Genomic DNA, 57,671 nt, shown 5'->3' with positions numbered 1-57,671 from the left:
GCGAAAGCTTCATTGAATTCAATCAAGGGCTCATGAACTGGCTGGTCGCTGCCCAGCATCCTTGTCAGCTTCTGATAGGCCGGTACGGCGGCCATGCCAAGAATCTCGGGATCGCACGCGCCAGATGCCGAAGACAGGTACCTCAACGCGAATGCCGGGTTCAAGCCCTGCAGCACCTTTTCGCTCACAATCAGCACAGCGGCAGCACCATCGTTGACAGGGCATGAATTTCCCGCTGTGACGCTCCCGCCCTCCACAAAAGCTGGCTTAAGGGCCGCAAGCTTCCTCGGGGTGAGCGAAGGTCGAGGGCAGGTGTCCTGGGCAATGAGTCCCGTTGACGTGTTTACCGGCAGCAACTCATCGTGGAACAGTCCTTCTGCCTGGGCCCCTATGGCTCGTGTGTGGCTTTGCAAAGCGAAGGCATCTTGGCGTTCCCGGCTGATTCCGAGTCGGGCAGCGATGTTTTCTGCCGCGACACCCATATCGGGATCGGCGTCGGGAGCTGGAGTGAACCTTGCACGCGAATACAGCCTGGGCGGACTTGTGACCGATTCTTGCTTCTCAACCCTCCAGGGAGCGGTGCTGACCGACTCGACTCCGCCAGCTAGAACGATGTCGGCCTCACCACAGCGAATCATTCGGGCACCAGCAGCGATGGCCTCCAGCCCACTGGCGCATTGGGCATCCATGCTGGTAGCGCTCACCGTTTGAGGCAATGCTGATGCAAGTGCCGCAACGCGGGCAATGTTTCCTCCAGGCCCGGCAGCATTGCCCAGATACACATGATCGACTTTGTCCGGGCTTAGCCCTGCCCTTTCCAATAGGGCTGTGAGCAAGGGGGCGAGAAGCTTGTCGGCGCTGATCCGTGCGTATTCCTTGCCGGCTCGCACAATTGGCGTGCGAAGCGCGCCAATCACATAGGCGTTATTCATCGTAATCGTATTCTCTTGACTATTTCTGGGGCATCATCCGCCAAGTGCGCGACAGACGTTTTGCCGCTAAAGGCCTGGGGCCAGTCTTCCAAGAAGATGACCTCGTGTGGCATCTTGAAAATCGGCAGTTGCTTAGCAAAGGCATTTTGGATAATTTCACGCTCGAGAACGGGGGAGCGGACGTACGCGACCAGGCGCAGTTCACCCTCTATGCTTTCGAGGCGAATTTTGGCTTGATGAACATTCAACTTCGAGAGTACATCGAGCAGTTCCGATGGGTGAATGTTGTTGCCGTGCAGATTCAGCATGCCATCGTCGCGGCGGATGAAGGTAATGCGTTGATCGGTGGATTGGATGGCCATGTCCAGAATGCTGGTCGAATTGTTGCACCGGGCAATGGGTGGTGCCGTTTGCGGGTCATAGCCGGCCGCGTTAAAAGGGCTGTCTACGTAGACAGTGCCAATTCCCGTATCCGGATCGAGGTCATGCAGGTGAATTGAAACGCCTGGGAAAAGCCGGCCTGAAAAACTGCCCCCGTTTTTTTCATCGGGTTCTCGATAAGAGTAGGCGATGAGGCTATGTTCACTGCTTCCGAAGTACTCGACGCAGGAATCAAGCGCGGGCAGGCCATAAAGGCGTGCAACGAGCGGCGCAGATAGTGATTCACCGCCACTGACGACCCAGCGGATCGTCGATAGCAGTTCTGCTTCCACATGGGCAAGGAGCCGGTCAAGTATTGTCGGCACGCTGACTATTCGGTTGCACCTAACGCGTCCCAGCAGGGATCTGGTGTCTTGAACGCTCCATCGTCCGGTGCCCGCAAATGTTCCACCGGTATGAATCGACTCGACCAGCGAGTAAAGGCCAAGACCGTGCGAAATTGGCCCGGGGGACAATGTAATGGCTTCTTCCGTGGCTTCCAAGACGCAGGCGCCGCCTGCCACGGAGTCCTGCCATGACGCCGCGCTCCTGATGATGGCTTTGGGCCGGGAGGTGGTTCCCGAAGTGCAGATGATGAGAAGTTCCCGGTCATCGGGATGCTGGTGCGCAACCCACGGCCCTGCATCGGATGTATCCGGGATCCTTAGGGTAGTCGCCGGGATTCGCGGGGCGAGTTCGAGGACATCATTTGCCATCACGTGGCTGCAATTGAGGGTTCTGATCATCGAATGAAGCAAGGCTGCAGGCCATGCCGGATCCAGGACAATCAGGGTCTTTCCCGCCAGGGCTGCGCCGTGAAAGGCAACAGCCATCGTGGTCGGGTTGCTGGTCAGAATGCCAACGCGCTGCTGCGCTAGTTGGTGCAAAGTACCAGCAAGATGCTGGGCGCGCCCTGCAAGCTGGGCGTAGGTCAACTCGCCACGGGGAGAGATCACCGCAGGCTTGTCGGGCCAGCGATCTGCCCAGCCCGCAAGGGCATGCCAAAAGTCCATGCTGCTAGCTCATCAGCCCGCGGTAACTGCGGTGAACGGTGAGAGCGACAAGCGTCGTAACAACAGCCTTGAACAAGTCTCCGGGGAGGAAAGCGGCTGATCCAATGAGCGAGGTGCCAAAATCAAGACCCGTAATCGCCGCGGTCCAAGGGACGCCACACAAGTAGATAACACCGATTCCGCCGATGATGACGGAAGCAAGTCCTGCAAGCAATCGCGTTGCATTTCCAGTCCTGCGAAGAACCCAGTACTTGAAGAGCAGGCCAATAACCAGTGAACCGAATACCCAGCCGACGAGATAGCCACCGGTGGGGCCGAGCAGCACTCCCAGCCCCCCGCGTCCACCTGAAAGCAACGGCAGGCCTGCGATGGCAAGGACCACGACGACCAGCGAGGACATGGCTCCGCGCCACGGGCCCAGAAGCGCTCCGGCCAGCATGACGCCCAGTGTTTGCAGGGTAATTGGCACAGGAATGATGCCCACGGTGATAGGGGGAAGCAGGCCCATTGCTGCGATCATTGCGGCGAAGAGGGCAACGTAAACCGTGTTTTTGGTTTGCGAAGAAGAATTCCGAGACATTGGGGTTCCTTGATGTTGCGAGTGTGATGCTGGTGAGGTTCAGCGCTGATGGGGTGCTGGGTCTGAATCATAGCCACGGGCATCTAATGCCTCGGCTGTTTCTTCAGCAATTTTCAATGACCTGATGACCAGCGGCACGGTCACCGCCAGTGGATTGTTGGCCAATCCGCGAGCGTGCTGGGCTTCGCGAACTTCTACGTACACCTTTTTAAGTTCTGGAATGAAGCGAATGGTCATCGAAAAAGCCAAGGCAATTTGCGCTGGATTCCCGCCTACGAAACGAATGGGAGAAGCGACTTGCTGAAAGAGCTCCAGCATGGCTTCAAATTTTGTCGTGAGGCTGACCGAGTACGCAAGAAGGCACATGGTCAGCAGCCGCAGGACCGAGCGCAACGCGTTAAGCCAGTCGGTTTGAATCCCGAGCAGAACAAAAACAATACCGAGGATGACGGTGATCGAGATCAGCGGCAAACGAAGCTGTTTTGGGTCAACGCGAGCTGAGAGCAGCAACCCGGCACTTGCGATGAACAGCGCCAACAGAACTATCCACGAAGTGATCAGATACAGCGCTATGCTCAGAACCAGCAGGGCACCGAACTTCCATCCGGGCTTGATTCGCGCAAGGTACGACGAGTTATTGGCGGCGATCATGCGTGGCTCCATTGCCGGTAATGAGCTATCGCTTCGGCGGGATCCCCATCAAACGCGATCGTTCCATCGGTGATCACGAGGACGCGTTCGAAATCCTCAAGAATTTCCAAGTCGTGTGTCACGACGATGGCTCGCTGGGATAGCTTGGCGATTTCATGCTGAAGGGCCAGCCGATTGCGTAGATCCAGCATCGTTGTTGGTTCGTCGAAGACGATAGTGCGCGGCCGCATTGCCAATACCGAAGCGAGTGCCACCATTTGCTGTTCGCCACCCGAGAGCGTATGGCTCTCGCGATCCGCCAGATGCGAAATATTCAATTCGTCCAGAGTCTCGGCAACGCGCTGTTGCCGCTCGGATTTGGGCAGAGACAAGTTCTTCAGGCCAAACGCGATATCGTCGGAAACGATGGGCATGATGATCTGATTGGCAGGATTCTGGAAGACAAACCCAACTTCCCGCCTGATCTGCTTGGAATGCTGCCTGGTGTTCAGCCCTCCGACATGGACGGCCCCGTCGGTTGGCAGCACGAGCCCATTGAGCAAACGGGACAAGGTGCTTTTGCCTGCCCCGTTGGCGCCAATCACGCCAATGCGTTGTTCGTCGAGACTGATGCTGACGTCCCGGAGTACTGCCCGATCGTCGTAGCGAACGGAGACGTTCTCCAATCGGATTGACAGTAGATCCACAAGTGCTCCAGCGTGATGCTCAGGGCTCAGTATTGCTCAGCAACGAAAACTGCCTCGCCTAGGCCAACTCTATCGATGGTTGAATCGCCATCGGTTAAGAGCATACTTGATCACTGTTCAATTGTCTTGATCGGTGTTCAATGAAGTAGCTATGCGGCGAAAAATTGATCGAACATCAAACCGAGAGACAGCAGCACCATGATGATCCCGGAAAGCAACGTCACAATGCGAGCTGCAAGAGGCCTTGATCGGAGCAAGGCGCGAGCGGCCAAGGCAACCGCGAAGTACACGGCAATGGATACGCCAAAGTGGGTCAATCCGAGGATGCCTGTTTGAACTGGCATCGGCATGGGCAGCGATGCATCCAGATATTGGGGGATGAGCGCGACGTACAACAACAGGGCCTTGGGGTTCGTTCCGCTGGTTAGCAGGCCCTTGAAAAACGAGGTGCGAGCCGGGATCGTTTGCTCGGCCATAGGGAGCAGGGCGACACCTGCGCTCGCAGCGCTGCGTGTTTCGGTTGTCGCGTCCAGCTCTCGGTGGGAGATCTCATCGGCGGATGGGCCTGCAGGTTCGCTGAAGAATGTCGCCTTCTTGCAGGACCGAAGCGTGGAAATTCCAAGCCAGAGCAAGTAGATGGATCCTGCCGCGGTCAGCCACATCAGCATGGTTGGCGAACTGGCCACGAGCGCGGCGATCCCGCATACCAGCAACGCTGTATGGACGAGATAGCCCGAAAGCAGTCCCCAGACGGCGGGCTGGTAGGTTTGCTTCCTCAAGGCAGAGGAAATGATGTACGCCCAATCAGCTCCTGGCGTGCACGCCAAGGTGACTGAGACCAGGAGAAAAGATGTGAGCTGGGCGAAATCCATTATCCAACCTTCTGTGGAACAAGTTGCGTTGCCTCAAGCCTAGGAAAACTAACACCAAATGTGTTTGCCTGTTTTTGGCCAAAAGTGGAGATGGACGCAAAATAATCATGCACTTCTCGAAAACAGCGCAATATATTTGTGCTGTACGCTAAGTTCATGGATGACTTGGACCGTGCAATACTTGCTGAATTGCAACTTGACGGACGCATCAGCGCTACAGCTCTGGCAGCCAAAATTGGCTTGTCCGTGGCTCCGTGCCATCGGCGTATCCGCGAACTTGAGCGCTCGGGCGTGATTGCTGGATATCAAGCTGTGATCGCCCCTGAGCGAATCGGGCTCGGCTTTGAAGCCTTGGTTTTCGCTACGCTCAAGGACCGCGCCCAGCTCAAAGAGTTCGAGATGGCAGTCGAACGCGAAGAATTGATTGTCGATGCGCAGCGGCTATTCGGCGAACCCGACTTCCTGTTGCGGGTTTTTGCCGAGGATTTGAGCCACTACCAGCGTGTTTATGATGAAGTGCTGGTCGAACTGCCGGGCGTGGAGAAGCTCACCAGCACCATCGTCATGCGCAACATCAAAGAGCGAGCCGTACTACCGGTCTAGAGCGGGTGTGCTTATGGCCGTGGGCGACGGCTTACTCGCGGTGTTAGCAGCAGGGACACTACGAGGACTGCAGCGCAAATCCACAAGGCCCGGGGGAGTCCGGCTTCATCAACGATAAAACCAATCAGCGGTGGGCCGCCGAGCATTGCTCCGTAGCCGAAAGCACTGATGATACTCACTGCCTTGGGTCCCAGCCTCACCGAACGGGATGCTGCAATGCTCATTCCCACAGGGAACCCAAGTGAACTGCCCAGCCCCCACATCGCAGAGCCCAGCCCGATGGAAAACGGGGTTGAACCAATGATGAACAATGTGACACCCAGCAACCCTATCGAGCCCATGAGCAAGAGGGTGTACTTGTGCCCCATCATGTCAACCAGGTGCCCCCCAAGGAAGCGTCCGACGGTCATGGCTCCCACGAAGAGGGTGAACATCAGCGCGCCCGTCTCGTGTTCCAGCCCATGGCCGCTTACCGAGGCTACCGCGATCCAATCGTTGGCCGCACCTTCGGTGAAGCTGAGGCCGGCCACCATCAGGCCAAGCAGCAGCAGAAGTCCAAAGTTGCGCAGTCCTTGCGGTCGCTCTTCCGCAGCGGCTTTGGCTCTCTCAGCGAAGTTTTCGTTTTCCCATTCCGAAAGGCCAAGGTGGGCGATAAAGGCAAGGGCAATGATCAGTACTGAAACGAACGCAAAGTGCCAGATGCTGCGTACTTGCATAGCGATCGTAGCTGTAGCCAATCCTGCGCCCAACAGTGATCCCAAGCTGAAAAAGCCATGCAGGGATGGCATGATGCTACGCCCGAACTGGCGTTCGATCCGCGCGCCGCTGACGTTCATCATGATGTCGAGGCATCCAAAAATGATGCCGTTGATGAAAAGTGCCAGGTAGGCAAGCCAAGTGCTCTCCGCAAATGAAATCGCTACGCCAAGGACCGGCAGGCAAAGTGCAAGCCCGAGCGGCAGAATGCAAAGGAGGCGCTTGCTTGGGATGTATTTGCTAATCAGCGGAATCACCGACAAGCCGATCAACGTGCCCAAAGTCATGCACAGGAGAAATGAACCGAGGCCGAGACCCGAGAATCCGAGGACGTCATCAATGATCGACAGCCTCCCTGCCCAGGAAGCGAACGATAATCCCGCAAGCAGGAATATTAAATTGATACTGGTGCGTTCTTTGGGCAGGTGTCGCGCTCTAATGGCGACCGGTTGGGTCATCTGACAGTATTCCCTGTTTTCCCTTGGTTTCTATATTTCCTAGAGTTTATCGCAATCTCGCCAACCAAGTTACTAGCCAGTTAACCTTGGGTGACATTCAGCGGTGATGTGTCGGTCTTACTCAGCTCGCGCATAGGAAATGGGATCCGAAGGGCATTTTTCGCCAGACGTGCCTGTGTCGAGGGAGCTGAATCTGAATCGAGGGCACCCGCGGTCGGACTCAGCCAATTGCGAATCGGAGGAGGCCGCCGTCTACGAGCAAGAGCAGGCGAGCAGTGGTTATTGAAGTATCTTCCCGGAAGAATTCCTGCCTCTAACTGGGAGGGCGCACTTCCATGCGGGCGTGGTTGCGTTTCGGGCGCCGGCTGCGGGCGCCTGTTCGGTTCGACTTGCCATTCAACGCGTGTCAGTGGATTCCTTGCCTGTTTTGAAGAGCCTAGGAGGCATGCGCAGTGCGTCGATTCAGATCAGTTGTCGTAGCCCAGATGCCCGATTGATTGATTACCGCGATGGCTGGCAGCCATGGAAGAGTTTCCGTCCTGGTCTGGTGTTCCGGTTGGGCGGGGACGCGGTAGTGGGCATGCGGCAGCAGCGAGGCTGCTTTTGCTCGAACCTGAATCGAGGGTGCCCATGGACATCTTCCAATGGTCGCAGGTGGCAATGTTCGCCAAGTGGCAGCAGATGCTGGGTGATATGCATGATGATGTGGCGACGAGGCTCACTGATCATTGGTTGCTTGATCCGGAGCCGGAATTCAATATCATCTCGCCGGAAGGAACGCGGAGGGAGCGCCCGAGCGGGGGAGGCTGAAACCAAAATCGTGGTGTTGTTGTGGTGCAAACGATTGAAATGTCCCGAGCATCGGCACAAAAAAGAACCGCCATTCACTTGTTTTACCAAGTGAACAGCGGTTTTTGTGTTCGTGCCCCCGGCGGGATTCGAACCCACGACCTAGAGATTAGAAGGCTCTTGCTCTATCCAGCTGAGCTACGGAGGCATAACCGAAAATAGTTTAGCTTATCGCTCGCCGAAAATTCGACTTGAAGTCGGTAGGGTGGAAGCATCCTTCAACATAGAACGCTGGCTAGGGGTACTTAGGTTGCTGAGATTGAAATATGGCAGTCGCCTGAGTGTCGTGTGCTTCGTTGGACTGAGCCTAATACTCGCCTGGTGTGTGGCGGCTCCCTTGTGGTTGGGCAAAGGGCTCAACGAACCGAGCTTCACCGCGATTGCATCCCTCATGATGTTCACTCCTGCCGCGGCTGCTTTGGCGGTATCTCTCCTCGAACGACGCGGGTCCACGTTCCTGCGTGACACAGGCATCTGGCCATTGAAGCGGTCGATGCGATTTCTCGTGTCAGTCCTTCTTGCGCTTCTGATACCCATTGCATTGGTTGTTCAGGCGCCCATCGTCGGTACGTGGATTGGGGTCTTTCCTGGCGATCTCCAAAACTTCACGCTCCTGCATTTCGTCTCCGGGACTAAGGGCCCAGTGCTCTACCTTGCAGATCAAGCCTTACTCATTGTCCTTGCAGGGCTGGCCAACGCACTCCTAGCGATAGGCGAAGAAGTCGGCTGGCGCGGTTGGCTTTGGCCGCGGCTGGTGCCCTCGGGAAAATTGGTGGCAATTCTCTTTTCGGGTGTTATTTGGGGATTCTGGCATGCACCTCTGATCCTTCTTGGCTATAACTACCCACTGGCCCCTGGATGGGGAGTCATTGCAATGTGCGGAGTCTGCATTGTGCTCGGCGCATTCCTCGGCTGGATTCGTTCGTACAGCGAGTCGGTTTGGCCAGCCGCATTGGCGCACGGCGTGTTTAACGCCAGTGTAGGTTTGACCTCACTTTTTATGACACTCGGTGCGTCGATGGACTCAACAGAATCGTCAATCCTGGGATGGACTGGCTGGATTCTCCCCGGGGTAGTCATTGCAGCGATCCTGCTTGTCAGCGCGATTCGATCAGGGGTTCCAGGTTCAATCTCCACAGTTCGCCAGAACCTCGAAAACTAGCTTCGAGCACTGCAGCAATATGGGAAGCAACGCCGAGAAGAGTCCTCGGCGTAGGGAACCTAAGGAGTAGATACTCGTGAGTGATCAGGTGACTATCCGTGCGATTGTCGGCACGGATCCACAATTAAGCGTGACTTCAAAAGGTGTGTCCGTCTTAAAATTTCGCGTTGCAACACATGAGCGGAAGAGGGATCAGGAGTCGGGCCAATGGGTCGATGGGCCCACGAACTGGTACTCCATAAGCGCATTTCGTGGATTGGCCGAAAACACCATGGAGTCACTGGTGCAAGGTGACCATGTGATGATTTTCGGAAAACTGCAGATCCGTGAATTTGAACGTGCGGATGGAACGAAGGGCAATAGCGCGGATATCGAGGCCTATAGCATCGGGCATGATTTACGATTCGGCACAAGCTCCTTCACACGGGTTCGCACTGACATTGCAGAGGCGGACCGTAAAGTTCACCAAGGGGGTTCAACGGAGGCCGATGCAAGTTGGCCAAAAGGCACCGATCAGGCGGCTTGATTTTGAGATGGTTAGCGATGTTTGGTTCATTCATATGAAACCGGACACCGCCAACCAAAATAGTTAGCTGAGAATTCGGAATTGACCCCTGTCACCGACTAGCCTTAAGAGCATGGCGGAATTCATTTATACGATGACCAAGGCTCGTAAGGCCGTTGGTGACAAAGTCATCCTTGACAATGTCAGTATGTCGTTCTTCCCAGGCGCCAAAATTGGTGTTGTGGGACCGAACGGTGCTGGTAAGTCAACGATCTTGAAGATCATGGCGGGTCTCGACACCCCGTCCAACGGCGAGGCACGACTCTCGCCAGGATATTCGGTGGGCATCCTGATGCAGGAGCCACCGCTGAACGAAGAAAAGACCGTCTTGGGCAATGTCCAGGAAGGCGTTGGCGAGATCTACGAGAAGATCACGCGCTTTAACGAGATTTCAGAAGAGATGGCTCAAGAAGGAGCCGACTTCGACGCTTTGCTCGACGAGATGGGCAAGCTTCAGGAAGCTATTGATGCGGCTGACGCTTGGGACATCGACAATCAGCTTGAACAGGCGATGGACGCATTGCGCTGTCCACCAGGCGACGAGATGGTCACGCACCTATCCGGTGGTGAACGTCGACGCGTCGCCTTGTGCAAGCTGTTGCTGCAGAAGCCAGATTTGCTGCTTCTTGACGAACCAACCAACCACTTGGACGCAGAATCTGTGCTCTGGTTGGAGCAGCACCTAGCCGCTTACCCAGGCGCAGTCCTTGCTGTTACCCACGACCGCTACTTCTTGGACCACGTCGCCGAATGGATCTGTGAAGTTGACCGCGGTCGCCTCCACCCATACGAAGGCAACTACTCCACCTACCTGGAGAAGAAGCGCGAACGCATGGAGGTTCAAGGCAAGAAGGACCAGAAGCTTGCCAAGCGACTGGCTGAAGAACTCGAATGGGTTCGTTCGAATGCCAAGGGCCGTCAGACCAAGTCGAAGGCTCGTCTGGCTCGTTACGAAGAGATGGCAGCGGAAGCAGAGCGCACCCGCAAGTTGGACTTCGAAGAAATCCAGATTCCGCCAGGTCCTCGCCTGGGCCAGGTCGTTATCGAAGCTGACAACCTGAAGAAGGGCTTCGGCGATCGCGTTCTGATTGACGGACTGTCCTTCTCGCTGCCACGAAACGGCATCGTTGGCGTAATTGGTCCGAACGGTGTCGGTAAGTCGACTCTCTTCAAGACCATTGTTGGCATGGAAGATCTGAATGGGGGTTCGCTGAAGATTGGCGAAACCGTCAAGATCTCATACGTTGACCAGAACCGCGAGAACATCGACCCCAACAAGTCGTTGTGGGAAGTAGTTTCCGACGGACTGGACTACATCAATGTTGGTCAGGTTGAAATGCCGTCGCGCGCTTATGTTTCAGCGTTCGGCTTCAAGGGACCAGACCAGCAAAAGAAGGCTGGCGTGCTTTCCGGTGGTGAGCGTAACCGCTTGAACCTGGCATTAACCCTGAAGCAGGGTGGCAACCTGTTGCTTCTCGATGAGCCAACTAACGACTTGGACGTTGAGACCCTGTCATCGCTGGAAAATGCTTTGCTTGATTTCCCGGGTTGCGCTGTCGTGGTCTCCCACGATCGCTGGTTCCTGGACCGAGTTGCAACGCACATTTTGGCCTACGAGGGCACCGAGGAGAACCCTTCGAACTGGTACTGGTTCGAGGGCAACTTCGAGTCCTACGAAGCGAACAAGATTGAGCGCTTGGGCGCTGATGCCGCGAAGCCGCATCGCGTAACCCACCGCCGTCTAACCCGCGACTAGGACAAGATTCAGCTATGGCCGCCACTTGTGGCGGCCATAGCTGTATCCGGGGTCAATCCTGATCTGAAAATTCAGTCATGATGGATGGCAGCGAACAGCCCGGAGAGCTTTAAATACTCCCTGTTCTGGTGTAGTAGATGCTGTTGCTCTTCACCGCGAAGAATGTCGTGAACTTCTGCCGCTATCAATCGCGAGCCACCGATGCTCACTGAAGAATGAATTGTAGACCTGAAAGCAACGGGCGCATCTTCGAAGTACGGTTCACCCGTAGGCAGCAAATGGAAGTTCTGATCAGGTGTGAAACGGGGAGCGCCGGGCCGTGCAAAATTATTCGCCAGAGCTTCATGTTTTTCACCGAGCATGTGGATGATGAAACTTGGTGCTGCCAGTACGGCGCCCGCGGCTCCCGATTCTTTTGCAAGCGAAAATGAGACGGCAACAGGATCTATCGACAAGGAAGCCAATGATGAAATCGTCAATCCGTACGGTATTTCGTCCACTGTTGCGGTAATGAGTGCAACGCCAGCTGGATGATGACGGAACGCGGCACGGAATTCATCTGACAATTGGCTCATCAAGTAGCTCCTTTAAGCTGAGTTGAAATGCGTTGCTCAGCGGGCGACACGGAAGATTTTGATCTCCCGCCAACGATACTGAATACTTCAAGGCTAAGACCTCAAGTAACCTTGAGGTCAAGGAGAGGATGGGTGATGATTCCCACGCCAAGTCAAGACGAAGGCCCAAAAGATGTTCCGGCCGAGGAACTTTTGTCCATTGGCCAAGTTAGCGAGCGCACCGGTGTGGCTCGCTCTGCGCTTCATTACTATGAAGAGGTCGGACTAATCGCGTCATTGCGCACGGCAGGAAACCAGCGACGTTATCCGCGGCACCTGCTTCGCCGAATTTCACTGATTACTGTTGGCAAGCAATTGGGCATTGCTCTCAGCGACATTAAGAGAGCACTAGCTCCCGTGCCGATGGATCGATTGCCCTCCGAAGAGGACTGGATTCGGGCCACCGCGCAGTGGAAGCTTGTCCTTGAAGCGCGCAGGCGAGCAATCGAAGAACTAGAAAATCGCCTCATGGGCTGCATTGGTTGCGGCTGCCTATCCATGCAGGCATGCAGCCTCTTGAACCCGGCAGATCAACTTTCCCGCCAAGGATCTGGGGCCCGACGACTTGATGCCGAAGACTGAGAAGAATAGGCGTCTTGAACTGGTGAGCCGCGAGTCGAATCGCAGATATTCATCTTGTCGCTTCCTGCCTTGACTAGTAATTAGACTGGGACCATGAGAATTGATCAGATGTTCCGTTTTCCCATCAAGGGCCTGCCGGGAGAACCGATTACTTCCGCGCCAGTTGAGGTTGGCAGAGGAATACTGGGCGATCGAAGCGTGGCCTTCTCAAATGGCACCGTGGAGGTCGCGGACGGCGAATGGAACAGCTGCCTTAGCTTCACTATTCTCAAAAACAACAAGAGCCTGCAAAAGTGGTCGGTAAAGTCGGAACCGCCTTTCATTACTGTATCGGCGCCTAGGGAAGCCGATGGGGATGCTCTGACTTTCGATTCATCTCACGTGGACGGCCGTCGTGAGCTGTGCGAGTATTTATCCGTGCATCTTCCCACGCAAGGACCTTATCGGCGAGATGTCATTTCTACGCCCAATGGGATGTTCGACTCGCAGCTATCGGGGATTTCAATTATTAATCCAAATACCGTGAGACAGCTGTCCAAAGCTGGAGGAATTGACCTAGACCCTCGCAGATATCGCGGTAATATCCTCGTCGAAGGCCTTCCCGCATTTGCTGAATTCGGACTGATCGGGAAAGTGCTGCGAATCGGTGACGCCAGGATTGCGATCACCAAATCCATCGAACGGTGCTCGGCTACCTCTGTTAATCCAGAGACAACGGAAGTCGATACAAACGGGCCCCGATTACTTGCCTCTCATTTTGGCCATCTCCACTGCGGAATCTATGGGACCGTCCTCGCCTCCGGCCCTTTAGACGTTGGCTCGGGGATAGAAGTTGAAGAGATGCGCGAGGAAGAATCCCATCTCGTGCCCGCTAAACGTTCGCCGAGATTTGCCACCGTGCTGAGTACCACCGCGCACAGCCCAGAAATTGTCGAACTCACCCTGAGCGACCCGTTTGGCTGGTTCAGCGAACATGATGAAGCAGGCAAGTATCTTCGGGTTCACCTCCCAGACCCATTGTGGCGCAACTACACAATCACCTCGGTAAACGACAGTACTGTCAAGATCGCGATAAAGGTGCAAGGTGATGTCTCCCGGCGTCTGGCAAAACTCCAGGCCGGCGACGAACTATTGGTTTCCGGTCCTTATGGCACAATGACTGCACCGAATGTGCTGCGCCGCCGAACTGCCCTCGTGACTGCCGGGATCGGAATCACCCCGGCTATTGGTTTGCTGCGGGACCCCAAGGCAGCCTCACTCGTTGAGGAGCTTCGCTTGCTGCATGTCGAACGCGGTCGGCCGAGCCAATTGTCCGTGCAAGTGCGGGAGCTTTCGAGCGTCGTGGATGCCAATGCTGAATATCAACGATTCGACAGTTCAGAGAGGCGTCCTACTCGTCATGAGATCGCGGGCATTGTCGACGGTTGCGACAGCATCGTGATTTGTGGACCTGAGGGATTTACTCGAGAGGTCCATGACCTTTGTCTGGAACAGGGGATACTGCCAGAGAAAATCCATGGGGAGACCTTCGTTTCGCCACAAACTGATCTAGCAAAACTCTTCCAAGGGCTACCCGCGGCGAGTGTCCGCTGCCAGAGCTCAGGGACAGAATTTATTTGGAAACCCGAAGACGGTGTCCTGTTGGATTCGCTCGAAGCAGAAGGCTTGGATGCGCCCAGCTTGTGCAGGGCAGGGTCATGCGGGCAATGCGCGGTGAAACTGCTCAAGGGCAGTGTGACGTATCCGATGGAACCGAGCGCCGCAGTTCCCGCTGGGCAGATACTTACGTGTGTTTCTGTCCCAGCGGAAAATGTCGAGCTCGATCTCTGATTTGGATATTGGCCGGAATCAAAAAGGGCGGTTCTTATTTTTTGCCGAATTCTGGCAATCTGACCATTCCTTCTTGGGCCACAGTTGCTACGAGTTGCCCGTCGCGATTAAAGAATTGTCCAGTTCCCAGACCACGCGCTGATGAGGCGGAAGGCGAATGAAGAACGTATAGAAGCCACTCATCGACCCTAAAGTCTTGGTGCCACCACATCGCGTGATCGAGACTGGCAATACTCAGCCCCTGGTGCACCCAGGCCAAGCCGTGAGCGCGCAACACCGGTTCCAAAAGGACGTAATCGCTGGCATACGCCAACGCCGCACGGTGCAGAGCCAAGTCATCGGGCATGGCGGAAGTCGTGCGCAGCCATACGGCGCTATCGGCAACCTTGTTTTTGTCGCCTTCTAAATAAATCGGCTCGGTGACGTGGCGTACGTCGAAGGGGCGCTCAAAGGCCCACTCTTTTGCCACGGGATGGTTCAGATGCCCTACGAGCTCCGCAGTTGTTGGCAGCGATTCAGGATCAGGCGCTTGGAACGGCATTGGATCGTGATGTTCCAAGCCCTCGGCTGGCTCCTGGAAGGAAGCGATCATCGAGAGAATCGGCTCACCGTTCTGGTAGGCATGAACCCGCCGGGCCGAGAAAGACCGGCCGTCTCGAAGCCGCTGCACGCCGAATGTAATGTTTTGGTTGGGGTCGCCGGGCCTCAAGAAATATCCGTGTAATGAGTGCACTGAACGAGTGGCATCTACAGTGCGGGTCGCCGCCATGATCGATTGGGCCAGCACCTGGCCGCCGAAAACCCGATTGCGGTTTTGCCTTGGTGTCTGGCCGACAAATATGTCTTCATCAGTTCGCGCCTGATGGTTGCCGTCCAGATCCAGAAGGTCTAGCAATATCTGAGTGGTACCTAGGTCTCCGGTCACGTTCTAAACTCCTTGCAGTGCGGTGGGGCAGAACCAAAATCAATATTACTTTAAAGTAATATTGACATCTGGTTTTCCCTGCTCGTAGGTAATCTATACGATTTTTAGGGTGCGCATCACGCCATCAGCTAATTCAATGACTCCGAAGCGATTGAGCGTGAGAATATTAATCCATGGCAAGCGATGTATTGATTTTTGACGATGTTAACTCTGTAAGCGATCTTGCGAACTTTGTGAGTCGGGCAAAAACTATTGAGGATGATGCTGCACTATTTGTTGCCAGAGGCACTGCCTTAGCTGTTTACGTCCCAGTTTTGGTCCCGGCCGAGCTGGGCCAAGGCCAGTTCACGATTTTAGGCATGCGAGTGCATCGACTAGCTCAACCGGCCGAGATCAATGCGAGTTATTCGCTGTCGTCGATTCAGGATCGATTAGCTCGAATGGGGGATTCTTCCGTCGAGTTCACCTTGCCTCCCGTAGAGGCCACGGCCCGATGGGCTGGAATTTCTGTTCCGCTTTCAGGCTGGGAAGATTCAGGAACAATTCCCGACCACGCACTGTCATCAGCGGCACAGACGGGAATTGACGCCGTGGCTCAAGCGTTGCCAGAAAACCCTGGCAAGCCGGTCATATCCCAGATCCGTCAACGAGTTTGGTCCTCCGAAATCGCTGGCCAGGAACCGCCGCTTCCTATGGGCGCAGCGTTTGCGATGCATGCCTTGGGGTTCCTATCGCCAAACGGCGAAAGCAGAGTGCTGCGACAGGGGACATGGCGCAGAATTAGCAATGGTCGTGGACATGCAGTCCTTCGACAATCTTCATTGCTCGGTTAGATGAGCATTAAAACGATGTGCTGGAACCAAATTTGGTTCCAGCACATTTGATTTTTCTCCAGATTAATCGGGAGTATTCAGCATCGAGTGAGCTGCTCGCTCGAAGTAATCCCTGAGCGTCTCGGCTTGGAGCGGTGGCAACTCTAGCTGGTCAATTGCCTTGTTCATATGTCCTAGCCACACATCGCGGTAATGCGAGTTCACGGTGAAATTACCGTGGCGCATACGCAATCTAGGATGACCGCGGTGTTCGGAATATGTGGTCGGTCCGCCCCAATACTGTTCAAGGAACAACTGCAGCCGTACTTGTGCTGGATGCAGATCCTTATCGGGGTACATGGCGCGGAAATCCTGATCTTCGGCCACCGAAGCGTAAAAATTCTTGGTCAGCTGAGCAAAGACTTCGCGGCCGCCTACCTCGTGGTAGAAGGTCCCGGGGAATTGGGAAGCGTCGACAGATTCTTCCGCCAGGTCCAGGAATTCTTGGCTGGAAGGCCCCAGAACGAGGGGTTTGCTGAACGGATCCTGCTTGACGCTATGCGGGATCTGGGGGTGTTCACTCATTATTGATTCCTCGGGAAAGGTTCGGAGGGACAGGTTCATGAAGGACCGGGAAGTTCACGGATCTGGCGATAAAGCAGACTTTGTTCGCTTGCCCATGCAGCGAGTCCGCAAGTTCTCGTTGTGCTTCGTCGGCAAGGCCAACCGCCGGATGCAGGACAGCTTGGACGAATTCGCCGCTATTATCACGGTTGAGCTGGAGCAGGCCATGGGCAGAGTCGCTGTAGCCGGTAACGATGACACCGTGTGCCACGGCGACGTGCAGATACGACAACATGTGGCATTGGCTCAACGCCGCGAGCAGTAGCTGCTCCGGATTCCACCGGTCCTTGTCTCCATGAAAAGTCGGGTCAGCAGTTCCTGGAAGATCTGGCAAGCCTACTGAACGCACCACGTGGTCTCTACCGTAGCCACGGTAGCTCTCGGTGCCGGTACCGCGATTTCCAGTCCATTCCAGACTGATGTGATATTCATGCCGCGACAGATCCATACGTTCATTCTTACATCTTTAAACCATGAGGGTGCACTCAGGAGCATGGTGAGCTCTGAGTGCACCCTGAGGTGAGATGTATCTGCTAACGCTGGGTTCTAGGCATCCGCTAGGCGCGCAGCCAGGGCGCGTCGAACATCAGCGGCAGACTCGGTCAACAAGCGACGCAGTGCCGGGTGCTTGTCACCGAGGGATTCGAGGAATGCCTCGGTCTGGTCCAAAGTCTGCTGGGAGACCTGGGAATTCGGGTAGAAGCCAAGCACGATTTGCTTAGCCATTTCGTGGGAGAAGGTTTCCCACGCATTGATCAACAGGCCGAAGTACTTTTCGGTGTAGCCGGCGATCAATGACTTGTCGTGCACGTTGTTGAATCCTGCAATGATGGCGCTCTGCTGGTCATTGGACAGCGTCGCTGCCGTGGCGGCTTCAAAGGCTTCGTCCTTGGCCTGCGCAGTAGGACGCGAAGCGCGGGCGGTGTACCAGGAAGCCTTGCCTTTGGCGGTGTCGTCGGTTTCCAGAAGGGCATCAATTTGTTCATCGGACAGTCGGCCACCGGCGCTCAAAGCGATCGCCAAGGACCAGCGAAGATCGGTATCGATCACTAGTCCGTCAAGGGAGGTCGCCCCATCGAACAGGCCTTGGGCGCGGTCCAGCTGTTCGGCAGTTCGCGAGCGATGCGCGAAGGCTTTGGCCAGCTGCAGCTGCGCGTCCGAACCGGCCTTCGCGTCCGAGGCAAGCTGCCACAACTGGTCTGCGGCGCGAATCGACAATTCTGTGCTGTGCTCGGCTGCAACGTAGCTATCCAGCGAAGTATTCAACTGGCGCAGCAGAACCATGATGACCGTCGAGTCGGCTTCATGGCCAATGTTGTTCAAGAGCAGCTGAACGTAGATGCTTGCTGGCGATTCCGCATCGCGCACCGAATCCCAAGCGGCCGACCAGACCAAGGTGCGAGGCAGGGATTCATTGAAATCCTTCAAATGCTCGGTGGCAGTAGCCAATGATCCTTCATCCAAGCGGATTTTCGCGTAGGTCAGATCATCATCATTGAGCAGCACCAGATCTGGTCGCTGCAGGCCAGCCAAGGCAGATACCTCGGTGGCCTCGCCGGAGATGTCGAGTTCCTCGCGGTGCACGCGCTGCAAGGTTCCTGCCTCATCGAGGCTGTAGAAGCCGACGGCGAGGCGATGCTGTCGCAGCGTTGGGTGCTCGGCAATGGCCGACTGGCGAATGGTGAAGGAAGTGATTACACCCGCGGCGTCTGTTTGAATATCGGCGGTGAGGGTGTTCACTCCGGCCGTTTCAAGCCACTGCGCACCCCAACCGCTCAGATCGCGTCCACTGGAGGCCTCCAATTCGCTGAGCAGGTCTGGCAGTTCGGTATTGGACCAGGCATGCTTGGCGAAGTATTCACGTACTCCCGCCATGAACTCTTCCTGGCCGACAAAGGCTACGAGCTGGCGAAGAACGCTGGCCCCCTTGGCGTAGGTAATGCCATCGAAGTTGACCTCAACGTCTTCGAGGTCATTGATCTCGGCCACGATTGGGTGGGTTGAAGGCAATTGGTCCTGGCGGTAGGCCCAGTTTTTCTCCAGCGTATTGAAGGTGGTCCAGGCGCTGGTGAATTCGGTGTTCTGGGCAGCAGCAAGAGTGGACATGAATTCAGCGAATGATTCGTTGAGCCATAGGTCGTTCCACCACTTCATGGTGACCAGATCGCCGAACCACATGTGTGCAAGCTCGTGAAGGACGGTGATGGCGCGGCGTTCCACCATGGCACCGGTAGGGCGGGAACGGAACACATACTCTTCGAGGAAAGTGACTGCACCAGCATTTTCCATGGCGCCGGCATTAAATTCCGGAACGAACAGCTGGTCATACTTTTCGAACGGGTATGGTGCGCCGAAGTTCTTTTCGTAGAATTCGAAGCCTTGACGAGTGATCGTCACGATATTTTCAACGTCCAGGTATTCCATCATGGAGGCGCGAGCGAAGACGCCCAGCTCGATGGTGCGACCGCTGGAGGAAACGAGCGAATCACGGGCAACCTGATACGGTCCGGCGATCAGCGCGGTGATGTAGCAAGAGATGCGCTGGGTGGGTGCAAAGGTCCAGGTCGCTGCTTCGCCCTGCTCAACGGGCTGCGGAGTCGGCGCATTGGAAATGACGTTCCAGTACTTAGGTGCGGTGATCGTGAACTGGAAGGTGGCCTTGAGATCTGGCTGTTCGAATACGGCGAACATGCGACGGCAGTCCGCCACTTCGAATTGGGTATAGAGGTAAACCTCTTGATCCACCGGGTCGACGAAGCGGTGAAGCCCTTCGCCAGTGTTCATGTACAGCGCGTCAGCGTCAATGACCAGGACATTGTGTGCGGCGAGGTTCGAAAGCTGAATGCGGATGCCATCCGAGGCTTCGGCCGGATCCAGATCAATTCCATTGAGATTAATGGAACGTACTGAATCCGTGACGGCATCAATGAACGTGGAAGCCCCCTCGACAGCAGTGAAGCGCACGGTCGTCTTGGAAGTGAAGACGCGGTCGCCGCGGGTAAGGTCCAGGCTCACCTCATAGCTGTCGACGTTGAGCAGTTCTGCGCGAGTAGAAGCCTCGGCGCGAGTGAGGTTCAAACCTGGCATGGGTTCTCCAGTTCTTCATGAGGTGTGCATCCGCGGCAGTTATGAAACGGATATTGAATATTTCTATATTGTGTCATTGGCGACGGGGTATAAAGCAAGCCATCTCGGTGATCAATTTACTCAATTTTCAAATTTGCGCCGAAAACATGGCGCTTTGGGTCATGAACCCGCGGGTGGCCCCGTAAAAATGCCGGCCATGCACTTCAACATGGCAATGGGTCCGCCTGAAATCGCTAAGCTAGATGAGAAAGTATTTGACCCCTCCCAGATAAACGAGGCTTTAGATTATGCGCGTGCATATCGCTACAGACCATGCCGGACTTGAACTGAGCGACCACTTGGTGAAACACCTGACTGCCAAGGGCTACGAAATGATTAACCATGGTCCCAAAGCCTACGATCCAGAGGATGACTACCCAGCCTTCTGCATCAACGCGGCCAAGGCAGTAGTGGAAGATCAGCGCGCTGGTTTGGACTCATTGGGAATTGTCCTTGGCGGCTCGGGTAACGGCGAACAGATTGCCGCTAACAAGGTGGAAGGCATTCGCGCTGCACTTGCCTGGAACCTGGACACGGCAAAGCTCGCCCGTGAGCACAACAATGCCAACGTTATTGCTGTCGGCGGACGCCAGCATTCCGTTGAAGAAGCAGCGGAGCTCATCGAAGCCTTCTTGACTGAACCGTTCAGTGACGCAGAGCGTCACGTGCGCCGTATCGGCAAGATCGCTACTTACGAAACCACTGGCGAGGTCATCGACTAGTCGTGCCAGAAGGACATTCCCTTCACCGTCTTGCCCGCCAATTCGACGACGTCTTTGGCGGGCAAGTGGTTCAGGTTTCATCGCCACAGGGTCGTTTCAGCGAGGATGCTGCCCGTATTGACGGGCAGGAACTTGAATTGGCCTTCGCGAAGGGCAAGCAACTCTTTTGTCGATTTTCTAACGACCTCTACTTGCGCGTACATCTAGGGCTGTACGGCGCGTTCAGCTTTGGGGGAGACGGGCATTTTGCCGGCGCATCTTCAATTGGCGCCCCACGGAAAATTGGCGAGAGAGAAGTTGAAGCTGGTGGGCAGCCTGAGGAGTACGCAGGTCCACCCGCTCCTGTTGGCGTCGTTCGCGCACGCATAGTCTCAGAACACGGCTGGGCGGATTTACGCGGTCCCACGGCTTGCGAAGTGCTTGATTACGCGCAGGTGCAAGTCCAGCTAGGTAAACTCGGGCCTGACCCGTTGGCTGGAGCCGCGGCCGACTTCCAAGCGGCCAAGTCACGTTCTGATCCGAAGCAGGCACAAGCGGTGCTGGAGGAGGGGTGCAAGGAGTTTCGAGACAATCTGTCTCGCACAAAAACTGCTATCGGGATCGCTTTGATGAATCAAAATCTGATCAGTGGTGTTGGAAACATCTACCGGGCCGAGGTGCTTTTCCGCAATCGAATCGCGCCAGGGCTTCCTGCAAATCAACTTACCTCGCAGAAGACCAAAAAACTCTGGCAGGATATCGTCACTGTCATGGAAGATGGTGTTCGTGATGGAAAGATCATCACAACTTTGCCTGAGGATCGCGAAGACGGATTGCCCCTTTGGCCCGAAAATGCCTACTACGTATATCAGCGCCAGGGTATGGGCTGTCGCCGTTGTACTGGAAAAATTTCTCTTGCCGAGGTCGCCTCAAGAAAGCTCTATTGGTGCCCGAGGTGCCAAAAGATGCCGCGTTCGAAAAGAGCGGAATAGTGTTTGGGGCCGTAAATGAGACCAGAGGAATACTTTTCCTCTGATTCTCCGGCGTGTAGGGCTTTGCGTTACGCAATCTAAATGCTATCCGAGAGGTTCCAAGTGAGACGGGGAATGGCCGATTTGCAAAGCGCATCTTTTATGGTCTAGACTCAATCTTGTTCGAAGCGCAGGAGCTTCGAAACGGGGATGTAGCTTAATGGTAAAGCCTCAGTCTTCCAAACTGATTACGCGGGTTCGATTCCCGTCATCCCCTCCAGGGAAAAGGCTCCGCATAGCGGGGCCTTTTCGCGTATCCGTAGCCCTGAATGCCTGGGATGAGGCTGCTTGTCCGTGATGCGGATTCTTCTCGAAATTTTCGTCGTTGCGCCTGAACTGGCATGCGAATCTCGCTCCGCCGAGGCTATCTCTTTGGTCCCCGGGGAGCAGGACTTTTGTCCAGAGCGAGTGGCCTGAGGGTGCCAACGTTGGAATGTTGCTGTTATTCAACTCACTTATCTCCTCAAGCAGTCCCAGATCAACCGTGTGATTACCGGAATTTCAGGGAATTGGGCGCTCTGGGCATGACGACATGACGGAGATTCGATTTTGCTTTTGGTTCGAACCCGTGTAACTTAGTTTCTTGTGATCAGCACGGGAAACAAATGATTCCCGATAAGGTCACGGGACGGAAAGTCCAGATGAGGTTCGGTTTTCTGAACTGAATCGGGGTGTAGCTCAGCTTGGCTAGAGCGCGCGCTTTGGGAGCGTGAGGTCGCAGGTTCGAATCCTGTCACCCCGACTTTATGGATGAAGAAAATTTCAGCCATAATTTGAATCCAAGAAATTGGGTTTGATGAAACTCATTGTTAGAAATAACTTCTCAGATTCGCCAATAAACGGTTAGGCGTCATCCGCTGTGAAAACACGGAGCGGCCGGCCAATCGGGGTGTAGCTCAGCTTGGCTAGAGCGCGCGCTTTGGGAGCGTGAGGTCGCAGGTTCGAATCCTGTCACCCCGACTTTATGAGAAGAAATCCTAGGATTTCTGAACATGAAAATTGAGAGCTAAATATTATTTAGATCTTGTGATCACTAAAAACTGTCAAAGGTAACTAGTAAGCATCACAAACGATTAGTGGATACAGGATGACTCGGGTTAGACTGTTCACTGCTAATCGGGGTGTAGCTCAGCTTGGCTAGAGCGCGCGCTTTGGGAGCGTGAGGTCGCAGGTTCGAATCCTGTCACCCCGACTCTGTCGAACAACCCCGCAACGCCACCATGTTGCGGGGTTTTTTGCAGATTAGACCTAATATTAGACAACTCAGGAGTACAACGCTGTGAAGAGCGCCGTCGAAAACGTCAACCCGACCCGGGTTAAGCTGACCGTTGAAGTTCCTTACGAGGAACTGAAGCCCCGCGTCGATGAGGCGTACAAGACCATCGCTCAGCAGATTCAGATCCCAGGCTTCCGTAAGGGCAAAGTTCCTTCCCGCCTGATCGATCAGCGCGTTGGCCGTGGCTACGTCATCGAGACCGCAGTTAACGAAGGTCTGAACGACTTCTACCAGAAGGCCATGGTTGAGAACGAACTCACCCCTCTGTCCCGCCCAGAGGTAGACATCACCGAGCTGCCTTCGATCGAGAAGGAAGGCGAAGGCCAGCTGGTCTTCACCCTCGAAGTTGACATCCGCCCGAAGGTTGAGCTGCCGGATTACAAGGGCATCGAAGTTTCTGTTGAGGCAAAGGAAGTTGCTGACGAGGACATCGAGAAGGCTCTCGACGACCTGCGTGGCCGCTTTGGCACCTTGAAGGAAGTTGAAGCTCCAGCAGCTGCAGATTCCTTCGTCACCATCGACCTCACCGCTTCGGTAGATGGCGAAGAAGTTGACTCGGCTCAGGGCCTGTCCTACCAGATCGGTTCCGGCAACATGCTTGAGGGCATGGACGAGGCTGTTACCGGCCTGTCCGCTGGCGAAGACGCAACCTTTGAAACCACCCTGGCTGGTGGCGAGCACGCTGGCAAGGCAGCAACCGTCAAGGTTGTTATCAACGCCGTCAAGCAGCGCGAACTGCCAGAAGCAAACGATGACTTCGCTCAGCTTGCTTCGGAATTCGACACCATTGCCGAACTGCGCGAAAACCTCGCAAAGGATGCAGCAGAGGGCAAGATCGTTGAGCAGGGCGTAGAGGCTCGCGAGCTGGTTCTGGACAAGCTGGTTGAACTGGTAGAGGTTCCAGTTCCTGCTTCGGTTATCGACGAGCAGATCGAGCAGCACTTCAACGCTCCAGACGCCGAAGCCGATCACGACACCGAAGAGCACCGTTCAGAGGTTCGCGAGAACACCGAGCGCGCCTTCAAGAACGAGATCATCCTGGACGCTGTCGCAGACGCCGAGGAAGTTGGCGTAGAGCAGTCCGAGCTGATCGACTACATCGTTCAGACCGCTGGCCAGTACGGCATGGAGCCAAACCAGTTCGCTCAGATGCTGGACGGCGCCGGCCAGGTCCCAATGCTGATGGGCGAGGTTCGTCGTCGCAAGGCATTGGCCAAGGTTCTTGAATTCGCTACCGTCACCGATTCCAACGGTGCGGCTGTTGACCTGACTTCCTTCGTGAAGCCAGCAGGCGAAGAAGAAGCTGCCGAGGCTGAAGTCGAAGAAGCAAAGTAGTCTTTTCTAGACTCCTATGGCCATTGGCCGCCTTGAAAAAGGCGGCCAATGGCCATTTTTGTTCGCTGCAGGCGTGCATCATGCGCCGTGAGCGAAACAGGGGCATGAATCGCCCCATCAAAGCCTTGAAGTAAGTAATCTCAAAGTAACCAGTTGCAGCTTTGGGGTTGGAAATAGAAATCCCAGAATCTGATCTACACGTTTGGAAGAGGTAGAGAACATGTCAAATGATTCGCGCACTCCTACTATGGCAGCCGTCGATCCGGCCAGCCGAGACGACTACATCTACAACCGCTTGCTCAAGGAGCGCATCATCTGGCTGGGCTCCGAAGTCCGCGACGACAATGCGAATGCCATCTGCTCGCAGTTGCTCCTGCTCTCGGCCGAGGATCCGGAGAAGGACATCTACCTGTACATCAACTCGCCTGGCGGTTCGATCACCGCGGGCATGGCCATCTACGACACGATGAACTTCATCCCGAACGATGTTGTCACCGTGGCTACCGGCCTTGCCGCTTCGATGGGCCAGTTCCTGCTCTCCTCGGGTACCCCGGGCAAGCGCTTCGCAACTCCGAACGCTCGCATCCTGATGCACCAGCCATCTGGCGGTATCGGCGGCACTGCTTCGGATATCAAGATCCAGGCTGAGCTGATCATGCATATGAAGAAGGTCATGAGTGACTTGACCGCTGAGCAGACCGGTCAGAGTGTTGAGCAGATCCTGATTGATAACCAGCGAGACAAGTGGTTCACCGCTGAAGAAGGTCTTGCCTACGGCTTCTTCGACCAGATTGCAAAGCACGCCGGGTCTGTCACCGGTGGTGGCGGAGTAGAACGTCAGTAGCCGAACCCACCACTTGATACCCAAAGATTTGTCCTAGGAGATAACCATGAACTTCAATACTGAAGCTGTCAGTGGCCAGATGCCATCGGCTCGCTACATTCTGCCGCAGTTCGAAGAGCGGACCCCTTACGGGTTCAAGCGCCAGGATCCATACGCAAAGCTGTTCGAGGACCGCATCATCTTCCTCGGCGCTCAGGTCGACGACGCATCGGCTGATGACGTCATGGCGCAGTTGCTGGTCCTGGAATCTATGGATCCAGAGCGTGATGTCACCCTGTACATCAACTCGCCAGGTGGATCGTTCACCGCGATGACTGCAATCTACGATACGATCCAGTTCATCCGCCCAGAGGTGCAGACCGTTTGCTTGGGCCAGGCCGCATCGGCTGCGGCAGTCCTGCTGGCTGCCGGTACGCCAGGCAAGCGACTTGCACTGCCAAACGCGCGCGTGCTGATCCACCAGCCAGCGATGGGTGGCGGTGAGCGGGGCACCGCTACGGACCTGCAGATCCAGGCCGAAGAAGTTATGCGTATGCGCAGCTGGCTGGAAGACACCCTGGCTTCGCATTCGGGACAGCCAGTTGAAAAGGTTCGCGATGACGTAGAACGCGACCTGTTCATGACTGCAGCGGAAGCCAAGGCCTACGGCATTGTTGATGAGGTCCTGACGCCACGCAAGCTGAACCGCGCTCAGCTGGGCAGCTAGCACTAACTCGGAATAATCCCCGATGAATGGCGGTTTACCAAGTGAGGCCACTTCATGACAACTGAAGTGGCGCAACACAGGTAAACCGCCATATTCATCTAATTTGGGGGACAACTAGCCTAGAATTGAGTAAGTCCACAGCTACTCAAGTAAACAGGAGAATGGTGCGATGGGACGCATGGGTGAAGGCTCGGATCTGCTGAAATGCTCTTTCTGCGGGAAGAGCCAAAAGCAGGTTAAGAAGCTAATTGCAGGCCATGGTGTCTACATTTGTACTGAGTGCATTGAACTTTGCAACGAAATCATTGCTGAAGAGTTTGCAGAAGAACAGGTGCATGAGGAGTTCTCCTTGGCTAAGCCACGAGAGATCTTTGACTCGCTGCAGGAGTACGTCATCGGCCAGGAGAACGCCAAGCGCGCGCTTTCGGTCGCTGTCTACAACCACTACAAGCGCATCCATGGAAACCAGGATCATGGACCCGTGGCGGCATTGACTAATGATGACCCATTGGGGGAAGTCGAGGTCTCAAAGTCGAACATCATGTTGATTGGTCCGACCGGTTGTGGCAAGACCTATCTCGCACAATCCCTGGCCAAGAAACTAAACGTTCCTTTTGCTGTAGCTGATGCGACGAGCTTGACTGAAGCGGGCTATGTCGGTGAAGACGTCGAGAATATCCTGTTGAAGTTGTTGCAAGCAGCAGACTACGACGTTAAGAAAGCCGAAACCGGCATCATCTACATTGACGAAATCGACAAGATCTCCCGCAAGAGCGAGAACCCGTCGATTACGCGCGACGTTTCCGGTGAAGGTGTCCAGCAGGCGTTGTTGAAGATTCTTGAGGGAACTGTTGCTGCTGTTCCACCGCAGGGCGGTCGAAAGCACCCGCACCAGGATTTCATTCAATTGGATACCACCAATATTCTCTTCATTGTTGCCGGCGCTTTCGCGGGTCTAGAAGAGATCATTTCCTCCCGCGCAGGACAAAAGGGTATCGGTTTTGGCGCTCCTTTGACGGCGCTCAAGAACGAGACAGCATCGTACTCGGACGTTCGCCCCGAAGACCTCCTAAAGTTCGGATTGATTCCGGAATTTATCGGCCGCCTTCCAGTGATCACCACTGTTGAACATCTCGACAAGGAAGCACTTGTTCGTGTCTTGACTGAGCCCAAGAACGCTTTGCTCAAGCAGTACCAGAAGATGTTCCAGATGGATGGGGTTGCACTGAGCTTCGATCAGTCGGCGCTTGATGCCGTTGCGGAACTGGCCATCGAACGCGAGACTGGTGCCCGCGGGCTGCGGTCGATCCTGGAAGAAACTCTTGGTGGGGTCATGTTTGACCTGCCAAGTCGTGAAGATGTTGCTGAAGTTGTCGTGACACGTGCCACGGTCATTGACGGTGAGGAACCGGCAATGCTGTCACACGCAATGGTCGCCAAGCGCGACAAGAAGTCCGCCTAACCCGTTCATTGATCAATAGTTTGATTTTCGTAGGAAAGTTGGTAACGCATGGCTGAGCGTCAGCACGTTGATTTCTGGTTTGATCCAATTTGCCCATTTGCCTGGGCAACGAGCCGGTGGATCAAGGAAGTTGAAAAGGTGCGTGACATTGACGTTTCTTGGCACGTCATGAGCCTATCGGTGCTCAACGAGGGCCGGGATTTGCCTGAAGACTATCGTGCAGTGATGGATTCGTCGTGGGGTCCGGTGCGCGTAGTTCTGAAAGCTGCAGAAGTGCATGGCGAAGAAGTCAAGGACAGCCTCTACACTGCCATGGGCGAGCTGTTCCATTACGAGAAAATCTCCGACCGGGGCGAAGTGATCAAGAAGGCGCTTGAGAGGACCGGTCTGCCTGCAGAACTGGCCGAGGCAGCCGATACCGATGCCAACGACGAAGCATTGCGAGCCAGCCACGAAACCGGCATTAGCAAGGTCGGCCAAGACGTGGGCACTCCCATCGTAGCTGTGGACGGTGTGGCCTTCTTCGGGCCGGTTATCACCCGAGTTCCGACTGGTGAAGACGCAGGAAAGATGTTTGATGCAGCAGCACAGCTGGCATCGTTCCCATACTTCTTCGAAATGAAGCGCACTCGTACCGAGAGCCCAACCTTCAAGTAAGTATTCCGGATGCACCGATAGAAGGACGCTCACAATTCAGGGGCGTCCTTCGTTGCGTTAAGTCTTGGACATCGCGTTGGGTAAAGCTGGCACTTTCAGTGGTCATCATCAGAATTATTCCCACCGGGGGATAGGTGGCCACCTTATCTAGGGAGTACGTTGTGGAAAGTCGTGTGCATATGCCTCTCTGGCGAAAAATAGTGTCCATTGCCTGCATAGTTGTGGGCGTGATCGTGGCCCCGTTTTCGGTCGGAGCTCTATGGGCCTCAGGGCATCTGACCAATACCGACGGCTTTGTAAAGACGTTGGGCCCTCTGGCGCAGAATCAAAAACTCCAAGAACTGGTTTCTGGCCAAGTCGCGCAGTCAATTTCCGGGCAGCTTCGGATTGAGGAACGCCTTGACGCCGTCGCTGGCTCAGGATGGTTGTCGCGTCTCATCCCCGCTGAAGAGCTGGCATCAAAGGCAAACGAGACAATTGAGAATGCTGCATTGCGAGTCGTTCAATCTGAGAATTTCGCTACGAACTGGCAATCGGCGCTACGTGCGAGTCATCAACGAACAGATCAAATCTTCACTGGTCAGAGTTCAGCTTCTCTTGACCAGGCAGGAAATCTAACTTTCGAGCTGGACGCAGTATTCGCCGGGATTTCAAAGACATTGACTGGATTGGGTATTCCGGATCTACCCGTATCGGGCCATTTCGACTGGCAATTGAAATTGATCCAGAACGATGCGCTGCCCATGGTGAAACAGGCTTACCTGGTGGTTGGCAATATTGGACCGTGGGCAATCTACCTGAACGCCGCTTTGCTTGTTGCCGGAATCCTGCTCGCTCCGCGGTACCTCTCAAAATCGTTGTTGTGGCTCGCTGTTGTCACCGCGCTGGGCTTCATCGCAATTAAAACCGTGATTCCCGACTTTATCCAAGAGCGCTTACTGGCCAACATGGATAGGGAACTGGCACGCGCCATTTTTGACCAGATTACCGGTGGCTTGGCCACAAGTTTCATCATCACCGCTGTTGCCGCGGGAATTCTTGGAATGGCGTCAGTGCCTCTTTTGCGCACGCGCATGCGTGAACTCACGAACCACTGACCCACCGGCTTTGCTTGAGTGAATTCGGCTTACGTCCGCTATTGGAGTACTGCGCAACATCTTGGTTCGAGAAGGAGCCGGCACCGTCCTGGTTCAAGGAGGCCAACGGTTCAATAAGTCCTTTTTTGAACGACAACGGTAACTAATTTTTGCACTCTTCAAGACCGGCCCGGGTGCATAAAGTACCTGATACCGAAGTTTTTCTTTCATAATTTTATTGAGTGCAACCCAGGTGTTTCGAATGTCTGGGGGTTCCTCGGTTGAGAGCTGGCTAAACCGAATTTTCTGGGACTGTCCTGGTCGCCGGGAACTGATCGCTACGTAACGAGTCGTCTCGTCTCCTGAATCGCACGGCCCGGATTTACCTGTGAAGAACCTGAGTTGCTTCATGTTCGCAGGCTAAACCGCCGCGTTCGTCGACGTTAGCGGAGGAAAAAATTCCTATAGAAATTGTGTGAAGTGTGTGTTTGACTAATTTGCACGAGTGCTGCGGCACACCCATCGATAGTGGCCATCTGCCACTGGACAAGGAGTTATATCGTGCAAGTTCGTTCAGTAAAGTCGGATTCCTCGAAGGTCAAAGGCAGGCGAAGGCTGGCCGGAGCCGCACTTTTGGCAGGCGCTATGATGCTCAGCGTTGCACCAATGGCCAGCGCGGCACCCACCTCAACAAACGATGACATCAAATCGATTAAGATATCGTCGCAGAAGTCTGATTCGGCACTTGAGTATTGGACTGCCGACCGAATGAAGGCTGCCAAGAGCGCTGACGCACTGGTCGCTGGCAAGTCGGGATCCGCAGCCAAGGTGGATACCAGCAAAGCTTCCAAAGTTCCTGGCCAGTCAGCCAACGCTAAAGCAGGAAAAATCAGTACAAAAGCTGGCGGGAAAACCCGCGGACAAGTGGCGCCTGTATCGCATATCGGCAAGGTGTTCTTCACCCTCGGCGGGCAGGACTATGTTTGCTCCGGCAATTCAGTCGTGTCAACGAACGAATCCACGGTGTCCACCGCGGGCCACTGCTTGAACGAGGGCCCTGGCGCATTTGCAACTCGCTGGGTTTTCGTACCTGCCTATGAAAATGGAAATGCGCCCTACGGTTCCTTCGCCGCCACCGAACTGGTCACTACCGCCCAGTGGTCAGATGATGGCGACATCACCTACGACACGGGCTTCGCTGTGGTTTCGAACAGCAATGGCACGACACTAACCGACACCGTTGGCGCTTCGGGTGTTGCCTTCAACCAGCCGCGCGGTGAGTACTATACAGCCTATGGTTACCCAGCTGCTTCACCATTCAATGGTGAGACTCTGCAATCCTGTGCCGGTTCGGCAACCGACGATCCATTTGGCCAGACTCAGTCGCAAGGTATTCCTTGCAACATGACTGGCGGTTCCTCGGGCGGACCATGGTTCTTGGGCTCGGGCTCATCGTCGTACCAGAACTCGGTAAACAGCTTCGGCTACAACACCGTTCGCAACACGATGTTCGGCCCATACTGGGGCTCGGTAATCCAGCAAGCGTATCAGAACGCGCAAAGCTAGATCGCTGAAGGTGGGCGGAGGAAAAGCAATGAGGCTTTTCGAGGCATTTCAAGGAGAAAGAAGAGACGATGCCACAAGAGCATTCTTCAAAAGACGGGCCCAGCCGCCCACCGCAACGGCATGATTTAGAGCAAGGCGCTGAGGAGCAACTGGAGCACTTCAACGAAGAACGCCGGCGCCAGGCAAAACCAAGAAAACTCATCCGCCCTTCACCGCCAAAGCAAAAAGCGGGGGAGGAGAAGAGCTGAAACGCATTGGGCGGCCATTCCAAGAGGAATGGCCGCCCAATGCGTTTACTTGAAACTAGGCTTCTTCAGCAGGTGCCAACTCAACGTTGGTTACCGTGAGCTCGCCTTCTGCTTCAACCAGTGTCAATTCGCGTGCGTTGGCTGCGGACTTCAGGTCCTCGAAACCAGCGCGCAACTGAGCTACCTGCGCCGGGGATGCGTGGATTTCGCCCGACAGCACCTCGGTGCGCTGCTTGACCTTCGCATCGGACTTGGCCTTGCGGATGCCCGAAAGGGCTTCGCCAACCAGCGGGAGAACCGCAGGATCGGCGCCCTCGACGGCGCTGGCCAAGTGATCGGTGCCCGGCCACTGGGTCAGGTGCACCGAGCCGGTGCGCCACCAGCCCCAGACCTCTTCGGTGGCGAAGGGCAGGAACGGCGCGAACAGGCGGAGGACCGAATCCAGCGTCGTAGCCAACGCAGCCAGGACGCTGGCCTGCTCGGCCTCGCCATGGCCGCCGTACGCACGGTCCTTGACCAGTTCCACGTAATCATCGGTGAACGACCAGAAGAACGACTCGGTGATATCCAAAGCGCGCGCGTAATCGTAGTTGTCGAAGGCGCGCTTGGCGTCCTCGATCACGGTGAACAGGCGTGCCAGCAGTGAACGATCCAGACCGTTGGTGACAACCGAAGCATCGTCAGTCAAGACGTTGGCCTCGGTGGCGCCCAAATTCAGCACGAACTTCGAAGCATTCAGAATCTTGATGGCCAGGCGGCGGCCAATCTTCATCTGGTTGATTTCGTACGCGGTATCGGCACCCAGCTTGGCGCTGGCTGCCCAATAGCGTACGGCGTCGGCGCCGAACTTCTCCAGCACCTCGTTGGGAACCACGACGTTGCCCTTGGACTTCGACATCTTCTTGCGGTCCGGATCCAGGATCCAGCCCGAAATCGCTGCGTGCTTCCACGGGGCGCTGGCGTGCAGGGAATCTGCGCGGACGGCGGTGGAGAACAGCCAGGTGCGGATGATGTCGTGGCCCTGCGGGCGCAGGTCGAACGGGTAGACCTTCGAGAAGAACTCGTCATCGCGGCCCCAGCGGCCCGCGATCTGCGGAGTCAGCGAACTGGTGGCCCAGGTGTCCAAGACGTCGGCGTCGCCGATGAAGCCATTAGCGGTGCCACGCTGATTCTCGGTGTAGCCGGTTGGCGCATCCGCGGCCGGATCAACCGGAAGCTGCTCGATGGCCGGCAGGATCGGCGCGTCGTAGTTCGGCTCGCCGTGCTCGTCGACCTGGTACCACACGGGTACCGGGACGCCGAAGAAGCGCTGGCGGGAGACCAACCAGTCGCCGTTCAAGCCCGATACCCAGTTCTCGTAGCGCGAGCGCATGAACGAAGGATGGAAGTCGATTTCCTTGCCGCGGGCAATCATCTGGTCGCGGCGCTCTTCATCGCGGCCACCATTGCGGATGTACCACTGGCGGGAAGTCACGATTTCCAGGGGCTTGTCGCCCTTTTCGAAGAAGTTCACCGGACGCGAGATCTTCTTCGGTTCTCCGTCAAGCAGGCCCGCGTCGGTCAGCAGCTCGACCATGGTTTCCTTGGCGGAGAACACCATCTTGCCGGCGATCTGGGCGTAGGATTCCTTGCCGGCCTCGGTGGTGATCCACTCCGGGGTCTCGGCCAGGATGCGGCCGTCGCGCCCGATGATGGGACGGGTTGGCAGCTGCAGTTCGCGCCACCAGGTCACGTCGGTCAAGTCGCCGAAAGTGCACACCATGGCGATGCCCGAACCCTTGTCGGCCTGGGCCAGCGGGTGCGGGTGCACGGTGACCGGGACGCCGAAGAGCGGGGAGGTGACGGTCTTGCCGAACAGGTGCTGGTAGCGTTCGTCATCCGGGTGGGCCACCAGTGCGGCGCAGGCCGCCAGCAGCTCCGGACGGGTGGTCTCGATGAAGACCTGCTCGCCGTTCTCGGCGTTGAAGCCATAGCGGTAGTACGCGCCGGGCATTTCGCGGTCTTCGAGCTCGGCCTGGGCCACGGCGGTGCGGAAGGTGACATCCCACAAGGTCGGAGCCTCGGACATGTAGGCATCGCCCTTGGCCAGATTCTCCAGGAAGGCACGCTGGGACGCAGCGCGGGAGTTGTCGTCAATGGTGCGGTAGGTCATCCGCCAGTCAACGGACAGGCCCAGGGTGGTGAACAGCTGCTCGAAGACCTTTTCGTCCTCGACGGCCAGCTCCTCGCACACCTCGATGAAGTTCTTGCGGCTGATAACGTCCCAGTCGCGCTGGTTCTTGGCCGGCTTTTCCGGTGGACGGTAGCCTTCAATGTACGGCTTGGCCGGGTCGCAGCGCACCCCGAAGTAGTTCTGCACGCGGCGTTCGGTCGGCAAGCCGTTGTCATCCCAGCCCAGTGGATAGAAAACGTTCTTGCCGCTCATGCGCTGGTAGCGGGCCAACACGTCGGTCTGCGTGTAGGAGAACATGTGTCCTACGTGCAGGGACCCGGACGCCGTTGGCGGGGGAGTGTCGATGGAGTACACGGACTCGCGAGTCGTGTCCTCGTTGAAGTGATAGGTGCCCTCGGTGCGCCACCGGGACGAAAGACGTTCTTCCAAGCCTTCCAAAGCGGGCTTGTCAGGAACGGAAACCGTTGCGGGCGTGTCTGTGCCCAAGTTTTCTTCTGCCATAGCCTTATTCTTTCATGTTTTGCACAGCGACAATGCATTGTTTCCCATGGCCTGCGCCACGATGCCGCCAAAGGCGGATGAAAACGCATTTTGGCCGCATCCCGGGCAGAAAGCAGAGGTCAACGGCCACAGCACCTGGCCGCCTGCTATTTGCTCATACAGCAGCTGGGATCTCGAGGTCCTGAAACGTAAGAGAAATTCACGCCTTACCAGCTGGCAATGAAGTAGCCATAGAGTTGTAGGTATGACTAACACAGAATTTCAAGCGCCTCGTTCCGCCGTTGTCACCGGCGCTTCTAGCGGTATTGGCCAAGCCACCGTTCGAGCCCTGCGCAATCAAGGATGGACCGTTTTCGCTGTCGCGCGCCGTGCGGATCGACTGGAAGCTCTTGCCCAGCAGACGGGTGCGATTTCCGTCCCTGCGGATGTCAGCGTCCAGACCGATGTAGAGGTATTGGCCAAGACCGTTGAAGCCGCAGGAGGCATCGATACACTGATCAATTGCGCCGGTGGCGCACGAGGCACCGAATACTGGGCCGATGCCATTGACGAGGACTGGGAATTCATGTGGCAGGCCAATGTCATGGGAACGATGCGGCTCACGCGCGCCCTGCTGCCACAGTTGCGCCAGGCCCGGGGCACGGTCCTGAACGTGACCTCGACAGCAGCGCTAGCAAGCTACGAAGGCGGCAGTGGATACAACGCCGCCAAGGCGGCCGAGCGTGCCATGACCCAGGCTTTGCGTTTGGAAGAAGTGGAAAACGGCTTGCGAGTCATCGAGATCCTCCCTGGCCTGGTGCAAACCGAGGAATTCGCGCTGCGGCGCCTTGGCAGCCAAAGCGCGGCAGACAGTGTCTATGCCGGGGTTGACAATCCGTTGACGGCCGAAGATGTCGCCGAAGTGATTCGCTACGCCGTCAGCGCTCCAGCCCACGTTAATCTCGACGAGATCGTCATCCGGCCCCAGGCGCAAGCCGCCAACCACAAGCTAATCCGCAACGCCAAATAATCGTTGCGCAACCCACCGTTGAGGATTTATTCAATGAGCCAAAAAACCCAGCGCACGATTCACGTAATTGCAACATCGCACGGAACGGACAATGCCAACGGCCAACAGCTGATCCACGATTTGCGAGCCCAGCTCGAAGAGCTGGGCAAGGACCAGATTCCAGCCTCGCTGGTTTGGCACGAGGCCTACGTGGATGTGCAGCAGCCGTCGTTGGATGACGTGGTGGCGGGACTGCCGGATACGGAACCAGCAGTGGTTCTGCCGCTGCTGGTTTCAGATGGCGTGCACACCACCCTCGACATCGCCAAGGCCGTGGATTCCCGAGAAAATACTGTGTCGGCTGGCCCGCTGGGACCGATGCCCGAGCTTGCCCAGGTCCTCGCGGACCGGGCTGAAGAGCATCTCGACGGTGACCCAATGGTCGTCCTGGCCGCTGCGGGCACCCGGCTTGAAATCGGCCAACGCCAAGTCCGCGACCTCGCCGGGCAAATTTCGCGCATCCTAGACCGTGACGTGCCTTTTGGCTATTGCGCCGGAGCAAAACCACAGATCTCAGAAGTTGTTGAAGGCGCGTTAAAGCGTCCGGTAATTGTTCTGAGTTCCTTGCTGGCCGACGGATACTTCCAGTACAAGCTCGCTAGCACGGGAGCAGATGTGGTGACAAGGCCTCTTTTACCTGACGTAACGATTGCGCAATGTTTCCTCGTGCGTCTCCAAGAGACGCTAAAACAGGCCGGTTATGTGTCGCCAAATGACGAAGTTCTAACTCAGTAGGCAACCAGCGGTCATGTGACTACTTGCGTTTGCCGTCCCCCTGGGGTGGGTTTCTACGCTGGATTACATGACGCAGACAACCACACCCGCTCGTCCTAAGAGGGCGGCAAAGCCCAATGGCCAATGGAAAATCGACGGCCCTGCGCCGTTGAACGCCAACGAAGAAATGAAGGCCGCGGATAACGGCCTGAACGTGCGCCAGCGCATCGAGGAAATCTACTCGAAGCAGGGCTTCGATTCCATTGACCCAGAGGACCTGCACGGGCGCTTCCGCTGGTGGGGCCTCTACACCCAGCGTGCCCAGGGGATCCCGGGCGGCAAGACTGCGACGCTGACCCCCGAAGAACTTGAAGACCGCTACTTCATGCTGCGCGTGCGCATCGACGGTGGTGCGCTGACCACTGAGCAGCTGCGCGTCATCGGCCAGATCTCCACCGAGTTTGCCCGCGACACCGCGGATTTGACGGACCGCCAGAACGTCCAGCTCCACTGGATCGACGTTGTCGACGTGCCTGAGATCTGGCAGCGGCTGGAAGCCGTGGGCCTGCACACCACCGAGGCCTGCGGCGACGTTCCCCGCGTGATCCTCGGTTCGCCGGTAGCTGGCATCAGCAAGGACGAGATCATCGATCCGACCCCGGTGATCGCCGAAATTTCCCGCCGCTACATCGGCAAGCCGGAATTCGCGAACCTGCCACGCAAGTTCAAGACCGCGATCACCGGCCACCCCAGCCAGGATGTCGTGCACGAAATCAATGACATCGCCCTGATCGGCACCGTCCACCCGGAACTTGGCCCCGGATACGACCTCTGGGTGGGTGGCGGCTTGTCCGCCAGCCCGCGGCTGGGCGAGCGTCTCGGCGCCTTCGTCACCGAAGAGCAAGCGCCAGATGTCTGGGAAGGCATTGTCTCGATTTTCCGCGATTACGGCTTCCGACGCCTGCGCAACCGTGCGCGCCTGAAGTTCCTGCTGGCCGAATGGGGCACCGAGAAAATGCGCCAGGTGCTGCAGGACGAATACCTGGGCTATGAGCTGCCCGACGGCCCGTTGCCTGTCCAGCCGACCGAGGCCGGGGACCACAGCGGAGTGAACGAGCAGAAGGACGGCAAGTTCTACATCGGGCTGACTGCTCCAGCAGGGCGAGTCTCGGGCACCTCGCTGACCGCTCTGGCTGATCTGGCTGAGGCACACGGATCCACCCGGCTGCGCACCACCCCGCACCAGAAGATCATTGCGCTGGACATCGCCGAAGACCAGGTCAAGGGCTTTGTCGGTGCGGCCCGCAGCCTGGGGCTGGAAGCGTACCCGAGCCTCTTCAAGCGTTCGGCGATCGCCTGCACCGGTATCGAATTCTGCAAGCTGGCGATCGTGGATACCAAGGACACCATGATCGACGCCGTGGCAAAAATCGAAGATCGCCTGGCCGACCATGAGGGCAAGCTGCCGCGCCAGCTGTCGCTGCACGTGAATGGCTGCCCGAACTCGTGTGCCCGCATCCAGACCGCCGACTTGGGCTTCAAGGGCCAGCTGATCACCAATGAGCAAGGTGAACAGGTTTCCGGCTTCCAGGTGCACCTGGGCGGGACCCTGGCCGGTTTCGAAAATGGCGAAGCGGCCCTGGGCCGCACGGTCCGCGGCCTGAAAGTCGCTGCCGATGAACTCCCCGAATATGTAGAACGCGTTGTCAAGAACTACTCGGCTTCCGCCACAGAAGGCGAGTCTTTCGCCGCCTGGGCCCACCGAGCCGAAGAGGATGAACTGAAATGAGCCAGCAGACCCCTAACCGCACCCGCAGCGAAGCAGAACTGCGCGAAATCGCACGGCTCGGAGCTGAAGAGCTGGCGTGGGATGCCAGCGCCGCGGAGGTTGTCGCCTTTGCCGCCAAGCACTTTGACGCCAGCGAAGTAGCCGTGGCCTGCTCCATGGCTGATGCGGTGCTTCCGCAAGTCGTTGCCGAGCAGCTTCCGAAGGTCGATGTTCTCTTCCTCGACACCGGCTACCACTTTGTCGAAACCCGCAGCACCCGCGATGAGGTGGCCCGCGTCCTGGACGTGAACATTGTCGATGTCCTTCCCGAGCTCACCGTGGCCGAACAGGATGCAAAATATGGCAAGGATCTTTTTGCCAGCAATCCGGCGCAGTGCTGCCAGATGCGCAAGGTGGACCCGCTGGCCAAGTCCCTGGGCGGATACAGTGCCTGGTTCACCGGGGTCCGCCGCGACGAGGCTCCCACGCGAACCAATACTCCGCTGGTGGCTTTTGACGAAAAGAACGGGCTGGTCAAGTTCAACCCCTTGGCACCGTGGAGCTTTGACGAGCTGATCGACTACGCCACCGACAAGCAGGTCCCCGTGAACCTGTTGCTGTCCAACGGCTACCCATCCATCGGTTGCGAACCGTGCACCCGGCCCGTTACCGAGGGCGAAGATCCTCGTGCTGGCCGATGGGCCGGGCTGAACAAGACCGAATGCGGCATCCACATCTAAGGAGCAAGCCATGACCATTACCGCTAACGCCCCCACCGGCACCCAGCGCAGCGTACTGGACGCCCTGGAAGCTGAATCCATCCACATCATCCGTGAAGTCCTCGCCGAATTCGAGAAGCCAGGTCTGCTCTTCTCCGGCGGCAAGGACTCCGTGGTGGTCCTGCACCTGCTGGCAAAGGCCGTCGCTCCACTGCGCGTGCCGATCCCGGTGGTGCATATCGACACCGGCCACAACTTTGCCGAAGTCCTGAACTTCCGCGATTCGGTAGTTGAAAAGTACGGGCTGAACCTTGTGGTCGGCTCCGTGCAGGAGTACATCGACCGCGGCGAGCTGACCGAGCTGCCAGATGGCACCCGCAACCGCCTGCAGACCCGTGTCCTGCTGGACACCATCGAAAACAACGGTTTCGATGTCGTCTTCGGCGGCGCCCGCCGCGACGAGGACAAGGCCCGCGCCAAGGAGCGCATCCTGTCGCTGCGCGACGAATTCGGCGTCTGGGATCCGCGCAACCAGCGCCCGGAAATCTGGAGCCTGTACAACGGCCGCCACGAGCCGGACTGGCATGTGCGCGCCTTCCCGATTTCCAACTGGACCGAACGCGATATCTGGGCCTACATCCAGCGCGAAAACATCGAGCTGCCATCGATCTACTTTGCGCATTGCCGCCAGGTCTTTGAACGGGACGGCATGTGGCGGGCGCTGACCCCGGTGAGCCAGCCCAATGATGACGAGCCGGTGATCATCAAGCAGGTGCGCTACCGCACCGTGGGCGACGCCAGCTGCACCGGAGCTGTGCTCTCGGCCGCCGACACCGTAGGCAAGGTGCTCGACGAACTGGCCATCGCCACCGTCACCGAACGCGGGGCTACCCGCGCCGATGACCGCATTTCCGCCGCGGGAATGGAAGACCGCAAGACCGAAGGGTACTTCTAAAATGACCACCACACTATTGCGTATCGCTACTGCAGGGTCGGTAGACGACGGCAAGTCCACTTTGGTTGGCCGGCTCTTGCACGATGCCAAGGCGATCCTTGCCGATTCCCTGGATGACATTGCCCGCACCAGCGCCGAGCGGGGCTTCGGCGGGTCCGATGGCACCTTGGACCTGGCCCTGGTGACCGATGGCCTGCGCGCCGAACGCGAGCAGGGCATCACCATCGACGTGGCCTACCGCTACTTCTCCACCGACAAGCGTTCCTTCATCCTCGCGGACTGCCCTGGGCACGTTCAGTACACCCGCAATACTGTCACCGGCGCCTCCACTGCGGATGTTGCCATCGTGCTGGTGGACGCCCGCAATGGCGTCCTTGAGCAGACCCGCCGCCACCTTGGCGTGCTCGCCTTGCTGCGCGTTCCCAACCTGGTTGTGGCAGTGAACAAGATGGATCTGATTGGGTGGGATGAGCAGGCCTTTGGCGCCATTGAAGCCGAAGTCCTGTCGCTGGCTGCGGAGCTGGGCCTCCAGTCAACCACTGTTATCCCGGTCTCTGCGCTGCAGGGCGATAATGTGGTTGAACCATCCCAGGCGGCTCCGTGGTATGCCGGACCCACCCTGCTGGGCCTGCTCGAAGAACTGGAACCGAAACTCGGCAGCGGCACCGCACGCCTGGATGTCCAGTACGTCATTCGCCCGCAGGGCGCCCTCGCTCCAGGCCTGGATCCGGAAGCCTACCGCGATTACCGCGGATATGCCGGAACCCTGGTCGACGGCACCTTGAACGTGGGGGATGCCGTGCAGGTGCTCTCCAACGGCCAGCCAGCAGCCAGCCGGGTCAAGGCCATCAGCACCCCTGCCGGTCCAGCCCAGAGCGCTCAAGGCGGCGAGGCGGTTGTTGTCGAGCTGGAATCGGACGTGGACATTGCCCGCGGCGACACCATCGTGGCCGGTGAACTGCCTGCGGCACAGCGCGAATTCCAGGCGAACATCTGCGTCTTGGATCCGGTAAAGCTCACCAGCGGCCAGCGACTGCTGATCAAGCATGGAACCAAGGTAGCCGCAGCCAAGCTGTCGACCATTGATTACGTGATCAACGTGGCCGACTATTCGCAGCAGCCAGCCGAATCCCTGGAACTCAACGACCTGGGCCGGATCACCCTGCGCAGCCAAGCCGCCTTGGCAATTGAACAGTACGCCTCCTCGCGTACCGGCGGCAGCTTCTTGCTGATCGATCCAACCACGGGTCGAACGCTGGCCGCGGGGATCATCGAGGAAAAACATGAAGCGGCCTGAAACTGCTGAACCGGCAAGGCATGGCAATCGTGTGCGCTTGACGGCCCATGGTCCCGAGGCGGGCTACGGCGGCAGGTTTCTTGGGCTTGCAGGCGTAGGGGTGCTCGCTGCCCTGGCAGTGGTCACGGCCTTGTTACCCGGGCCCAGCGACGAGCAGGCGCAAGCTGCGGATCTTGGACCCGCAGCCGAACTGAAGGTCGGCTACTTCGCGAACCTGACGCATGCTCCAGCCCTGATTGCCCAATCCGAAGGAATTCTTCAGGACGCGGTGCAAGAAGACGGAACCAAGGTGCAGAGCCAGGTTTTTAATGCAGGACCCGCAGCAGTGGAAGCCCTGAACTCCGGTGCCATTGACGCGGCATACCTGGGGCCAAACCCGGCGTTGAACAGCTACCTCTCCAGCCACGGCGAATCATTGCGGGTGGTATCTGGCGTAGCCTACGGCGGTGCCAGCCTCGTGGTGAACGACCAGATCAACAGCCCAGGGCAACTGGCTGGCAGCAACCTGGCTAGCCCGCAGTTTGGCGGCACCCAGGACGTGGCGTTGCGAAATTACCTCAACGGGCTAGAGCTGAACCAGGACGCAACCGTCACACCGAGTTCCAATGGCACGGTGGCCCAGCTATTTGGCCGCGGAGAAATCGATGGCGCTTGGCTTCCTGAGCCTTATGCGTCGCTGCTGGTGGAAAAGTACGACGGCCATCGCCTGGTCAATGAGTCGCAGCTGTGGCCTGACGGAAAATTCCCGACGACAGTTTTGGCTGTTTCCCAGGACTTCCTGGCAAGCCATCCGGAAACAGTCCAGAAATTGGTGGATGCCAATACAGAGGCAATCAGCTGGTTGAACCACGCGGATGAAAAGCAAAAGCTCGAGGCCGTGCAATCCGCTTTGGTGAAGGCCAATGGAAGTTCGTTTGATGAGTCAGTGATCGCTTCTGCGCTGAAACAGATTTCATTCAGCGAAGATCCATTGCCTGAAACCTACCAAACGCTGGTGGACCATGCCGCCGCTGTTGGAGTTGGCTCCACGGGTGATGCACAAGGGCTTGTCGACACTCGCTTTCTCAACCAACAGGAGCGGTAATGGGAGTTCTACTCAATGAAGTATCGCTGAGCTATCCTGGCACGGGGCTGGTCATTGACCGGCTCAGCGCTGAAATTGAAGATGGCGAATTCATTGCAGTTCTCGGCGCCTCCGGATGCGGGAAATCCTCCTTGCTGAATATGATCGCCGGCTTGCTGGCGCCGAGTTCTGGATGGCTGGAAGTACCTGAAGACGGGGCCGCCTTCATGTTCCAGGACGCAAACTTGTTGCCTTGGCTCACTGCCAGCCAAAACGTCGACTTGGCCTTGAAGCTTGCCGGTTACCCGGTAGAGAAGCGGCCAGCACGAGTTGAAGAATTGCTGGATCTTGTTCAGCTGGGGCACGCCAGCAGCAAAAAGCCCCACGAGCTATCCGGCGGCATGCGCCAGCGGGTAGCCCTGGCCAGGGCTCTGGCACAGGACCGGCAGGTCTTGCTGATGGATGAGCCTTTCGCGGCGCTGGATGCCATTACCCGCGACATGCTCCATGAACAGCTGCGCGCCTTGTGGGAGCAAACGGGAAAGACGATCATCTTCGTTACGCACAATGTGCGCGAGGCAATTCGGCTGTCCGGACGGATCCTGGTGCTCTCTTCGCATCCGGGACGAATTCTGGAAACCCGCCGGATCACCGACGAATTACGCCAGGACCCGGCCCAAGCGGCCGCACTGGCAGATGAACTAACCACGATTTTGAGAAAGGAGCAGCGGAAGCATGAGCTCACTGACCGAGTCTCCAACTGAGTTGAAGCCATTGCAGCATTCAAAGCTGCGCCAGCGCAGCCGCCTGGACGCAGTGGTCGCACCGTTGCTCACCGTGGTGGTACTGATTAGCTTGTGGCAGATCATTTCCTGGGCCAGCCCGCTGCGCGAGGATCTCTTCCCGGGCCCGCTGGCTGTCGCCCAGAAGCTTCCACAGCTGCTCTCCGACGGATCGCTGCTTTCAGCGGTGGGCACATCGCTATTCCGTGCCATTAGCGGATTCGCTATCGCGGTGGTCGTTGCGACCCCTGTGGCGTTGCTCCTGGCCCATCAGCCTTTGCTGCGCAAAGGTGTCGGCCCGCTGGTATCGGCGATGCAGGTATTGCCATCCATCGCGTGGGTTCCAGCGGCAATCATCCTCTTCGGATTGAGCGACGCAACCATTTACACGGTTTTGCTGCTCGGCGCGATCCCGTCCATCATCAACGGGCTGCTCGCCGGAATCGACATGATCCCGGCACAGTACAAGGCGTTGTCCAAGGTGCTTGGCGCCTCCAAATGGGAACATGTCATGCACATTGAGCTGCCAGCTGCCATGCCAGGCTATGTTGCAGGATTGCGCCAAGGGTGGGCCTTCGCCTGGCGCTCGCTGATGGCGGCCGAATTGATCGCGGTGGGCGGCTCGCTGGCCCTCGGCGTAGGCTCGCTGTTGCAGCGTGGACGCGACCTGGCAGATCTGCCATTGGTCATGCTGGTGATCCTGACCATCCTGCTGGTTGGCGTGCTGATCGAATTAGTATTCTTTGCTCCGATTGAACGCAAGCTTTTGCGTGATCGCGGCATGAGCCGAACTGGAGACAACAATGGCTAAAGGACATATCACCCTCATTGGCGGTGGCCCCGGTGATCCAGAATTGATTACCGTCGCCGGCTACAAAGCGCTTTTGTCCGCCGATGTGGTTTTGGCTGACCGGCTTGGCCCCACCGCATTGCTTGCCGACTTGTCCGATGACGTCCTGGTGATCAACGTGGGCAAGTCGCCTGGCTGCCACGTGAAGACCCAGGATGAGACCAACGAGCTTTTGGTCAAGCACGCGCTTGAAGGAAAGCACGTGGTCCGGCTTAAAGGCGGAGACCCCTTTGTCTTGGGCCGTGGCGGGGAAGAGATGCTCTACGCCGCCGAATACGGGATTTCCACGCGCGTGATTCCCGGAATCACCAGCGCCATTTCGGTTCCCGGCGCTGCCGGCATCCCGGTGACGCACCGTGGAATCGCTGCAGGATTCACCGTGGTGAGCGGCCATGCCGAACTGGCCGATGTGCCGATTCGCTCCGATCACACCCTTGCGGTGCTGATGGGAGTATCAAATTTGGCACTAATTGTTGAGACATTGCTTACCCGAGGTTTGCCGTCAAGTACGCCAATTGCGATAGTTGAGCGAGGTTACTCACAGACGCAGCGCACAACTATCGGTACGCTAGAAGAGATTGTAGTGCGCGCCCGCAAGGCCGCAGTGGCGAATCCGGCCGTCATCGTCATCGGTGATGTCGTTCGGCTAGCCCCGGAAGCCTCCGACCAACTGGTAGACCTCCTGCCGCTAGAGAACGCCGATGCCACCGAGCCGGCCTCATTCGTTGACTAAGAAAGAGAAGTTGTTTGATGAGTGAAATTATCGTCCCTGATCACCTGGCCTCCCGGGCACTGCGCGTGGCCATCGTTGGCGCCGGTCCTGCAGGCATCTACGCAGCAGACCTGCTGAACAAGAGCCAGCCAGTTTCCAGCGGTCAACTGAAACTGCACGTCGACCTCTTCGATGAGCTGCCCACCCCTTTCGGCCTGATCCGCTACGGCGTATCCCCGGATCACCCGCGCATCAAGGGCATTATCAACGCGCTGCACAAGGTGCTCGACAATGACTGGATCAATTTCTACGGCAATGTCGGCCTGGGCCGAGACATCAGCCTCGACGACCTGCACGCACGCTACGATGCAGTGATCATCTCCACCGGCGCCCAGAAAGACGCCGACCTGAACATCCCGGGCATCGACTACGAAGGCTCCTTCGGCGGCGCTGACTTCGTTTCCTGGTATGACGCGCACCCGGATGCAGACAAGAACTGGGACCTGTCGGCCAAGGAAGTTGCTGTTATCGGCAACGGCAACGTGGCCCTCGACGTCGCTCGCATTCTCTCCAAGCACGCTGACCAGCTGCTGGAGACCGAAATCCCAGAGCACATCTACCAGCAGCTGAACGACTCGGCCGTCACCGACGTCCACGTCTTCGGCCGCCGCGGACCAGCCCAGGTGAAGTTCACCCCTCTGGAACTGCGCGAACTGTCGCACTCCAAGGATGTAGACATCGTGCTGTACCCGGAGGACTTCGAATTCGACAAGGCTTCGGACGAAGCCATGAAGACCAATAACCAGACCAAGACCATGGTCTCGACCTTGACCAACTGGCTCATTGAGCAGGAAGAACGCGAAGAGGCACCAAGTGCTTCACGCCGCCTGCACCTGCACTTCCTGCAGTCGCCCGTCGAGGTTCTCGGTGAAGACGGCAAGGTCACCGGCCTGAAGGTGGAACGCAACGAATTGGACGGCAACGGCGGTGCCCGCGGCACCGGCGAGTTCGTCGAATACCCGCTGCAGGCCATCTACCGCGCCGTAGGCTACTTCGGCTCGGCCGTTGACGACATTGAGTACGACGGCGCCAAGGGTGTACTGCCAAACATCGAAGGCCGTGTTCTTGACGCTGCCGGAACCCACGTTCCGGGCCTCTACGCGACTGGCTGGATCAAGCGTGGCCCAATCGGCCTGATCGGCCACACCAAGGGCGACGCCTTGGAGACCATCACCCACCTGCTTGAGGACCTGACCCAGCTGGCTGAGCCTGAATCCTCGCAGCAGATCGCAGAGCTGCTTGAAAGCCGCGGTGTGGACTTCTCGGATTGGGATGGCTGGAAGACACTGGATGAACGCGAGAAGGAACTCGGCGCAGCCGAAGGCACCGTCTCCACTCGCTTCGGTGACATCACCCGTGACCGAATCAAGGTTGTCGAGCGCGAGGCCATGATGGAATTCTCTCGCGCAAAAAAATTAGCTGAGAGCCTGTAAGTCTCACCCCAGGCTCTGAACCTCAATGGCGGTGGCTGCTGGCAATAATTTGCTGGCAGCCACCGCCATTGGTGTATTCGGCTGTGCTCAGAGCAGCACGTTCCACAGGTAGTCTTCGCCTACGATCGGTATGCCGTAGTCTCGTGCCTTCTTGGCTTTTCCAGACAGAGAATCGGGATCGGCTGCCACCAGCAGCGCCACCTTCTTGGTGACAGCGCGATGCGGAGTGAACCCCGCCCGGGCGAGCTGCTCCTCGATATCGCTCCGAGCGCGTGACATGTCGCCCGTGAGCACGACCAGGGAGCCGGGCGGAACCTCGTGGCTGTTTGCAGGAGCAGCGCCTTTCGGCAGATACTGTGCAACTGCTGGGGCAATTTTCGCTTCGTTGATTTTTTGTGCAGGCAATCCCAACAGGGCGAGGACCTTGGAAAGATCAGCAATTTCGTCGTCTGCCAGAACACCGTCTGCCCAAGCAGCAGCAACCAGCTGCTGGAAGTAGTGCTCGTGAAGGGCCAAAGCGGCCTTCTTGTCCAGGCCGATATCCGAAGCTGTCTGCAGCAGCTGGGCTTCCTCGTGCGCAGAGAGATAGCGATCCATGAGCGCCAGATCCAATATGGCTAGATAATTCTCTTCTGTCTCGGTGCCGGAGAATTCAGGAAGCGTTGCCGCAAGCTTGTCCAGGAAATGGCCCGCAGGCTTGTCCGTTGACCGTGAACGAACAACCGCCGGAACACGAAGCGCCGGCACATTATCAAACCAGCGGTTGTCCGCGGCAGCATGCAGCCGGTGGTCCCAATCTGGTTCGTCTGGATCCAATTCCATGTATCGGGAAAGCAAAACTGCGGTTGCCGATGCATCGCCGAACGCACTGTGCGCTTGCTGCAAATCAATACCAAATGAATCGCAGCAATCCTGGAGCGAACGCCCGGCTCCTTGCAGATATCGATGGGACAAGCGCATGGTGCATAAGCCCTGGGATAAGAAGTCCCCGGGAACAGGAGCGCCTGCCTTGCGGAACTCGGCATCCAAGAAACGCGCGTCAAAGGATAGGTTGTGTCCTACGAGTACAGTGCCGGACAAGCGCCAATGAAGTTCTTCGGCCAGTTGGCCAAAGGTCGGCGCGTCGAGAAGATCACGGCTCTGGATTCCATGAATCGCCTGCTTCCCAAGATCTCGCTGTGGATTGACCACGGTTTCCCAGGAGCCTACGACTTCTCCTGCGCGGTTCATCGTCACAATAGCGATTTCTGCGATCCGGTCATTGCCGCCGGGAAACAACCCAGTGGTTTCGGTATCGACGATGGAGAATAGCTCGCGGCTCATTTACCTGCTCCTGACGAAAAAGTTGTTGCGTCAATCTATAACAGCCTGATCGTGAAGATGCACTACTTTTCTTCAACGTGCGCATTCGGCATCCGTGCTGCCCAGACCCTGTCGGCCTGGGCAGCACGGATGCCGGGCGCAGAGCAGCAAGGGCTATCGGCCTGCGAATGGCACCTTGTCGTCGTGGCTTTGTGTTCTAACGCTGCGGCGAAGCATGATGAACAGCAAGATCATGCCTGCAGTGATCGACATGTGGCCAAGACCGGCGACGCCCGAAATCATCTTGGAAGACTCCATGCCTAGTACGGTCATAGAGCCGTGGGTGAGCTGCATTCCCGCGGTCAGGATTACTCCTGCGTTGTAGGTGCCCATGAACCAGGCAAAGAGCTTGCGGTGCTTGCTTAGCCCGAAGGACTTCTCCAGCAGCAATACCAGCAGCAGCATGATGAAGCCCAGAACCAGCAGGTGAGTGTGCACCACCGAAAGCTGGGTCCACTGTCCCTCGGGGAAGCCATTGATCTTGGTGAATTCGCGGTAGAAAAGACCTGAAGCAACGCCGAGGAGCATGTAGGCGAAGGAGAAATTAACGAGATTACGCATCGATTTTGCTTTCTTTCTGAATGGCTGGTTGTGCAAAAGACTTGGCGAGCGGGGAAGCTTTGCCAAAGATTGGATGCTTTCCTGAGCCCAGGACAGCGAAGAGCGCGGGCAGCATCAGTGTTCGAACCACGAAAGTATCGAGCAGGACGCCGAGCCCGACTATCAAGCCCAGCTGGCCCAGAACCGTCAGCGGCAAGGTTGCCAGGGCCGCGAACACGCCAGCCAACACGAGTCCGGCACTGGTAATGACTGATCCCGTGCGGCTAGCAGCCATGACGACCGCCTCACGCAGATCCAGTGCCTGTGCGTCTTGGCGCACACGCTGCGTCAGGAATATCGTGTAGTCCACGCCAAGGGCTACCAGGAAGACGAAGGCCAAGAGCGGCACTTGGACATCCAGTGCGTCAGCCTCGAAGACTATCGAGGAAACCAGGGAGCCGAGGCCAACAGCAGCGGCAGCGCTGAGCAGATTTGCCAACCCCAAGGCCAAGGCGGTGCGCCACGAGCGGGTGAGCCAGCCGAGCATCACGAAGCAGATGGCCATGATTAGCGGGGCAACGAGGTACAAGTCGCGCAAGTGCATCTGGTGGGAATCCAGCTGTTCGGCGCTCTGCCCGCCCACCAGCACCTGTCCTCTGCCGATTGCTGCCGCGGTATCTCGCAGATCTTCCACCAGATCCTGGGCGTGGGCGGAGCTGGGATCTACAGCCGGAATGACGGTGAACTGCTGCCACGCGGTCTTCCCGAGCTGATGGACCTCGCCCACACGCTTGACGTTCGCGACGCTTGAGAGATCATGGCGCAGTACCTCGGTATCGATGTCTTGCGCCAATACCGTGATCGGCTGTGTTTCACCGGCGGGGAAGTGCTCAGCGAGAGTCTGCATGGCGTTGGTTGATTCGGTGGCCGTGCGGAACTGCTGGGCCTGGTCCAAGCCAATGCGCGTCCCGGTCAGCGCACCGGCAAGAACCAGGAGCAAAACCGCCAGCGCCGCGAGGTTCAGTCCCGGGCGGTTCATCACAGAACGAGCGGCACGACCGAAGAAGTTTTCCTTCTTGGCTTCCTGATCTGGACGAGGAATCAAAGGCCAGAAGGCATTGCGGCCGCACATGGCCAAGACCGGAGGCAGGAGGAATAGCGCGAAGACCGCAGCGATCAGCAAGCCAGCGGCGCAAACGATACCCAAACCGCGGGTATCTTCCATGGCAGCCAGCCCCAGAGTGAGCAGCGCCAAAACCACGGTCAGGTTGGAAGTCAGGATGGCTTCAAAGCTGGATGCCCACGCCCTGGATAGCGCCTGGCGATGATCGGCGCTTTTGTGCAGCTCATCGCGATAGCGGGAGATCAGGAGCAAGGCGTAATTGGTGCCCGCGCCGAAGACCAAAACGCTGAGCACCCCGGAGTCGAAGTGCAGATCGAAGGCGTTGCCCAGCAAATTGGCTACCAGCGAGGCGCTGCGATCGGCGATGGCAATCACGACCAGCGGGATCAGCCAGAGCACCGGCGAACGGTAGGTGAGGATCAGCAGGACTGCCACGATGCCGACGGTCACGGCCAGCAGGGTGAAATCAGCCCCCGCGAAGGCATTGGTGATGTCCACCGCGAATGCGGTGGAACCTGTGACCTGCAGCGCCATCCCATCGGCGCGATGGTCCTGGACCCAGTCGCGGATCTCGCTGAGCTTCTCACGATCGGCCTGATCTGAGACCGTGCCCCAGGTCAGCGGAACCATCGCTGCCTGCTGGTCCTCGCTGGCCAAGGTGCGTCCTGCGGTGACCCCGACGTCGTGGCTCAGTGCCGTGCTGCGCTGGTCCAGGGACGCCATGTCGGCGTTGCCCAAGACCTGGCCATCGGGGCGGTTGGCCACCAGCAGGGCCGAGCTCTGAGAATCGGTGGTGTTGGCCTCCAGCAGTTCGGCGACCTGCGCCGAATCCGAGCCGTCGACCAGGGAACTGGCCGAACGGGCGGGAGCCTGGATGCTGCTCAGGGCTCCGAAGAGCACCAGGATCACTGCAAAAACTGCGGCGGCCCACATGCGGGCACCGCGGCGGCTGGTCAGCGAATCGCCGACCCGGGAGATAACTGGAACTTTCATAGTTCCAGTCAACGAGAATTTACGGGTTCAGCCATCGTGGAATGAGGTGAATAAAAGATCAACCGAAAGGTTGAGAGCACCTCTGGCGTGTCGGCCACACGATAATCGACGCTACAGCAAACCGGCCTCGCGGGCTTTATTAATTGCGTCGGTCCGTGTCCTCGCCTGAAGCTTGTCGAAAATGTGCACCAAGTGCGTTTTGACCGTCGCTTCAGAGACAAACAAGGACTTGGCGATTTGCTTGTTGCCGGCCCCGGTTGCCAGCTGCACGAGAACATCGCGCTCTCGTGCGGTCAGCTCCGCTTTGGGCCGGCGCATGCCTTCAACCACACGGCGGGTCATTTCCGGGGCCAGAACCATGAGACCCGCGGCAGCTTGGCGCAAGGACTCGACGATGGTTTGGGCGCTGACGTCCTTGAGCAGGTAACCGCAGGCGCCGGCCTCAATGCACGCCAGAATCTCCGCATCCTTGTCAAAAGTAGTCAAGATCAGCACCTGTGGCGCGCGGGGCAGCCGTCTGATGCTTGCCGTTGTCTGGGCGCCATTCATCCCTGAACCCAGTCTCAGGTCACAGAGCACAACGTCAATTTGCTGATCTTTGGCGAATTCAACGGCTTCTTCTCCGGTGGAAACTTCGCCCACGACCTGGATATCGCCGTAATTTTCGAAAAGCGCTCTCAACCCGGTGCGAACAATCGGGTGATCGTCCACCAACAGGATGCGGATCATGGTTTGTCCTTTAGTACCCGAAGAGGCAGATGGGCGCACAAGGCGGTGCCGTCTCCAGCAGCGCTTTCCACTTCCAGTCCGCCGCCAAGTTCAATGAGGCGTCGGTTCATCGCCGTGAGGCCAAAGCCTCCCACCTGCGTATTTGGCAATAGCCGGCCGGCCGGGGGAGTGAAGCCAATACCGTCATCCACGATATCCAGGCGTACCTCGTCATCGCTGAAACTCAAGCTCACGACGACCTTTGTGGCTTGCGCATGCCGGCGAACATTGGACAGCGCCGACTGGGCGGTCCTCAACAGGGCAATTTGAACACTGGGGTCCAACAGCGGCAATCCAGGCTCAATATCCAAAGCGGATTCAACACCGGAGTCGCTGCTGAAGTTCTCAAGGACGCGAGAAAGGGCTCCGGCGAGCGCCTGCGAATCAAGTTCAGCAGGTGCCAGGGCGGCAATGATTCTGCGCAGGTCGTTGAGTGCCTGCGCGGAGAGCTGGTCGATTCGTTGCAGCGCCTCTTGCGCCGCACCGGCGTTGCTGGCGCCCGTGGCGGCCTTGGCATGCAAGCCGATGGACGATAGCTGCTGGGCGATAGTGTCGTGGATTTCCCGGGCTAGGCGTGTGCGCTCGGCCGCGATTCCTGCTTCATGCTGGGACCGGGCCAAATCCTCTTGGAGCGCGGCCATTTCCTGTTGGGCTCTCATCAATGAATTGACCAAGGACGTGCGTTCTTGGGCGTCCCGCTCCATCTGCAGGTAGCCTCGCGAAATGCCCCAGGCAAAAAGGCCTCCGACCAATGGACCGGCTGCGGACGCAAGGCTGAGCTGTGCGTGGTGCAGGTAGGGTGCGAGCAAGGTAAAGGCATAAACCACGACGGACCACAGCACTGAAGACAGGAATGGCAGCTGGTGTCCTATGAGCAGCCAAAGGCTGAAGGCTAGCCACATGAATTCAGCCGAAATCAAGAGGCTTGCTATCCAGATTCCCAGCAGGAGCGCCAACCACCACGTGGGTTTGGGGAAGATCCTGTTCTTGGCATGCGGGATGAATCCTGCGCTGTACCAGGCGGCGAAGAGCAGCGAGATGAGAATTGCCGGCAGCGCATTGTCTTGCGCCGAAACTTGTCGCAGCAGCGCGATGACAAGCAGGATGGCCGTCACCAGATGCTGTCCCCAGCGCAGCACCCTTGGCGAGGCCAAGGAGTGCTGCTGATTCTGGGTCTGAACCGATCGTGGCTCCGTAGTACTCATGGATGCCAGCCTACCTAAAGGGTACGTTGCCTATTGCTCGGTAAGCACCACCAGTTGAGCTGTTGCCCGGGTCATGGCCACGTACCTGCGGACAGCGCCGCCCAAGCCTGTTCCGAAGGACTGTGGCTGGCAGACGAGTACCAGGTCGAATTCCAGCCCCTTGGCGTTCTCCGGCGATAGCACGCTGACCCTGCTGGGCGCACGGAAGTCAGGGGCACCGATGACGGCTGCCGTGCCCTGGGCATTCTCGGCCAGCCAATGATCCAGAATTGTTCCGAGTTCTGTGGGCCGGGCGTACTTTACTGGCGCACCGTCTAGGCGCAATGATCGCGGCACGTTCGCTTCTGGCATGTGGGCCAGGATCTGCTCTGCGGCAGCTTCCATGATCTGCGCGGTACCTCGGTAGTTGACGTGTAGCGGGGATACGGTGATGTCGCGAATGCCAACCTGGGCCAGCCGCTGTTCCCATGTCATCCTGAAGCCGTCGACGGCCTGGGCCCTGTCGCCCACAATGGTCAGGCTTCCTGAGGGGCAGCGCCTTTGGATCATCGCCCACTGGGCATCGGTCAAATCTTGCGCTTCATCGATGATGACATGTGAAAAAGGTCCACTGTAGCCGCCTGAGGCCACATGGCTCTCCAGGCCCTGGGCAAGCAGTCGCTCCTGAAGGTCTTGGTGCATGAGCTGGGACGACAGGTCTTCCTTGTCGTCAGCCGAAGCCATCAGGTCATCAATCACGTTTTTCCACCGCTTGCGCTCGGCAGCTATGCGCGATTGCTCATCGAGATGTTTCGATTCGCTGTGCGGGTCGCCAATGAGGAAGCGGGCAAGGTCAATCAGGGGGATATCTGATGCGGTCCATGCCCCGGCTGCCGGATTTGCCAGCAGCTTTTCAATTTCTTCACTGCCGAGTTCTCGGCCGCTATAGCGGAGCAGCGCTGGCGTCGAATACAGGGCCTTGAGCAGATTGAGCGGATCCAACACGGGCCAGTGCTCATCTAGCAACCCGTTCAGCGCTGTACTTCGCGCCAACTCTGCGCGCAGCAGCGGCTCATCGTCATCGGCACTGGCAACTTGGGGAAGCAGCTGGTCTATGAGGGCTTCGCGCAATTGGATGCGTGCTTCATTGTGCGGGGTATCGTGATCAATCATGGCAGCGGCATCGCGCCACAGCTGCGATGTCACGGTGGCTTGAGCTTCTGCAAGGTCGATGAGCACGTCGGCGGAAGGCGGTTCTTCAAAGACCAGCACTGCCCGCTTGATTGTGTCCAGCATTGACAAGCTGGATTTTATGCGGTGGACTTCTTGGTCCGGTTCCACAAGCACGCCATCGCCATTCGAAACTATATTCGAAAGCGTTGAAATGAGCACTTCGTCCTCACCGAGATTCGGAAGAATGTCAGAGACATAGGCGGAATAGGCTTCATGCGGGCTGACCACCAAAATTCTGCCACCTTGGCTGCGAAGCCGCGGATCCGCGTACAGCAAATAAGCTGCGCGATGCAGGGCAACCACCGTCTTGCCGGTACCAGGTCCTCCATCCACGACCAAGGCGCCTTGCGAGCCGCTTCGGATGATTGCATCTTGATCCGACTGGATGGTGGAAAGCACGTCCTGCATTTTTGGTGAACGCTTGCTGCCAAGGGACGCAAGAAATGATGAGTGGTCATCCAAGCGGGCATGGGAAGCCAGCTGGGAAGAATCGAACACTTCGTCCCAATAGTCGGAAATGCGTTGCCGGCGCCAACGATAGCGACGGCGTATCGCCAGGCCGTAATTCTTTTCGTGCGTCGCAGCGAAAAACGGTTCTGCTGCCGGGGCGCGCCAATCAATCATCAGCTGCTTGCCGTGTTCATCGCTCAAGCCCAGGCGGCCCACGTAGAGGCGCTCGCCGGTCTCAGCCAGTTCCATGAATCCCAAGCAGGCGTATGGGCCCATGCGATCTAGCTGGCGCAACCGCCGAGCCAATTCACCGAGTTCGACATCGCGTTCAAGGGATTGCTGCAGAATGCCGGCCTGGTCTTTTCCTCGTGCGGCGATGCGCTCGATCAATTCGGCACGGAGCTGCTCAATCCGCGCTGCGATTTCGCAGAGCCGTTGCTGGTCTTGTTCGGTATTAGCAGGGCTCTCTGATGATGGACTTGGCTGGACGGCATCGAAGTAGCTGGTATTTGAGGTTTTGGCAGGCACGCGGGCTCCCTGAAGTGGCTGGCTTTCGTGGCGAAGATATCGATTATGGACCATATGCGGGGCCTTGCGGCAAGGCCCCCTCAACGCGCTATTCTGAAAATGCAGGGATTGTTGTTTTGGGTTTTCCAGTCAGGTTGCTGTGAGCCTGAACTCACTTGCGATCCCTGGGATTCTGGTGAATGTCCACCACGGGCATCACGCGGTACGATATAAGGACTGCGACTTTGACCCGGCTATCACCGGCGAGTCTTCGGAAGAACAGTGTTCCGCATTGACGGGAACCACCTAGTAGAACCGAACGGGACCAGCCCGTCACAGCTGATGATAAGTGGTTCTCCACCATCTGGTGGGGGATAAGCGGGGTGGTACCGCGGCTTAACTGCCGTCCTCGTAGGCAAGGAATTATCGACCCTACGCTTGAAGGACGGCCCATTCGATGAGCTTCTACCCGAAGGTCACTACTGACCCAACCGGTTCGACCCCGGCTTCACCGCGCTTCCCTGAACTTGAGAAGCGCGTCCTCGAATACTGGAAGAACGACGACACTTTCCAGGCCTCCATCGACCAGCGCGAGGGCGAAGAATTCGTCTTCTACGATGGCCCTCCCTTTGCCAACGGGCTGCCGCACTACGGCCACCTGCTCACCGGCTACGTCAAAGACCTGGTCGCCCGCTACCAGACCCAGCGCGGCAAACGCGTCGAGCGCCGCTTCGGCTGGGACACCCACGGCCTGCCCGCCGAGCTGGAAGCCATGAAGCAGCTGGGCATGACCGACAAGAAGCAGATCGAAGCCATGGGCATCGACAAGTTCAACGATGCCTGCCGCACCTCGGTAATGAAATACGCCGACGAGTGGAAGCAGTACGTGAACCGCCAGGCTCGCTGGGTCGACTTCGAAAACGACTACAAGACGCTGAACGTCGAGTTCATGGAATCGGTCATCTGGGCCTTCAAGCAGCTCTCGGACAAGGGCCTGACCTACCAGGGCTTCCGCGTGCTCCCATACTGCTGGAAGGACGAAACCCCGCTGTCCAACCATGAGCTGCGCATGGACGACGACGTCTACAAGAACCGCCAGGACCAGACCGTCACCGTGGGCTTCACCATCCTTGCCGGCGAAACCGAGGCCTCCCAGGCCCTGGCCGGCGTGCAGGCCCTGGCCTGGACCACCACCCCATGGACCCTGCCGACCAACGCCGCGCTGGCCGTGCACCCATCCATCGAGTACGTGGTGGTTCCTGCCGGGGAAGCTGGCGTGAAGGCTTCGGCCGCCGCCGGCCCATTCCTGCTGGCCAAGGACCTGCTCGGCTCCTACGCCAAGGACCTGGGCTACAAGGATGCCAAGGAAGCTGCCGCGGCGATCACCGCCAGCTACACCGGTGCCCAGCTGGCTGGCGTGCGCTACCAGCCGTTGTGGGATACCTACACCGACACCGAGAAGTACGGCACGCAGAACGCCTGGCAGATCCTCACCGCCGACTACGTCACCGTGGCCGACGGCACCGGCATCGTCCACCAGGCTCCGGCCTACGGCGAGGACGACCAGAAGGTCTGCGAAGAGCACGGCATCCCGGTGATCCTCTCGGTGGATGAGGGCGCCAAGTTCCTTCCGGTCTTTGCCTCCGGCCCGCTGGCCGAGATCGTCGGCGTGCAGGTCTTCGACGCCAACAAGACCATCACCAATGTGCTCAAGGACGAGGCCAAGCTCATCAAGCAGGCCTCCTACGAGCACTCCTACCCGCACTGCTGGCGCTGCCGCACCCCGTTGATCTACCGCGCGATCTCCTCGTGGTATGTCGAGGTCTCCAAGTTCAAGGACCGCATGGTCGAGCTGAACGAGCAGATCAACTGGATCCCGGGCAACGTGAAGCACGGCCAGTTCGGCAAGTGGCTGGAAAACGCCCGCGACTGGTCCATCTCGCGCAACCGCTACTGGGGCTCGCCGATCCCGGTCTGGGAATGCACCGGCGACGAGTGCACCCACCGCGAAGTCTTCGGCTCGCTTGAAGAGATCAAGAACTTCTTCGGACGCCTGCCGGTCAACCATGAGGGGCAACCGGATCTGCACCGCCCGTTCATCGACGAGCTGACACTCGCCCATGAGGGCTGCGCCGAAGGCGGCACCCTGGTGCGCGTGGAAGACGTGCTCGATGTCTGGTTCGACTCCGGCTCGATGCCCTACGCCCAGGTGCACTACCCATTCGACAACCAGGACTGGTTCGATGGGGGACACCACCCGGCTGACTTCATCGTGGAGTACATCGGCCAGACCCGTGGCTGGTTCTACACCATGCACGTGCTCTCCACCGCGCTCTTCGACCGCCCGGCCTACACCAACGTGATCTCCCACGGCATCGTGCTCGGCTCGGATGGCCAGAAGATGTCCAAGTCGCTGCGCAACTACCCGGACGTCACCGAGGTCCTGGACCGCGACGGCTCCGACGCCATGCGCTGGTTCCTGATGGCCAGCCCGATCCTGCGCGGCGGCAACCTGGTGGTCACCGAGCAGGGCATCCGCGACGGCGTGCGCCAGGTGCTGCTGCCGCTGTGGAACGTCTGGCACTTCTTCAACCTCTACACCAACTCCGCGAACAATGGGGCCGGCTACGAGGCCAAGCGCTCCACCAGCTCCACCGATCCGCTGGATAAGTACATGCTGGCAGCCACCGGCCAGCTGGTGCGCGAAGTCACCGTTGCCCTGGATTCCTACGAGGTTTCCGACGCGACCGAAGCAGTGCGCCAGTACATGGACACGCTGACCAACTGGTACGTGCGCCGTTCCCGCCAGCGCTTCTTCGACGAAGACACCCAGGCCTTCGACACCCTGTACACCGCGCTGGAAACCCTGGTGAAGGTCACCGCTTCGCTGCTGCCGCTGGCCAGCGAAGAGATTTTCCGCGGGCTCACCGGCCAGCGCTCGGTGCACCTGACCGACTGGCCAGATGCCAACGAGTTCCCGGCCGATGCTTCCTTGCTGGAAACCATGGAAACCACCCGCAAGATCTGCTCGGTCGGCTCCTCGCTGCGCAAGGCCAAGAACCTGCGCGTGCGCCTGCCACTGGCAGAACTGAAGATCGTCCTGAACGATGCGGCCCGGCTGGAAGGCACCTACGCCTCGATCATCAAGGACGAGCTGAACCTGAAGGCCGTGACCCTGATCGACGCCGAAGGCGTGGACGCCGCCAGCTACGGCATCAGCCAGCAGCTGGTAGTCAACGCCCGCGCTGCAGGCCCCCGATTGGGCAAGAACGTGCAGCAGGCCATCAAGGGCGCCAAGTCCGGGGACTGGTCGGTAGCCAATGGCGTGGTCACCGCCGGCGGCCTGGAATTGGCAGAGGGCGAATACACCCTGGATACCGTGGTGGACGCGGCCGGCGAGATCGCCGCGGCGGTCATCGACGGCGGATTCCTGGTGCTGGACACCGAGGTGACCGGGGCACTGGCCGCCGAAGGCACTGCGCGCGACATGATCCGCGCCATCCAGTCGGCCCGCAAGGACGCCGACCTGCAGGTTTCCGATCGCATCCGCACCGTGATCACCGCCAACGCCGCGACCATCGCGGCTCTGGAAGCCAACCGCGAGCTGGTGGCCGGCGAAACGCTGACCGCGCAGCTGGAACTGGTGGCCGATGATGCCGCCGCCGACGAGCAGATCACCGTATCCAAGCTGGATTCCGACAAAGTTGAGGTCAACTAGTGAGCGAACTGGACCGCGTCTACGGGCAGCTGCTGGCCCGCGCGCCGGAAAACAAGATGGAACCGCGCATGGATCCGATGTTCCGCGCGATGGAGATCCTTGGCGAGCCGAACAAGGCCTGCCCTGTCATCCACATCACCGGCACCAACGGCAAGACCTCGACCGCCCGGATGATCGAGTCGCTGCTCATCGCCCATGACCTGCGCACCGGCCGCTACTCCTCGCCGCACCTGGTCTCGGTCACCGAGCGCATCGCCATCGATGGCGAGCCTGTGGACGATGAAACGTTCGTGCGCGTTTGGGACGAGATCAGCCCGTTCTTGGAGATTGTTGACGCCGAGCTCGTGGAGCGCGGCGAAAACAAGCTGACATACTTCGAAGCAGTCACCATTTTGGCCTTCGCGATTTTCGCCGAAGTCCCGGTCGATGTTGTGGTGCTCGAAGTCGGCCTGGGCGGCATCACCGACGCCACCAACGTGGCCGATGCGGATGTCTCGGTGTTCACTCCGATCTCCCTGGACCACACGGACCTGCTGGGCGATACCACTGAGCTGATTGCCGAGGAAAAGGTGGGCATTCTCAAGCCCGGCGGATACCTGGTTTCCTCGGTGCAGCCCACGGATGCAGCCGATGTCTTGCTGGCCCGCGCCCGAGAACTGGAAGTGCCGGCCGCGTTCGACACCTTGGACTTCAAGCTCTTGGAGCGGAAGTCCGGAGTTGGCGGACAGCTGCTTTCGATTCAGGGCCAGGCCGCACGCTATGAAGAGATTTTCCTGCCGCTCTTCGGTGCCCACCAGGCGCAGAACGCCACCGTCGCCCTGGCTGCGGTGGAGGCCTTCCTGGGCGGCGGGCAGCGCGAGCTGAACATTGAATTGGTGCGCCAGGGCTTCGCAGCGGCTTCCAGCCCGGGCCGGCTGGAACTGGTGCGCAGCGCGCCGAGCATTCTGGTTGATGCCGGCCACAACCCGGAAGGCATTCGCGTCTCCGCGGAAGCCATCAA

Annotated in this window: 50 protein-coding genes and 5 tRNA genes (2 of these 55 running past the window's edge); 35 read left to right on the top strand and 20 right to left on the bottom strand. The window is 57.9% G+C overall.

Going from position 1 to position 57,671, the window contains the following annotated elements; genetic code table 11:
- From AOZ07_RS09750 to AOZ07_RS09725, 6 genes are all read right to left on the bottom strand, one after another.
- A protein-coding gene (locus AOZ07_RS09750) for a thiolase family protein (protein ID WP_060701822.1) crosses the window boundary here: on the bottom strand, nt 1–932 show its 5' portion. 232 nt of this gene lie to the left of the window's left edge; only the first 932 of its 1,164 coding nucleotides appear in the window; it begins with the start codon at nt 930–932; its stop codon lies off the left edge, out of view.
- Nucleotides 929–2,365 (bottom strand): class I adenylate-forming enzyme family protein, encoded by a 1,437-nt coding sequence (locus AOZ07_RS09745; RefSeq protein ID WP_060701821.1) that lies wholly within the window; start codon nt 2,363–2,365, stop codon nt 929–931. Before AOZ07_RS09745 ends, AOZ07_RS09750 begins: the two co-directional genes overlap by 4 nt.
- A gap of 4 nt (nt 2,366–2,369) precedes the next feature.
- Nucleotides 2,370–2,945, bottom strand: a complete 576-nt coding sequence (locus AOZ07_RS09740) for a biotin transporter BioY (protein WP_060701820.1) — start codon at nt 2,943–2,945, stop codon at nt 2,370–2,372.
- Nucleotides 2,946–2,984: 39 nt separating this feature from the next.
- Nucleotides 2,985–3,596 (bottom strand): energy-coupling factor transporter transmembrane component T family protein, encoded by a 612-nt coding sequence (locus tag AOZ07_RS09735; RefSeq protein ID WP_060701819.1) that lies wholly within the window; start codon nt 3,594–3,596, stop codon nt 2,985–2,987.
- On the bottom strand, nt 3,593–4,282 hold the full coding sequence (locus tag AOZ07_RS09730) for an energy-coupling factor ABC transporter ATP-binding protein (RefSeq protein WP_084793207.1): 690 nt from the start codon (nt 4,280–4,282) through the stop codon (nt 3,593–3,595). The genes AOZ07_RS09735 and AOZ07_RS09730 overlap by 4 nt, the downstream gene beginning before the upstream one ends.
- Nucleotides 4,283–4,431: 149 nt before the next feature.
- Nucleotides 4,432–5,154: a LysE family translocator gene (locus AOZ07_RS09725; RefSeq protein WP_060701818.1), complete on the bottom strand. Its 723-nt coding sequence runs from the start codon at nt 5,152–5,154 to the stop codon at nt 4,432–4,434.
- A 156-nt stretch (nt 5,155–5,310) separates the two neighbouring features.
- On the opposite strand from AOZ07_RS09725, the gene AOZ07_RS09720 reads away from it, so the two are divergent.
- Complete coding sequence (locus tag AOZ07_RS09720; RefSeq protein ID WP_060703400.1) at nt 5,311–5,757, top strand: Lrp/AsnC family transcriptional regulator; 447 nt, start codon at nt 5,311–5,313, stop codon at nt 5,755–5,757.
- Nucleotides 5,758–5,768: 11 nt separating this feature from the next.
- On the opposite strand, the gene AOZ07_RS09715 is transcribed toward AOZ07_RS09720, so the two are convergent.
- Entirely contained in the window at nt 5,769–6,971 is a 1,203-nt protein-coding gene (locus tag AOZ07_RS09715) for an MFS transporter (RefSeq protein WP_084793206.1), read from the bottom strand.
- A 630-nt stretch (nt 6,972–7,601) separates the two neighbouring features.
- Between AOZ07_RS09715 and AOZ07_RS18810 the strand changes: the two genes are divergently transcribed.
- Nucleotides 7,602–7,781: a hypothetical protein gene (locus AOZ07_RS18810; protein ID WP_194943636.1), complete on the top strand. Its 180-nt coding sequence runs from the start codon at nt 7,602–7,604 to the stop codon at nt 7,779–7,781.
- 113 nt (nt 7,782–7,894) lie between these two features.
- Here AOZ07_RS18810 and AOZ07_RS09705 read toward each other — a convergent pair.
- Nucleotides 7,895–7,968, bottom strand: a tRNA-Arg gene (locus tag AOZ07_RS09705).
- Nucleotides 7,969–8,145: 177 nt separating this feature from the next.
- On the opposite strand from AOZ07_RS09705, the gene AOZ07_RS09700 reads away from it, so the two are divergent.
- The 3 genes from AOZ07_RS09700 to ettA all read left to right on the top strand — a co-directional run bounded on the left by AOZ07_RS09700 (nt 8,146) and on the right by ettA (nt 11,303).
- The gene (locus AOZ07_RS09700) at nt 8,146–8,982 is read left to right on the top strand and encodes a CPBP family intramembrane glutamic endopeptidase (RefSeq protein ID WP_194943635.1); all 837 of its coding nucleotides are present in this window, start codon (nt 8,146–8,148) and stop codon (nt 8,980–8,982) included.
- A 76-nt stretch (nt 8,983–9,058) separates the two neighbouring features.
- Nucleotides 9,059–9,508: a single-stranded DNA-binding protein gene (locus AOZ07_RS09695; RefSeq protein WP_060701814.1), complete on the top strand. Its 450-nt coding sequence runs from the start codon at nt 9,059–9,061 to the stop codon at nt 9,506–9,508.
- A gap of 112 nt (nt 9,509–9,620) precedes the next feature.
- Complete coding sequence (gene ettA, locus AOZ07_RS09690) at nt 9,621–11,303, top strand: energy-dependent translational throttle protein EttA (protein ID WP_060701813.1); 1,683 nt, start codon at nt 9,621–9,623, stop codon at nt 11,301–11,303.
- A gap of 71 nt (nt 11,304–11,374) precedes the next feature.
- On the opposite strand, the gene AOZ07_RS09685 is transcribed toward ettA, so the two are convergent.
- A complete protein-coding gene (locus AOZ07_RS09685; RefSeq protein WP_060701812.1) occupies nt 11,375–11,878 on the bottom strand; it encodes a flavin reductase family protein in 504 nt (167 codons plus the stop codon).
- A 135-nt stretch (nt 11,879–12,013) separates the two neighbouring features.
- Here AOZ07_RS09685 and soxR point away from each other — a divergent pair, with 135 nt between their 5' ends.
- Complete coding sequence (gene soxR / locus AOZ07_RS09680) at nt 12,014–12,499, top strand: redox-sensitive transcriptional activator SoxR (protein WP_060701811.1); 486 nt, start codon at nt 12,014–12,016, stop codon at nt 12,497–12,499.
- A 93-nt stretch (nt 12,500–12,592) separates the two neighbouring features.
- Nucleotides 12,593–14,329 (top strand): 2Fe-2S iron-sulfur cluster-binding protein, encoded by a 1,737-nt coding sequence (locus AOZ07_RS09675; protein ID WP_075972473.1) that lies wholly within the window; start codon nt 12,593–12,595, stop codon nt 14,327–14,329.
- 34 nt (nt 14,330–14,363) lie between these two features.
- Here AOZ07_RS09675 and AOZ07_RS09670 read toward each other — a convergent pair whose 3' ends face one another.
- On the bottom strand, nt 14,364–15,254 hold the full coding sequence (locus AOZ07_RS09670; protein ID WP_060701809.1) for an acyl-CoA thioesterase: 891 nt from the start codon (nt 15,252–15,254) through the stop codon (nt 14,364–14,366).
- A 173-nt stretch (nt 15,255–15,427) separates the two neighbouring features.
- On the opposite strand from AOZ07_RS09670, the gene AOZ07_RS18805 reads away from it, so the two are divergent.
- On the top strand, nt 15,428–16,087 hold the full coding sequence (locus AOZ07_RS18805; protein ID WP_075972472.1) for a DUF8185 domain-containing protein: 660 nt from the start codon (nt 15,428–15,430) through the stop codon (nt 16,085–16,087).
- Nucleotides 16,088–16,150: 63 nt separating this feature from the next.
- Here the strand turns inward: AOZ07_RS18805 and AOZ07_RS09665 are convergent, their stop codons facing one another.
- The 3 genes from AOZ07_RS09665 to pepN all read right to left on the bottom strand — a co-directional run bounded on the left by AOZ07_RS09665 (nt 16,151) and on the right by pepN (nt 19,777).
- On the bottom strand, nt 16,151–16,651 hold the full coding sequence (locus tag AOZ07_RS09665; RefSeq protein ID WP_084793204.1) for a globin: 501 nt from the start codon (nt 16,649–16,651) through the stop codon (nt 16,151–16,153).
- On the bottom strand, nt 16,644–17,138 hold the full coding sequence (locus tag AOZ07_RS18195; protein WP_075972471.1) for an OsmC family protein: 495 nt from the start codon (nt 17,136–17,138) through the stop codon (nt 16,644–16,646). Before AOZ07_RS18195 ends, AOZ07_RS09665 begins: the two co-directional genes overlap by 8 nt.
- Nucleotides 17,139–17,236: 98 nt before the next feature.
- Nucleotides 17,237–19,777 (bottom strand): aminopeptidase N, encoded by a 2,541-nt coding sequence (pepN, locus tag AOZ07_RS09655; RefSeq protein WP_060701807.1) that lies wholly within the window; start codon nt 19,775–19,777, stop codon nt 17,237–17,239.
- On the opposite strand from pepN, the gene AOZ07_RS18800 reads away from it, so the two are divergent.
- The 14 genes from AOZ07_RS18800 to AOZ07_RS09590 all read left to right on the top strand — a co-directional run bounded on the left by AOZ07_RS18800 (nt 19,776) and on the right by AOZ07_RS09590 (nt 30,470).
- Entirely contained in the window at nt 19,776–20,102 is a 327-nt protein-coding gene (locus tag AOZ07_RS18800) for a hypothetical protein (RefSeq protein WP_146275274.1), read from the top strand. The genes pepN and AOZ07_RS18800 overlap by 2 nt on opposite strands.
- Nucleotides 20,065–20,538 carry a ribose-5-phosphate isomerase gene (locus AOZ07_RS09650; protein ID WP_060701806.1) on the top strand — a complete coding sequence of 158 codons (474 nt, stop codon included), beginning with the start codon at nt 20,065–20,067 and terminating at the stop codon, nt 20,536–20,538. The genes AOZ07_RS18800 and AOZ07_RS09650 overlap by 38 nt, the downstream gene beginning before the upstream one ends.
- Before the next feature lie 2 nt (nt 20,539–20,540).
- Nucleotides 20,541–21,509: an Fpg/Nei family DNA glycosylase gene (locus AOZ07_RS09645; protein WP_060701805.1), complete on the top strand. Its 969-nt coding sequence runs from the start codon at nt 20,541–20,543 to the stop codon at nt 21,507–21,509.
- Nucleotides 21,510–21,694: 185 nt separating this feature from the next.
- Nucleotides 21,695–21,768, top strand: a tRNA-Gly gene (locus AOZ07_RS09640).
- A 447-nt stretch (nt 21,769–22,215) separates the two neighbouring features.
- Nucleotides 22,216–22,290, top strand: a tRNA-Pro gene (locus AOZ07_RS09635).
- Nucleotides 22,291–22,433: 143 nt separating this feature from the next.
- Nucleotides 22,434–22,508 (top strand) — tRNA-Pro (locus AOZ07_RS09630).
- A gap of 157 nt (nt 22,509–22,665) precedes the next feature.
- Nucleotides 22,666–22,740: transfer RNA gene (locus tag AOZ07_RS09625), tRNA-Pro, on the top strand.
- A gap of 87 nt (nt 22,741–22,827) precedes the next feature.
- The gene (gene tig, locus AOZ07_RS09620) at nt 22,828–24,159 is read left to right on the top strand and encodes a trigger factor (RefSeq protein WP_060701804.1); all 1,332 of its coding nucleotides are present in this window, start codon (nt 22,828–22,830) and stop codon (nt 24,157–24,159) included.
- A 247-nt stretch (nt 24,160–24,406) separates the two neighbouring features.
- Nucleotides 24,407–25,003, top strand: coding sequence for an ATP-dependent Clp protease proteolytic subunit (locus AOZ07_RS09615; RefSeq protein WP_060701803.1), 597 nt, complete (start codon nt 24,407–24,409; stop codon nt 25,001–25,003).
- A gap of 46 nt (nt 25,004–25,049) precedes the next feature.
- Nucleotides 25,050–25,709 (top strand): ATP-dependent Clp protease proteolytic subunit, encoded by a 660-nt coding sequence (locus AOZ07_RS09610; protein ID WP_060701802.1) that lies wholly within the window; start codon nt 25,050–25,052, stop codon nt 25,707–25,709.
- Between the two features lie 169 nt (nt 25,710–25,878).
- Entirely contained in the window at nt 25,879–27,171 is a 1,293-nt protein-coding gene (clpX, locus tag AOZ07_RS09605) for an ATP-dependent Clp protease ATP-binding subunit ClpX (protein WP_060701801.1), read from the top strand.
- A 48-nt stretch (nt 27,172–27,219) separates the two neighbouring features.
- A complete protein-coding gene (locus AOZ07_RS09600; RefSeq protein WP_060701800.1) occupies nt 27,220–27,828 on the top strand; it encodes a mycothiol-dependent nitroreductase Rv2466c family protein in 609 nt (202 codons plus the stop codon).
- 161 nt (nt 27,829–27,989) lie between these two features.
- On the top strand, nt 27,990–28,925 hold the full coding sequence (locus tag AOZ07_RS09595) for a hypothetical protein (RefSeq protein ID WP_146275269.1): 936 nt from the start codon (nt 27,990–27,992) through the stop codon (nt 28,923–28,925).
- Nucleotides 28,926–29,465: 540 nt separating this feature from the next.
- Nucleotides 29,466–30,470 (top strand): trypsin-like serine peptidase, encoded by a 1,005-nt coding sequence (locus AOZ07_RS09590; RefSeq protein ID WP_060701798.1) that lies wholly within the window; start codon nt 29,466–29,468, stop codon nt 30,468–30,470.
- A gap of 303 nt (nt 30,471–30,773) precedes the next feature.
- Here the strand turns inward: AOZ07_RS09590 and valS are convergent, their stop codons facing one another.
- On the bottom strand, nt 30,774–33,392 hold the full coding sequence (gene valS, locus AOZ07_RS09585) for a valine--tRNA ligase (RefSeq protein WP_060701797.1): 2,619 nt from the start codon (nt 33,390–33,392) through the stop codon (nt 30,774–30,776).
- Nucleotides 33,393–33,636: 244 nt separating this feature from the next.
- On the opposite strand from valS, the gene AOZ07_RS09580 reads away from it, so the two are divergent.
- The 11 genes from AOZ07_RS09580 (at nt 33,637) to AOZ07_RS09530 (ending at nt 44,793) form a co-directional block, all read left to right on the top strand.
- Nucleotides 33,637–34,401, top strand: a complete 765-nt coding sequence (locus AOZ07_RS09580; protein ID WP_060701796.1) for an SDR family oxidoreductase — start codon at nt 33,637–33,639, stop codon at nt 34,399–34,401.
- A 33-nt stretch (nt 34,402–34,434) separates the two neighbouring features.
- Entirely contained in the window at nt 34,435–35,175 is a 741-nt protein-coding gene (locus tag AOZ07_RS09575; protein WP_060701795.1) for a sirohydrochlorin chelatase, read from the top strand.
- A 67-nt stretch (nt 35,176–35,242) separates the two neighbouring features.
- A complete protein-coding gene (locus AOZ07_RS09570; RefSeq protein WP_060701794.1) occupies nt 35,243–36,943 on the top strand; it encodes a nitrite/sulfite reductase in 1,701 nt (566 codons plus the stop codon).
- A complete protein-coding gene (locus AOZ07_RS09565) occupies nt 36,940–37,662 on the top strand; it encodes a phosphoadenylyl-sulfate reductase (RefSeq protein ID WP_060701793.1) in 723 nt (240 codons plus the stop codon). The genes AOZ07_RS09570 and AOZ07_RS09565 overlap by 4 nt, the downstream gene beginning before the upstream one ends.
- A 10-nt stretch (nt 37,663–37,672) precedes the next feature.
- Nucleotides 37,673–38,596: a sulfate adenylyltransferase subunit CysD gene (cysD, locus tag AOZ07_RS09560; RefSeq protein ID WP_060701792.1), complete on the top strand. Its 924-nt coding sequence runs from the start codon at nt 37,673–37,675 to the stop codon at nt 38,594–38,596.
- Nucleotide 38,597: 1 nt separating this feature from the next.
- Nucleotides 38,598–39,893, top strand: a complete 1,296-nt coding sequence (locus tag AOZ07_RS09555; protein WP_236995161.1) for a sulfate adenylyltransferase subunit 1 — start codon at nt 38,598–38,600, stop codon at nt 39,891–39,893.
- Nucleotides 39,880–40,977 carry an ABC transporter substrate-binding protein gene (locus AOZ07_RS09550; protein WP_060701790.1) on the top strand — a complete coding sequence of 366 codons (1,098 nt, stop codon included), beginning with the start codon at nt 39,880–39,882 and terminating at the stop codon, nt 40,975–40,977. The genes AOZ07_RS09555 and AOZ07_RS09550 overlap by 14 nt, the downstream gene beginning before the upstream one ends.
- Entirely contained in the window at nt 40,977–41,720 is a 744-nt protein-coding gene (locus AOZ07_RS09545; RefSeq protein ID WP_060701789.1) for an ABC transporter ATP-binding protein, read from the top strand. The genes AOZ07_RS09550 and AOZ07_RS09545 overlap by 1 nt, the downstream gene beginning before the upstream one ends.
- Entirely contained in the window at nt 41,692–42,549 is an 858-nt protein-coding gene (locus tag AOZ07_RS09540) for an ABC transporter permease (RefSeq protein WP_060701788.1), read from the top strand. Before AOZ07_RS09545 ends, AOZ07_RS09540 begins: the two co-directional genes overlap by 29 nt.
- A complete protein-coding gene (cobA, locus tag AOZ07_RS09535; RefSeq protein WP_060701787.1) occupies nt 42,542–43,321 on the top strand; it encodes a uroporphyrinogen-III C-methyltransferase in 780 nt (259 codons plus the stop codon). Before AOZ07_RS09540 ends, cobA begins: the two co-directional genes overlap by 8 nt.
- A gap of 17 nt (nt 43,322–43,338) precedes the next feature.
- A complete protein-coding gene (locus AOZ07_RS09530) occupies nt 43,339–44,793 on the top strand; it encodes an FAD-dependent oxidoreductase (protein ID WP_060701786.1) in 1,455 nt (484 codons plus the stop codon).
- A gap of 87 nt (nt 44,794–44,880) precedes the next feature.
- On the opposite strand, the gene AOZ07_RS09525 is transcribed toward AOZ07_RS09530, so the two are convergent.
- The 6 genes from AOZ07_RS09525 to helR all read right to left on the bottom strand — a co-directional run bounded on the left by AOZ07_RS09525 (nt 44,881) and on the right by helR (nt 52,974).
- Nucleotides 44,881–46,116: an exonuclease domain-containing protein gene (locus AOZ07_RS09525; RefSeq protein WP_060701785.1), complete on the bottom strand. Its 1,236-nt coding sequence runs from the start codon at nt 46,114–46,116 to the stop codon at nt 44,881–44,883.
- A 153-nt stretch (nt 46,117–46,269) separates the two neighbouring features.
- Entirely contained in the window at nt 46,270–46,716 is a 447-nt protein-coding gene (locus AOZ07_RS09520; RefSeq protein ID WP_060701784.1) for a DUF2871 domain-containing protein, read from the bottom strand.
- On the bottom strand, nt 46,709–48,811 hold the full coding sequence (locus AOZ07_RS09515; protein WP_060701783.1) for an MMPL family transporter: 2,103 nt from the start codon (nt 48,809–48,811) through the stop codon (nt 46,709–46,711). The genes AOZ07_RS09520 and AOZ07_RS09515 overlap by 8 nt, the downstream gene beginning before the upstream one ends.
- A gap of 111 nt (nt 48,812–48,922) precedes the next feature.
- Nucleotides 48,923–49,540, bottom strand: a complete 618-nt coding sequence (locus AOZ07_RS09510; protein ID WP_060701782.1) for a response regulator — start codon at nt 49,538–49,540, stop codon at nt 48,923–48,925.
- On the bottom strand, nt 49,537–50,784 hold the full coding sequence (locus tag AOZ07_RS09505; RefSeq protein WP_075972470.1) for a sensor histidine kinase: 1,248 nt from the start codon (nt 50,782–50,784) through the stop codon (nt 49,537–49,539). Before AOZ07_RS09505 ends, AOZ07_RS09510 begins: the two co-directional genes overlap by 4 nt.
- 30 nt (nt 50,785–50,814) lie before the next feature.
- Nucleotides 50,815–52,974: an RNA polymerase recycling motor ATPase HelR gene (gene helR / locus AOZ07_RS09500; protein ID WP_060701780.1), complete on the bottom strand. Its 2,160-nt coding sequence runs from the start codon at nt 52,972–52,974 to the stop codon at nt 50,815–50,817.
- 436 nt (nt 52,975–53,410) lie between these two features.
- Between helR and ileS the strand changes: the two genes are divergently transcribed.
- Together ileS and AOZ07_RS09490 are read left to right on the top strand one after the other, a co-directional pair.
- The gene (ileS, locus tag AOZ07_RS09495; RefSeq protein ID WP_060701779.1) at nt 53,411–56,671 is read left to right on the top strand and encodes an isoleucine--tRNA ligase; all 3,261 of its coding nucleotides are present in this window, start codon (nt 53,411–53,413) and stop codon (nt 56,669–56,671) included.
- A 56-nt stretch (nt 56,672–56,727) separates the two neighbouring features.
- Nucleotides 56,728–57,671 carry the 5' portion of a bifunctional folylpolyglutamate synthase/dihydrofolate synthase gene (locus AOZ07_RS09490; RefSeq protein ID WP_244652681.1) on the top strand. Its footprint extends 352 nt past the window's final position, so only the first 944 of its 1,296 coding nucleotides appear in the window; its start codon is at nt 56,728–56,730; the stop codon falls past the right edge of the window.

Origin of the sequence: Glutamicibacter halophytocola, from assembly GCF_001302565.1 — a bacterium.
In the GTDB taxonomy this organism is placed as follows: domain Bacteria; phylum Actinomycetota; class Actinomycetes; order Actinomycetales; family Micrococcaceae; genus Glutamicibacter; species Glutamicibacter halophytocola.
The sequence above is the reverse complement of the archived record's forward strand: the minus strand, read 5'-3'. Positions and strand labels throughout refer to the sequence as shown.

Bases quoted from the DNA above. Each gene is read 5' to 3' on its own strand.
- AOZ07_RS09745 (WP_060701821.1), bottom strand. From the start codon at position 2,365: ATGGACTTTTGGCATGCCCTTGCGGGCTGGGCAGATCGCTGGCCCGAC.
- AOZ07_RS09740 (WP_060701820.1), bottom strand. From the start codon at position 2,945: ATGTCTCGGAATTCTTCTTCGCAAACCAAAAACACGGTTTACGTTGCC.
- AOZ07_RS09735 (WP_060701819.1), bottom strand. From the start codon at position 3,596: ATGATCGCCGCCAATAACTCGTCGTACCTTGCGCGAATCAAGCCCGGA.
- AOZ07_RS09725 (WP_060701818.1), bottom strand. From the start codon at position 5,154: ATGGATTTCGCCCAGCTCACATCTTTTCTCCTGGTCTCAGTCACCTTG.
- AOZ07_RS09720 (WP_060703400.1), top strand. From the start codon at position 5,311: ATGGATGACTTGGACCGTGCAATACTTGCTGAATTGCAACTTGACGGA.
- AOZ07_RS09715 (WP_084793206.1), bottom strand. From the start codon at position 6,971: ATGACCCAACCGGTCGCCATTAGAGCGCGACACCTGCCCAAAGAACGC.
- AOZ07_RS18810 (WP_194943636.1), top strand. From the start codon at position 7,602: ATGGACATCTTCCAATGGTCGCAGGTGGCAATGTTCGCCAAGTGGCAG.
- ettA (WP_060701813.1), top strand. From the start codon at position 9,621: ATGGCGGAATTCATTTATACGATGACCAAGGCTCGTAAGGCCGTTGGT.
- AOZ07_RS09685 (WP_060701812.1), bottom strand. From the start codon at position 11,878: ATGAGCCAATTGTCAGATGAATTCCGTGCCGCGTTCCGTCATCATCCA.
- soxR (WP_060701811.1), top strand. From the start codon at position 12,014: ATGATTCCCACGCCAAGTCAAGACGAAGGCCCAAAAGATGTTCCGGCC.
- AOZ07_RS09675 (WP_075972473.1), top strand. From the start codon at position 12,593: ATGAGAATTGATCAGATGTTCCGTTTTCCCATCAAGGGCCTGCCGGGA.
- AOZ07_RS18805 (WP_075972472.1), top strand. From the start codon at position 15,428: ATGGCAAGCGATGTATTGATTTTTGACGATGTTAACTCTGTAAGCGAT.
- AOZ07_RS09665 (WP_084793204.1), bottom strand. From the start codon at position 16,651: ATGAGTGAACACCCCCAGATCCCGCATAGCGTCAAGCAGGATCCGTTC.
- AOZ07_RS18195 (WP_075972471.1), bottom strand. From the start codon at position 17,138: ATGGATCTGTCGCGGCATGAATATCACATCAGTCTGGAATGGACTGGA.
- AOZ07_RS18800 (WP_146275274.1), top strand. From the start codon at position 19,776: ATGGGTTCTCCAGTTCTTCATGAGGTGTGCATCCGCGGCAGTTATGAA.
- pepN (WP_060701807.1), bottom strand. From the start codon at position 19,777: ATGCCAGGTTTGAACCTCACTCGCGCCGAGGCTTCTACTCGCGCAGAA.
- AOZ07_RS09650 (WP_060701806.1), top strand. From the start codon at position 20,065: ATGCGCGTGCATATCGCTACAGACCATGCCGGACTTGAACTGAGCGAC.
- AOZ07_RS09615 (WP_060701803.1), top strand. From the start codon at position 24,407: ATGGCAGCCGTCGATCCGGCCAGCCGAGACGACTACATCTACAACCGC.
- AOZ07_RS09610 (WP_060701802.1), top strand. From the start codon at position 25,050: ATGAACTTCAATACTGAAGCTGTCAGTGGCCAGATGCCATCGGCTCGC.
- clpX (WP_060701801.1), top strand. From the start codon at position 25,879: ATGGGACGCATGGGTGAAGGCTCGGATCTGCTGAAATGCTCTTTCTGC.
- AOZ07_RS09600 (WP_060701800.1), top strand. From the start codon at position 27,220: ATGGCTGAGCGTCAGCACGTTGATTTCTGGTTTGATCCAATTTGCCCA.
- valS (WP_060701797.1), bottom strand. From the start codon at position 33,392: ATGGCAGAAGAAAACTTGGGCACAGACACGCCCGCAACGGTTTCCGTT.
- AOZ07_RS09580 (WP_060701796.1), top strand. From the start codon at position 33,637: ATGACTAACACAGAATTTCAAGCGCCTCGTTCCGCCGTTGTCACCGGC.
- AOZ07_RS09575 (WP_060701795.1), top strand. From the start codon at position 34,435: ATGAGCCAAAAAACCCAGCGCACGATTCACGTAATTGCAACATCGCAC.
- AOZ07_RS09570 (WP_060701794.1), top strand. From the start codon at position 35,243: ATGACGCAGACAACCACACCCGCTCGTCCTAAGAGGGCGGCAAAGCCC.
- AOZ07_RS09565 (WP_060701793.1), top strand. From the start codon at position 36,940: ATGAGCCAGCAGACCCCTAACCGCACCCGCAGCGAAGCAGAACTGCGC.
- cysD (WP_060701792.1), top strand. From the start codon at position 37,673: ATGACCATTACCGCTAACGCCCCCACCGGCACCCAGCGCAGCGTACTG.
- AOZ07_RS09555 (WP_236995161.1), top strand. From the start codon at position 38,598: ATGACCACCACACTATTGCGTATCGCTACTGCAGGGTCGGTAGACGAC.
- AOZ07_RS09550 (WP_060701790.1), top strand. From the start codon at position 39,880: ATGAAGCGGCCTGAAACTGCTGAACCGGCAAGGCATGGCAATCGTGTG.
- AOZ07_RS09545 (WP_060701789.1), top strand. From the start codon at position 40,977: ATGGGAGTTCTACTCAATGAAGTATCGCTGAGCTATCCTGGCACGGGG.
- AOZ07_RS09540 (WP_060701788.1), top strand. From the start codon at position 41,692: ATGAGCTCACTGACCGAGTCTCCAACTGAGTTGAAGCCATTGCAGCAT.
- cobA (WP_060701787.1), top strand. From the start codon at position 42,542: ATGGCTAAAGGACATATCACCCTCATTGGCGGTGGCCCCGGTGATCCA.
- AOZ07_RS09530 (WP_060701786.1), top strand. From the start codon at position 43,339: ATGAGTGAAATTATCGTCCCTGATCACCTGGCCTCCCGGGCACTGCGC.
- AOZ07_RS09525 (WP_060701785.1), bottom strand. From the start codon at position 46,116: ATGAGCCGCGAGCTATTCTCCATCGTCGATACCGAAACCACTGGGTTG.
- AOZ07_RS09520 (WP_060701784.1), bottom strand. From the start codon at position 46,716: ATGCGTAATCTCGTTAATTTCTCCTTCGCCTACATGCTCCTCGGCGTT.
- AOZ07_RS09515 (WP_060701783.1), bottom strand. From the start codon at position 48,811: ATGAAAGTTCCAGTTATCTCCCGGGTCGGCGATTCGCTGACCAGCCGC.
- AOZ07_RS09510 (WP_060701782.1), bottom strand. From the start codon at position 49,540: ATGATCCGCATCCTGTTGGTGGACGATCACCCGATTGTTCGCACCGGG.
- AOZ07_RS09505 (WP_075972470.1), bottom strand. From the start codon at position 50,784: ATGAGTACTACGGAGCCACGATCGGTTCAGACCCAGAATCAGCAGCAC.
- ileS (WP_060701779.1), top strand. From the start codon at position 53,411: ATGAGCTTCTACCCGAAGGTCACTACTGACCCAACCGGTTCGACCCCG.